The following is a 57,671-nucleotide window of genomic DNA, read 5'->3' on the forward strand; positions in this document are numbered from 1 at the left end:
ATATGAAATTGCACAAGAATTTGGTGTACAACTTGGAGCTGATGCGTCTTCACGTGCAAATGGTTCTGTAGGTGGTGAAATTACAAAACGTCTTGTAGCGATGGCAGAACAGCAACTTGGTGGAGGATACAATCGCTAAAAGTGGAGCGTAAAAGGAGAAAGGAAGAAATCTTCCTTTCTTTTTTGATGTAAGACATACAAATTCCATTAAATAGTACGGATATCTTCGTATAAGAATTGGCAGAATAGGAGTAATGCTAAATGGTTATCCAATTTCTTTTGTTATGTATGTTAAAAGTAAATAAAGGTATAGAAGCCCTGATAGAATGAAAATTTTTATCAGGGCTTCTAAATAGGGATGATAATCATTCTCGCTGTCTGTTTAGAAGTAGCGAAAAGATGAGTTGTTTTACCATATAAAGAGAAATGCCCCATATAATAATTCTCGAAACTTTATTTTTCCTAATGAATCCATTCGTTTCAATGGTCTCCCCGCAAGAGCGAGCCCGATAAACCAAACCCAATAAATAAAAATGGAAAATCTACATTTATGTCCCTTCATATTGAATGGAGTTTGCTCCTATCATACCGATTGTAGGCAAAATGGTATGTAGATTACATAGCGAAAAATATTTATTTTTTTAGGAAATTGCTTATTTGTTATGTAACTCTTTTAGGTTTCTACTTTTCTAGATAATCTATCCCATATACAATAAAAGATATAAAGGGATGTTGTTAGCCAAGAGAAGGGCGGCAGTATAGAGTAGATCCTTCTTGTACAGCAACAAGAAGTAAAATGAAAAAAGGAGGAAAGTATGAAACAATTTGTTATTTGTCAAGTAATTGCCGGGACGAAATATTTAGCAGCTTATGCAGAGACAAAGCAAGAAGCAATTGAAAAGGCAGAGCTATTAGGATTGAGAACAGGAGAGCGGTATGTAGTAATTTCAGCTAAAGAGGCAGAAGGATTGGAATATCCTTAATTCAGAAGTGATAACAGGGTGCTTCATTGAAAAAATATTTAATTGTAAATAAGCCTAATATAATGAGTATGTATTAGGCTTATTGAAATGAACAAAGATTATAAATCTAATTTGTTTTGTGAATGATATGTTTTTCTTTTTTGATTTCCACTTCGATATTGGTTAATATATCTTTTAAAGTTCCAAGTTTGTAAAAACGTAGTAGCAGCATCGAATCCAGATTGATACAGCCAACCTTTTTCAGCGGTAGTTAATTGAAAGTTGGTACTTGTAATCGTACCGGTTGGAATTTTAATTGTTCTTGCCTTTGCTTCTTTATCTAAATGGCGTAAATCATGCGCCTGCATCATTGTTTTAAATAATCCTTTAAACATTGAAAGGGGTTCTTTGTAAAGAACGGGTTCTGCTTGAATTTCATCTTTTACAAAGTGAAATCCAAAGGTAGGCCAGCGAGGCAGCGTTGGCGAATCGAAAATCCAAATCGGATAATTGCTTAAGATTCCGCCATCCACCATGTAACAAGGTTGTTTCCACTTTGGTGTTTTCCACTTTATGGGCTCGAAAAAGAAGGGAATGGTTCCGCTCATTCTAACCGCTTTCGCAATCGAAAAACGATAATTTGGAAAACCATAGTTTGGTAGATCGTCAGGAAAGATAACCATTTTCCCGTTGCTTATATCTGAAGCGATAATCTTTAAGTTTTTCAGATTAGGTAAATCACTAAAAAAATAAATCCCTTTTTTACGTAATAAATCGTCTAACCATTCTTCTAAAAAAATATTGGAGTAAACTCCTAATCGAGTCCATGCACTTAATCCTTTTCCGATTACTGGGATTTTATCAAGTAACGTTTTTTTTGTAAATTGATAATAATCTAAAGTACTTATTATATCTTTTAATTCTGTACAGGAGTAACCAGCTGCTAGTAGAGCGGCGATAATGGCACCTGCTGATGTACCAGCAACACGTTCGAAAGAGTAGCCGCGCTCATTCAATGCGCAAATGGCACCTACATGTGCGATTCCACGAACTCCTCCACCTTCAAACACACCATCAATTTTCATGAAAAAATAATTCCTTTCCATGTAAAGATTTGGGGTAGCAAAAAAGCACGTAGATCACGTGCTTTTTTACAATAGTTTTTGCAAATTACTTAGCAACCAACGAAGCCGCCCCAACAGCTAGCTCCAATAATGATTAGAAGGATAAATAAAACGATTAATAAAGCGAAGCCGCCATATCCGCAACCATAGCCACCGCCATATCCGTAACCCATGTGGAAAGCCTCCTTTTAAAAATCAAAATAAATAGAACGTTTCTTAGAGAAATGATGAGGTATCGTGTTTGTAGGAACACTGTATACTATGCTTTGTAAAACTTGTTCGCGTATAGGAGGCAAGCCCGTTTTTTATGACATATTATTTTTGAAGATGAATTTACTACGATATATATGCTATGATACGGATAAGTACATGACTGAGGGAGAATTTATGAAGCCCCAAATTGAATCATTAATGGAAAAGTATGATTTAACACATTTAAAACAGGAATTAATGGATACGATATTTCCTTGTATAAAAGTAGTACTGAGATAAAAAGATAAGTTGGAAATTGAACAGTCTAAAATGGGAGAAGTTCCAGATGGGCCTGTATCATTCGAATATCCAATTTATAAAGGAGAGCTGTTGCAATTTATTGCGCAGTTTCATTTGTATTCGGCAAGGATATCTCCTACTTCAATCGTGTGAAGGGCATAGCCCAACGATAAGTGGTGAGTTAGTTGACGTAGCAGATTTAAAAAATATAGATTTCAAGCATAATTTACCTCGAACAGGAATGCTCTATTTCTTTTGTTATGAAAGTCATTTTAAGGAAGAGGGAGATTTCCAAGGAGCTGGACGTGTCCTTTATTATGATGTTTCAGTTGATCAACTGAAAAGAACGGAGCATATAGAAGAGGGATTTACACAATGTGAAATATCATTTGAATCGACCTATAAGCTACCTGAGTTATTTACTGAAGATGAAGAGGATTCCGATCGATTTTTACAGCTATTTGAAGAATTAATTCCAGATCATGATGATAATCATCAAGTGTTTGGGGAACCTTTTTCTGTACAAAATGATGTCTTTCAAGAAGCTGGAGAGTATATTGGGATAAACCGGCATGATATGGTCCTTTTATTCCAAGTAGATTCAGATTATAACAATTGTAATATGATGTGGGGAGATTTAAGAATGCTTTATTTCTGATTGGAAATGAAGACTTAAAACATCGTCGTTTTGAAAATGCGTGTTGCATATTACAAACATGTTAGTTAAAAGAAGCAGTAGTTTACTTTGTTATGCTATTGTTTTTTTTATTTTCATGAAATATTGAGGAAACTCCCTTTAATAATATTAAAATGGCAATTAATAAATATGCATAATCTCATATTTTATTTTTCACAAACTATTGTATACTCTATAAATATATGAAAGCTTTGTTGTATATTTTTACATAAGGAGGATTAACAAGAATGAAAAAGACAAACAAATATATAACAGCTGCTGCACTTTGCTCAACAATTATGATTGGTGGTTTACAAGTCCCTTCGATATCTTATGCAGCATCAAATCAATCAATTGTAGCTCCATCAACAGAGGCCAAGTTGTTGGAAGATTTTAAACGAGAGTTAAAACAGAAGATTAATAATCAAGAAGAAAATATTACATTAAAATATAATACGAAAGAAAGCGATGCTCGATCTGTAATGAATATGCTTTATCAAGAATATAATAAAATAGTAGATGCAGATGAGTATATAAAATACAATATTGCAAGTACAAGATATTCTATACGTGGATTACCAGGAAATTATACGTTTACATTACATATCTCTTATCGTGAGTCAAAGGAACAAACACAATATGTAAAGGCGCAAGCAAAAGCAATTGTTAACACAATTATTAAGGCTGGCATGGATGAACATGAAAAGGTGAAAGCGATTCATGATTATGTGGTGAAACATGTTTCTTATGATACTTCTTATCAAGCATATACAGCATATGAAGCTTTAGCAAATCGTTCTGCTGTTTGCCAAGGATACACACTATTAACATATCAATTGATGCAGCAAGCAGGGATTCAAACACGTTTTGTCACTGGTAAAGGAAACGGACAAGCTCATGCCTGGAATTTAGTAAAGATTGAGGGAAAATGGTATCATTTAGATACTACGTTTGATGATCCAGTTCCTGATAAAGCAGGGCGTGTAACATACTCATATTACAATATGACAGATGAGCAAATGAGCAAAGATCATGAATGGGACCGTAGCAAGTATCCAGCAGCAACTACAAATTACTATGATGAATTAATAAATAAAATAAAAGCAGGTAGTGCAAAAACGGCTGTATATAACCAAATGCTAAAAGATACGAATTTAGTGTATTTATCTACACAATACGGCGCTAATAATTATAATGAATTAAAGCAAAAATTACAGAAAGAATTTGCAGCGAAGCCACAAAAAGTAGAACTACGTTATAAACAATCAATGGATGGAACAATGCAAGATATTAACCGAGCATTAAATGAAATTTCCTGGCCGAAAGGTGCAAAGCACGTTTCTTATCAAGTTGCGCCATATAGTGCGATGGCAGGATATTCATTAGCGACCATTACATTTACATATTAATGAAAGAAGAGCACCTAAAAAGGTGTTCTTTTTATTCCGTTATTAAGGGGGAGTAAGTCTACCATCTCAAGATTCGGAGAAAAGTAAGGGAGATAGGCGGGAACCTCACAGCCCGTAACAGCGCCACTGATTAAAGTTTCACTTATGTGTGTTGTAAAATGATTCGAAAAGTGAGTGAAGAAGAACGTATGATCAATACATTTACAGTTCTTTCTATTATTGCATCAACAACATAATCTTTTAGAAAAGAAAATAGGAGCATTTCGATAAAAAACGAAGCTACATCATAGTAGCTTCGTTTTTTAGGATACTTATTTCCACCAATCATCAAACATAGATGCAGGTACTTGTCTTTTATGTTCGCTTGCAAGATAACGCTTTTCAATTTTTTTTGCTACATCTTGAGGAACTGCTTTTCCCTCTAAGTAATCATCCAGTTGATCATACGTAATTCCTAATTCTGTTTCATCAGCTTGACCTGGTTTTTCATCTAATAAGTCTGCTGTTGGCATTTTTAAGTAAAGTCGTTTGTCAGAACCTAATTCTTGTAATAAAGCACGACCTTGACGTTTTGTTAAGCCTGTTAGTGGTAAAAGATCCGCTCCTCCGTCACCATATTTTGTAAAGAAGCCGGTAACAGCCTCGGCTGCATGATCTGTTCCAATGACAAGTAAACCTTGTTGACCACCAATTGCATATTGTGTCACCATACGGACGCGAGCTTTTACATTGCCTTTATTAAAGTCTGTTAGTGATTCGCCTAATAAGTCTTTATATTGATTTGAAAATGCATCAACAGCTGGAGCGATATCAAAAGAAACAGAGTGATCTGGTTTAATAAATTGAAGAGCAAGTTGTGCATCATCTTCATCTTTTTGGACTTTATACGGAAGGCGTACAGCGATAAACTTTGCACTGCCTCCTTCGTTACGAATTTCTTCTACTGCAAGCTGTGCTAAGCGACCTGCTAATGTTGAATCTTGACCACCACTAATACCAAGTACGAACCCTTTTGCACCTGTTTTTCTCAAATAATCTTTTAAGAAATCAATTCGTTTTCGAATTTCTGTTTTTGGATCAATTACAGATTGAACATGTAATGTTTTCATAATTTGCTCTTGTAAAGTCATGATATATCCTCCTATGAGCGATAAATTGTTATGTATACATTCAATTCATATGTCTCCACTCTTATTATTTCGTAAAACGGTCGAATATACAATAGGACAATGTATGAATAGGAATGTAGCTATTATAAATAAACTCTTTGATTTAATCAATTTTTCTGTAACCTTTCAAGAATGTAATGTTTTTGTCATTTGAATCGATGGAATCCAATTCTTTGCTTTATGTATGATAGCAGTATAGTAATCGAAAGGGCGGAGAAATAAGATGAGCATTAGGGAATTAGCATTTCGAAATGTAACGCGTAATAGAAGGATCTACTCGGCTTATTTTTTAAGTAGTGCATTTGCTATTATGGCTTTTTTTGTTTATTCATTTTTTGCATTTCATCCTGTACTAAGCGCTAGCCAATTAGGACAATATGTATTTTTCAGTATGTCATTTGCACAATTTATTATTTATGTTTTTACATTTTTCTTTATCTTGTATTCTATGGGCATGTTTTTGAAAACGAGAAAACGGGAATTAGGAATATTGATGATGCTCGGCATGACGAAGTTTGAATTAAGACGACTTATCTTTTTTGAAAATGTTATGCTTGGGATTGCAGCGATTATTACCGGTATTCTTTGCGGAATGTTATTTTCAGGTTTGCTTATTTTCGTAGCACCGCTATTACTTCAGTTAGACTTGTCCTTGTCATATTATGTACCAATAAAGGCTATTGGTGTAACAAGTTTGATGTTTTTCATTTTATTTATTATTATTTCATTTTTTAGTGCTGGGTTGATTCGTAAAAATCAAATTATGAAGTTATTTAGAGGTTCGGTAAAAGCGAAACCCGAACCGAAAGTATCTATAATTGCTTCATTTTTAGCCGTATTGTTACTTAGTGTAGGATATATAGGGGCGTTATCTTCACATGGAGCTATGGTTTTTATTATGTTAGTTCCTGTTACGACGGTTGTTACAATTGGTACTTATTTCATGTATAAGCAGTTGAGCGTATTCATGATCCGAAGATGTAAGAAGAACAAACGTTTATACTGGAGGCGAACAAACATCATAACGCTTTCAGATTTAGCATATCGGATGAGAGATAATGCCCGCATGTTTTTTATTGTTACAATTATTTCAACTGTAGCTTTCTCAGCGATTGGTACTTTAGTTGGTTTTACTTCTATGACTAGAGAAATGATGGAGAAACCAATTGCCTTTCAATATCATTCTGGAACAGGAAACGAAAATGAAACAGAGCATATACAATTGATTGAGAAAACATTAAAAAAATATAATATACCTACTAGCAAAATCATGATAGCATCGAAACGAAGTGAAGATCAATCGATGCGCAGAGCGTCCTTTATAAAAAAATCTGATTATAAGGTGTATGCGAAACTGACAGGTGAACAGGAAGTTGCTTTCAAGCAAAATACAGCACTTTTCTTATCAAATGAAATGCCAGGACCACCAAAAAAAGAAAGAAAAACGATACAATTATCGAATGAAGAACAAGTATTGACAGTAAAAAAAGTGAAGACATCTACTCTTAGTAAAGTACTTCTTCGTGATGTCTATGTCATTTCAGATGCGCAATATAATGCATTACAAAGTGGATTTAAAGAAATGAAAGATTATATGTATGAAACAAAAGAAACGAAAAATGAATTTGAAGCGGGCAAAGAAATAATGGAGCATATAAAGCAGTACCAAGAGCATTCACAGTTTTATGCCGCAGCGTATCAGAGCAAGCAAGCATTACAATTTGCAGGTCCAATTTTGTTTGTCGGATTTTTTATTGGAATTGTATTCTTTGTTTGTGCAGGTAGTTTTCTATATTTTCGACTATTCTCTGACCTAGATGATGATTATCGTTTATTTGAATCCATTCGGAAAATAGGGTTAACGAGTAGAGAGTTATCTCAAGTCGTCACAATTCGATTGGCTTTATTATTCTTTGTTCCAATTGGTGTAGCAGCGTTACATGGCGGTGTTGCATTAACGGCTTTAGGGCAAATGTTTGACTATTCTTTGCTAAAAGAAAATGCGATCGTCTTAAGTATATTTGTAGGAATTCAAATGATATATTTTGTGATGATACGCTTTCGTTATATAAAGCAATTGAAAGAAAGATTAAGAATGAGGTAATAGCTTTCGTTTTTATTGAATATTCAATCTAGAAGTTCGATAAGGAAGCGATGAAAACTTCACTGTTCAAAATTTGCTCAGTAAAAACTCTTAACAGATGATGTTAGGAGTTTTTTATGTAAGGATTGATACCAATTTCATTATTTTGGTGAAAGATCCAGGATGCTTCAAAGTATGACTGGATACTTTTTTTGTTTTAAAAATCATTTATCTTTATATACAAATAGTATTTGTCATATTTGTGAACAATCTTGTTTTATATATATATTTGTCTTACACTTTATTTGTTTGTAAGAAAGTAATATGTATATTTAATAAAGTTGTTAATTTACTTTATTAAATATAGGGTAAGGAGGGGTTGTATGTGGAAATGGTTACAGCGTATAACAGACTTTGCAAGTAGTAAAAAAGGTGCCAAAGTAATTGTTATATCGTGGATTGTAGCTATGCTTGTCTTAACAGGAATTTCAAAACCAGCAAAGAAATATGCAAACAATGTGAGTGGTGATGGGATTCCTGAAAGTGCAGCATCTATACAAGCTGAAAAACAAGTAGAAAAATATTTTCCAAATGATAAAGGATTACCAGCTATTATTATTTTTCATCAAAAAGAAGAAATGAAAGAAGAACAGTTACATAGTATTCAAGAGGTGACAAAGCAATTACAGGCTAAAAAAATCGAACATGTTGAAAAAATAATTCCGGTTAGTGAAATGCCAGTTCAAATGTTGAACGGCTTTGTATCTGAGGATAAAACAAGTTTTATTCTTCCGGTAACGATGACAAGTAATTTAGAAGTAGAAGAGATTCATAATACAGTAAAAGAAATGAAAAATGTATTAAAGCAGGAACTTCCTACTAATATGGAAGCTAAAATAACAGGACCTGCGGGGATTGCTGCGGATACATTAGAAATTTTTAAAAATGCTGATCTTGTCCTGCTGTTCTCAACAATTGGATTAATTTTTATCTTATTAATTGTAATTTACCGTTCTCCTCTTTTAGCGATTATTCCGCTGATTGCAGCAATTATTGTATACCAAATGATTGACCGAAGTCTCGGTTTATTTGGTAAATGGGGACTTGAAATTAAATCGCAATCATTGTCTATTATGTCAATCTTATTATTTGCAGCATTAACAGATTATGCTCTATTTATTTTTGCACGTTATAAGGAAGAATTGCAAAAACGAGAAGATAAATATGAAAGTATGAAACAGGCGATGCGAAAAGTAGGGGAACCAATCTTCTTTAGTGGAAGTACCGTGCTTGCTTCCATGTTCATGCTCTTTTTTGCAGTATATAACGGTTACCGTAACTTTGCACCACTATTTTCTGTTGCGCTTGTTGTCATTATTTTAGGGGGAATTACATTGCTTCCTGCCTTATTTGCACTATTTGGTAGAAAAGCGTTTTGGCCTTTTATACCAAAGGTTGGACAGCGGCAAGAAAAACATGTCATTTGGAGAAAAGTGAGCCATATTGTAGTAAGAAAGCCGTATATAGTTGGAGGAGCAGTTGCTATTTTTCTAGTCATATGTTCACTGAATCTATTTCAAATTCAGTACTCTTTTAACTTATTAAAGTCTTTTCCGGAAAATTTACAATCAAGACAAGGATATGAGTTAATTGAACAGAAATATTCTCCTGGTCAGTTAGCTCCTATTACGGTTGTAATGGCGAAGGAAGAAAAGGTAACCGATGAGGAAATTGTACAGTTTGTAGGAAAATTAGCGGTACAAAAAGGGATAGAAAGGGTGAATCCTTCTCTTGAGGCGATTCAAAAGAATACCAATCAATTGCGGTCTAAAGATGGAAAAGCAGCGAAAGTGCAACTGATTTTAAAAGATCAACCGTATTCACTACAGGCTATGGATACCATTCAATTTCTGCAACAGAAGGAAAATGAATTTGTGAAGAATGGGCATGTTTACTTTTCTGGTGAAACGGCGAAGCAAGCTGATTTGTACCAGATTAATAATCACGATACAACATGCATTGTTGTACTCATATCTATATTGATATTGATTTTGTTAGGTATACAAACAAAATCATGGATTGCGCCAATCTATATGATTGGAACGATTCTACTCTCATATTGTGCGGCATTAGGCCTTAGTATGTTTCTGTTTGAACATATATTTGGATACAAGGACATGAGTTATCGCATTCCACTATATACGTTTGTATTCCTTGTGGCACTTGGAGTGGATTATAATATTATGCTCGTTTCTCGTATTAAAGAAGAAACTGCGAAACATCCTCTGCAGGTTGCAATTGAGAATGGATTAACTGCAACAGGCGGTGTTATTTCTTCTGCTGGTATCATATTAGCAGCAACGTTTGCGGTATTAACGACCCAGCCATTATTAGAACTATTTATGTTTGGATTTGTTGTGGCACTTGGAGTTATTGTTGATACATTTCTTGTGCGGACACTACTTGTTCCGGCAATTATGCTTATCTTAAAGAAATGGAGCTTATGGCCGCAAAAGATAAAGTAGTAGTTATTTTGTAATTGAGAAATATTTTGAAGCAGGAATTTTGAAATAGAAACAAGAATTTTCATCTATAAGTGTACGCATATTTGCTAGGGACATCATACTCTTTTAGGAGGGATTCAGATGAGCAGTAGTACAGCGAATAAGCAAAAAGGAATTCGATTAATTCCGTTTACAGTAAACAGGGTGGTGGAACAAGCAAACGAAATTCCACCAGGTGTACAACTGATTCACGCTCCTGAGATTTGGGAAAAGAGTGAAAAGGGAAACGATATTGTTGTAGCAGTATTAGATACAGGCTGTGATGTCAACCATGTAGACTTAAAGGATAGAATTATTGGCGGAAGAAACTTTACAGAGGATTATGGAAATGATCCAAATAATTATCTTGATAATAATGGGCATGGTACGCATGTTGCTGGAACAATCGCAGCAACAGAAAATGATATTGGAGTTTTAGGCGTTGCACCACTGGCTAAATTATTAGTATTAAAAGTATTGGCAGGGGACGGATCAGGAAACTATCAACATATTATCGATGCGATTGACTATGCTATAAGCTGGAGAGGACCAAATCAAGAACGAGTAAGAATTATTTCCATGTCACTTGGTGGACCAGAAGATGTACCAGAATTACATGAAGTGATTCAAAAGGCTGTCAAGCAAGACGTGCTAGTTGTATGTGCCGCTGGAAATAGTGGTGATTGCAATGACAGAACAGAAGAATTGGATTTTCCAGGTGCTTATTCAGAAGTAATTGAAGTAGGAGCAGTGAATTTAGAAAGAAAGTTAGCTTGCTTCAGTAATTCGAATCAAGAAATTGACTTAGTAGCACCAGGTGAAGACATTCTTTCTACGTATCCAGGAGGAAAGTATGCTGTATTGAGCGGGACATCTATGGCGACCCCACATATTTCCGGAGCATTAGCACTTCTAATTAAGCAATGTGAAAGAGAATATGGAAGAAGGCTGTCAGAACCGGAAATTTATGCACAGCTTATTAAACGCACAGTTCCATTGGGATATGAGCGAACATCCGAAGGGAATGGATTGATAGATTTAGTAAAAGAAGAGAATGAAAAACAAAAAGTTACATTATAACAAACAATAATTATATTATGTAAACAAAATAAAAAGCGCTGTTTTAACAAAATGTTAAAACAGCGCTTTTCGCTTTGTTTGAATAGTTGCAGCATTTTCATCAGGAATTCCTGCGTCTTCAATAATTCGTTTTTTTGCTTTATTTAATAGGTGATTTACTACTTCGCCAAAATGATTAGCTTCGCGTTTTGTACGAGCTTCTCGTAAACATTTATAGTTTTCTATTAGTTCCTCTTTTTCGGAGTCTGTTAAGAAATCCTCTATTTTCTTTTTTGGCATAAGAAACACCCTTTCTTCTGACAGACAGTTCAGTTTATAAATATTATAACAGTAATTTTTAGCGGAAGTATAGATTATCGTCGTAATAATTTGTCAATTTCTTGAATTTTCTCGTCAGCTTTACTAATTTGCATATTCTTTGCCTGTTCCCCACCTAGTGCTTGATGAAGCAAAAAGGTTTGTCCTGAAATAGCAGTGACAATGGCTACTTTAATAATTTCTTTTATTGTAGTTGCATCAAATAATACAAGTCCAAGAAGCGCAGCAAGACTGCCGGCTAATATATCAGTGAAAAATCCAAGATGAAAAAAGGTTTTTAAACGGCGTGGAAGCAATAACTTACCTTGGTTATTGATTAGATGGGAAACGAAGCCAGTTATGCCACCAATGAGAACAGCAATTAGCCATTGATACATTTCCATCAAATCCACTCCTTTTAGTGAATAAGATTCGTTTTTTATATGCGGATACCTTTTTCAATTTTATATAAGTATATTGAGAAAATTTGTTTTGATTATACATTTGTTTAGTTGTAATGAACAATTTATTATACGAATTCATTTTTCATTACAACTATTTTTAATTTGTATCAGAAAATGACGTGAATTGAAGCGGCTTTTTAAAAAGACATACATATAATAAAGATAATGAAAGCTACATAAAAAACAAAGGAAATCCTTTTGGTTTTTTTGATTGTAAAATTTATAATAATAATTATCCTTATATATGGACAAAAAGAAATTATTTGTTTAAACTTTACAAAGTGTTTGCATGTGTCATAAGGATAGTGATCAGATGATTTGTTTTTTTGTTTTTAATCTTAAAGTTTAAATATTCACATAATAAAGGAGGATATTATGAATCAGTTTATAAGATGGTTTCAAAATATGAAAGTAGCAAAAAAAATAATGATTTCATTTTTTATTATATTAATTGTTGCTATTTCAATTATTGGTGGGATATCATATCAAACTGCGAAGAAAAACTTTGAATCGCAAATTATGAATAGCGCAAATGAAAATATTCAAATATTAGACAATCTTATTAATCAAGTAATCGAAGAAAAATTTAATGATGTAAATAATTTTGCAAGAATCATGAAAAGTGACTTGTATGCAGGAGAAAATCATGATGAATTAAAGAAAATGTTATCTCAATATATATTGCTAAATCCGGAGGTTGAAGAGATATATATTGCAGGAAACGACAAGACGTTTGTACAGGAACCGGATGTACAAATGCCGGCAGACTATGATCCGACAACGCGGCCTTGGTATAAGGATGCAATCAGTAAAAATGGTGGCATAATTATAACCGAGCCATATAAAGCAAAGGGAAATGGTCATATTGTAGTAACAATCGCAAAACAAACGGATGATAAAAATGGCGTTGTTGCTTTAGATTTAAGTCTTGACAATTTATTGAAAACATCAAAATTAATTAATATCGGAAAAAAAGGATATGCTTTTATTTTAGATCGCAATCAAAAAATCATCGCTCATCCAGAGGAGAAATCAGGTGAAAAAGCTGCGGACTCTTGGGCAAAACGACTGTATCAAGAAAACCATGGTATGTTTACTTACTCTTATGGAAATAGTGACAAGAAAATGGTATTTGCTACAAATTTAAAAACGGGTTGGAAAATTGGTGGAATAATGTATAGCAGTGAAATCATTGAAGCGGCTCAACCTGTATTTTATAATGCGTTACTTATTATGGTAATTTCCTTACTTTTAGGAGGTACAATCATTTATTTTGTAACCCTTTCTATCACAAAACCTTTAAAAAGGTTAGTAACTACTGCACATGAAATTAGTGAGGGAGACTTAACACAAACGATTGAAATGTATTCGCAAGATGAAATTGGTCAACTGGCAAAAGCTTTTAATAACATGACACAATCATTGCGTACACTAATTAGTCGAATTAATACTTCAGCAGGACACGTTGCCGCAGCATCTGAAGAATTGACTGCAAGTGTCAGACAGGCTAGTGAGGCAACAGAACAGATTACGACGGCAATGGAGCAAGTTTCGACTGGGGCAAGAGAGCAAACGTCTAGCGTTGAAAACGGTGCGGTATTATTACATAATGTAACAGAAGGGATTCAGCATGTAGCAAATAGCTCATCGGCAATCGCCAACTCTTCTTCGTATACTCGTGAAAAAGCAGAGAATGGCGGGGAGTTAGTTGGAAAAACAGTAAATCAAATGAATTCGATAGTAAAATCTGTCTCTCAATCAGATGCTGTGATTCAATTATTAAATGATAAATCAAAACAAATTGGTGAAATATTAGAAGTGATACAAAATATTGCTGATCAAACAAATTTATTAGCGTTAAATGCGGCTATTGAAGCTGCGCGAGCTGGGGAGCATGGCAAGGGATTTGCCATTGTTGCAGATGAAGTAAGGAAACTTGCAGAGCAATCTAGCATGTCATCAAACGAAATTGGAAAGCTAGTAAGTGAAATACAAGAAGATATGAGCAAGACAGTCAAATCAATGAATCATGTCAATGAAGAAGTTCAGTTAGGTCTTGTAATTGCGAATGAGACAAAACAAAACTTTGCAGAAATATTGCATTCTACAAATGAAATTGCTAAGCAAATTGAAAGTATGGTAGAAACGGCAAATGAAATGTCAAAAGGCGCAAATGAAGTTTCGATTTCGGTTGGTGAAATTGCAAGGACAGCACAAAATAATGCAACAAGTACACAAAATATTGCTGCATCCACTGAAGAACAATTAGCTTCTATGGAAGAAATCGGATCGGCTGCTGGAACATTATCACAAATGGCTGAAGAATTACAAGTCTTAATTGAAAAATTTAAGATATAAATCGCAAGGAGACTGTCTTAAGGTAACTGAACCGTTACAAAGACAGCTCCTTTTTATTTATCCGCTATTTTAGGCAGCAATAGCCCGATTGGTGAGGGCTCATAATAAGAAAAGCCTTACGGATTAAAATTTCGCTTTATCGAACTCTCCATGTTAAGGCTGACAGTGAAATCAGAAAAATATCTATGAAAGTTTTGTTTTATTTGTCGAAAGATAAAGGGATTTGTTGTATGCTTGTATAAATATTATAAAGTAGACTACATATAAAGGAGAACATTATGGGAATGTATTGGGGAACGAAAAGACATTCTTGGCTTAGCTATGTTTCATTTTGGTTTAGTATTTCATTTTTTCTTATTTTTTTAGTTGAAGTGTTTATATTTCGAACACTTTTTAATAGTTCGAATAGTATAGCGAGAATTATGAAGTATTTTTATTTTATTGGCGTACCACTAAATATTATTCTTAGTATAAGATTGTTATTTAAGAAAAATGAAAAGAAAACGTTACCGATTATTAGTTTTATTGTTTCTTTATTGTTTGCAAGTTTGATTGCAGTATTAGCTTTAGCGGCGACAGGAAAAGTATTTTAGCAAAAAGCAGGAATGTGAACATTCCTGCTTTTTATATTGCTGTTTTATTTTAGTCAGATCTCTTACTTCCAGGCTGAGTGAATGTAGAGGAAGAGGATATTATTGCACATGAGAACAACGTTGCACAAAGCAAATGAATGCAGGAATAGAGTCGATATATGATACAATGAATATAGTAGATAGAAAGGGTATAATATAATACTCATGTTGTTTAGTAAGAGAGGGGTTATCTTATGCTATACGAGGATTTAGTTGGATTATTTCAAGTTGCTCCAATAGAAGAGAAAAAAGGTGGCTGGAAATATATAATTCAAGAACAAAATGGAAAATATTTAATTGGTAATGATATCGCAGTAGCACATATGAGTGTGGAATTATATTTTAATGAACATAATGAAATAAGACTGACTTTATATAAAGATGGAAATTCTATAGCGACAATGCAACGAATAGCAATCGTAAAAATAGAAATAGAAGAAGATAAAGATGCGATTCAATTTGTATTAGAGCGTATGCCAAGCCGTATGATTCGTCTGCAGTTGTACCCATATTTAGCGATAGAGATGGGGCCGTATTGGGAAGTGTGTGAAGATTGTGAATGAAAAGAAGTATCCGCCTGAGGATACTTCTTTCTATGTTTTTTGAAGTTGTTTACATGCAATAATTGGAAGTATTATGATGCTAACCCACCCGATAATGGGATACAAAATGTGTAGAAGTTCACTGTACCCAATGTAGCTGAAAGAGTAGCTAATTAGTAAAATAAAGTAGACAATATAATTGCTTTTCCATCCTGTGATCGATTGCATTTGTTTTGTCATTCCAAAGATATTACCGACTAAAGTCGTAAATACTTCACCAAAAATAATGAGAACGAAGAAAAAGTGGAAAGTTGCATTAAAGCGTCGGACAACTTCTGCCATTGGAATATTGTATTGATAAAACTGTTCAACAGATAAAATGGCTAAATGACTACATAATAGGATAAAGCAAAGTCCTGCTCCACCTAGAATTCCCCCCCATATAATTGCTTTGCGCTCTTTTACTTCACTTGCTAATGGTACGAGAACACTTTGGGCGAGTGAAAGGTTGAGAGCAACATATGTAATAGGGCTTGTAATCCATTTTATATTCCAATTTTCCGCAGGAACCGCGTTATAGATAGGTGTTGCACCATGGAGCAAAGTAGTGATAGCAAGTCCAATAATAAAAATCATCATAATTGGTACGACTAGAGTATTTACCTCAAAAACACCTTGTAGCCCGCGGCTGCCGATAATGAGGCAAGCGATTACTGTAATAAAAATACCAAGTTGTCTTGGGAGAAGAAGTTGTTCTTCAAATACGGCACCTGCACCTGATAGCATAACACTTGTAACTCCAAATAGTACAAGTAGCAATAATGTATTCACAACATTCCCAAATACATCCCCAAATAAGTATTTATTAAATTCTTGTGCAGAAAATGCACCAATTTGAGAAGAAAGTAACATCATTTTTGTCCCTAGCCAAATAAAGAAAAATCCGCTTATGCATATTCCAATTGTTCCATATATTCCATTGATGGTAAAAAACTCGACAATCTCCCTTCCAGTTGCAAAACCGGCTCCGACGACAGTTCCAATATAAGTAGCAGCAACCTTTTTTGCTACTTGCCATTGTTGATTATTCATGTCATCCCTCTTTCTACTATGATGAACGTATCTTATTACTATGCATATGTAAGTGCTCGGACAATTAGACATGCGAAGTGATAGAAAGAGTACATAAATTTTAGGCAATAAGACTCCTGCCTCAAAATTCAGAGAGGGGAACCTTGTTGCCTGTAACAACTTGATTGGTGAGGGCTCATAATCAGTGGGTGAAGAGAACCCGGTTGATGAAAATTATTAAAAATTTAGTACATATAAGCTTATGATTTGGAAGGAAAGGAAAAGTATGGTACAATAAAATAGGATTATTAAAAGAGAATAATTCTAAAATTGTAAGAGGAGTGGATTGGATGAGTACGAAAACAAATGTTGTTGAAGTATTGAACAAACAAGTAGCAAACTGGAATGTATTATATGTGAAACTTCATAATTATCACTGGTATGTGACAGGACCACACTTCTTTACATTACATGAGAAATTTGAAGAGTTTTATACAGAAGCTGCTACATATATTGATGAATTGGCAGAACGTATTTTAGCATTAGGCGGAAAACCGTTAGCAACAATGAAAGAATATTTAGAAACATCAACAGTTCATGAAGGAACAAGTAAAGAAGCGGCGGAAGAAATGGTACAAGTATTAGTAAATGATTTTTCTGCTATTATTCAAGAGTTAAAAGAAGGTATGGAAGTGGCAGAACAAGCTGGAGATGAAACATCTGCTGACATGTTATTAGCAATTCATACAACATTAGAACAGCATGTTTGGATGTTGAGTGCGTTCTTAAAATAAGATATAGTAATTAAATTATGATTTACCCTCACAAAAAAACCTATTGAAAAAATCGTTCAATAGGTTTTTTTTATTTTTCAGTTTTCTCTTTATGGTATAATATAGTAAAAAGGAGGCGATGCAATGTTTCGCTTTTTCAAAAGTGGAAAAGAGGAGAGGCCAATTACAAAAGACGAGCTAGAACAAGCGATGGCAAAGTTTTTAGAGACTAATACAAATATTGTGTACACAGTATTAGTTAATGATGACTATACAGTGAATTATGACTTATTAAAGCCTTATTTACAAGCTTTTCCAACAAATAAGTTTCTTATTACAAAGGAAACGCTAGAGGTGTTTGAACATACAGATGAAAATTTAGAACTTGTAAAAGAGATTGATCTTGTACAAAAAGCAGTAGATCAATATGTAACAGAGAAAGAAACATTCCCTATTGTAGAAGACAATGAAGATCGTCTTATATGTGGCATAAAATTAGCACCATATTTAAATCGTATATTAAAAAGGGATTTATATATATCAGAGAAACATTATTTAGTTTCTAGTAAACCGGATAAAAAGAAGATTGTGTAAGTTGAAAACAACAATATATACATTGTTGTCTTTTTTTGTTTTAGAACGTTTTTTTGCCCATTGTAAGCTTTTTTATGATAAAAAAGGGAAAAGAACATCACTTGAAATGATGTTCTCTGCTTTTAATGAGAAATTCCACGTTCATAATGATTCATTTCTACTAAGTTTAAAATGTAATCGTAGTTATCGATTTCCATTTTTATTTGATTTCGTTCTTCTTCTGTTAGTCTTACACTCGTAAGCTGTCTACATAATTGCTGTTTCTTTAGTTCTAATTGTTTTTTCGTTGCATGATAGTCGTAAGTACGTTTCATGTTTATCAATCCTTTCCTTACATTCCTATCCTACACCTTTATTATATGTAGAAATAAAAGGATTGAGAGCAATACGGTTTGTATTTTTTGTGAATCTTCTGATGTGTATCTACATTACATAGGAATAATTTAAAGAATTGTAATTGTATTTAAAATCAGAAAAGTCGTTGCTTACATTTAGAATAAATATTATTATATATAAAAAAATACTAAGGAGTAGTGAAAATGAATCCATTGTTACTTGATTTTCCCTCGGAATTTTATACAGATAGATTATTTATTCGAATGCCTAAACCTGGAGACGGGGCAGCGGTCTATGAAGCAATTCAAGCATCAATACAAGAGTTAAAATCTTGGATGGCTTTTGTGCAAAAAGAACAAACGAGAGAGGAAGTAGAAGCTAGTATAAGAAGGGCACATATTCAATTTTTACAGAGAGAAGATTTAAGATTGTTAGCCTTTTTAAGGGAGACTGGTGAATTTGTTGCTTCTACTGGATTGCACCGGATTAAGTGGGAAATACCACAGTTTGAAATTGGATATTGGATTGATACACGCTTTAGTGGGAAAGGCTATATGACCGAGGCAGTAAAAGGAATTATCGATTATGCTTTTTCTGAACTGAAAGCAAACAGGTTAGAAATTCGTTGTGACCCCACAAACCGGAAAAGTAGAGCGATACCTGAAAAGCTAGGCTTTAAATTAGAAGGAATTTTAGAAAATAGTAGTGTAGCAGTAGATGGAAATGGATTAAGGGATACATGTGTGTTTGCGATGATAAAAAATAGATATGAAAAAGAAAAGTGATAGAGTCACAGAGCTTCTTTTATTTATAGGAAAATGAAATCTGCTGAACATCGTGTTGAAAAATTGGTCTAATGATTTTCATCTATCCTAAATAGGAAAAACCGAAAATAATTGCCCATAAAAATGCAAGACGAGCATTGGACAACCAAATTTCGAATCATTTCCATGAGTAATCATTCTTTTGTTTGTTCAAAATCTTATCGCCTTATGATATAGATTGTAGCATAAAAGCGGGATATAGTATGCTACTCTGTATATAAGGATTTTATATACAATATATATTTTTTCTGTATAGTATAATGTATAGAGAGATAGTTATAAGGAGATGCCAACAGATGTACGAAATAATTCCAGTAACAATTTTAACTGGTTTTCTTGGTTCCGGGAAAACGACATTGCTAAATAGAATCCTGTCAGAAGACCACGGAAAAAAATTAGCGGTTATTGTAAATGAAATAGGACAAATTGGCATTGATAATCAATTGGTTATGAATGTTGAAGAAGAAATTATGGAAATGACAAATGGTTGTTTATGTTGCACAGTTCGTGAAGATTTGCTTGTCGCATTAAAACAACTATTAGATGTAAAAGCAGAAGGGAAAATGGATTTTGATGGTTTAGTGATTGAAACAACGGGGCTTGCAAATCCAGGTCCTATTATTCAAACGTTCTTTTTAGACCCAGTCATTCAATCATCGTATAAAGTTGATGGTGTTGTGACAGTGATCGATAGTTATCATATTCATAAACATTTTGAAAAAGGACTGGAAGCAAAAGAACAAATTGCCTTTGCAGATGTTGTATTAGTGAATAAATTAGATTTAATTGGAGAAGTAGAAAAAGAAGCGCTTCTTATTGAATTACAAGGGATGAATCCAACAGCAAAATTAATCCCAACGACAAATTGTGAAGTGGATATTTCAGCTTTACTCGAAATTCAAACGTTTAAAACGCGTGATACATTAGAAATTTATCCTCATACAGAGCACCATCATTTAGAAGGGGTAAAATCATTTGTATTACGTGAAAAACAGCCCCTTGATTTACAAAAGTTAAACGAATGGATGTCAGCTGTTGTTCAGGAACTCGGGGAGTATTTATATCGTTATAAAGGAATTTTGTCTATTGATGGGGTAGATCGACGAATTGTATTCCAAGGTGTACATACTCTATTTGCTGCGTCCTATGATCGAGAATGGCAAGAAGGAGAAAAACGAATAAGCGAAGTTGTTTTCATCGGAAAAGACATTAATAAAGAGTGGTTTCAGGAACATTTTAAAGAATGTATCAAATAAGCCTGCAGATTTTTTGCAGGTTTATTTTTTTATGGAAATTATACTCGGTTGTAAGAACGAGAAATATAGGGGGAAGAAAGTAGAAATCAATAAAAAACAGCCTATTTTCATAGGCTGAATCTCTTATGTAACAGTAATTCCATCACAACACCTACAACAGGTCCGCTGTCATCGATATCACCAGTTAATCGAAAGCCGAATGATTCATATAGTTTCATTGCTACTTTATTGTCTGGATGAAGACTTAAATACACTTTTTCACATTGAAATTTTTCTTGCAAATAAGGAATGAGTAAGTGAAGAAAACGTTTGGCATATCCCTGTCCTTGGAAATGGTAATCAATCATGAAGCGATCTAGCCATACGCTATTATTTTCTTTAGAATACCAGCCATACATGGCGTACCCGACAAGCGTTTCTCCATCATATAAGCCTATTGACGTTCCGTTTCCTTCATATAATGATTCTGCTAAAGAAAACGCATTGCTTTCAATAAATTGTTGTTGCTCACTTGCTACATGTAAAGCAGCGACGGAACGCCAATTACTTGCTGTTACTTCACAAATGTGAAGATTCATAGTTCCAACTCACTTTCTGAATGATATCTTTTATAGTATGGATAATTGTACTTGTTATTTTATGTAAGTCAAGCTGTATCGCCCATGAAAAGGCAGCTGAATTATCAGCTGCCTTTGAAAAAATTAATTTGTAGCTTCTTTTAAAACATTCACGTTCTCTTCCATTAACGTAAAGTAGTCTTTATTTTTCTTTACGTCATCTTCAGATATTGTAGCAAGATGATTTAAACGCAAAATTTTTGTACCAGTCTCTTTTTGAATTACTTCAGCAACTTTTGGAGTAGAAAATGTTTCAAATAAAATATATTTTAAACCATGCTCTTTTGCTGTTTTTGTAATCGCAGCTAATTCTTTTTGCGATGGTTCCTCCGAAGATGAGATGCCAGCGATTGGAATTTGTTTTAAGCCGTAACGATGTTCCCAGTATCCATATGCTGCATGAGAAACTAAAATTTCTTTTGTTTTTGCATTGGTAACTACAGATTTAAAATGATCGTCTAAATCAGTAAATTTTGTTTGTAGGGCTGCAAAGTTCTTTTCAAATTCTTTTTTATGTTCAGGTTGTAGTTTTACAAGTGCATCTTTAATTTTTTCTGCCTGTTTCATCGCAAGAATCGGGTCTAACCAAACGTGTGGATCTTGATCATGATGATGACCATGTTCTTTATGGTCGCTTTCTTGTTCATGATGCTCATCTTCAGATGAAGCGTGCAAATCAATACCTTGGGATGCATTTACAGTTTGTACGTTTTCCTGCTTCAATGTTTTTTCCATCTTTTCCGCAAATGGTTCTAAACCAGCACCGTTATATACAAATAAGTCTGCTTTTGCAATTTGAACAGTTTGCTTTTGGCTAGGCTCATATGTATGAGAATCAGCACCTGGTGGATAAATGGTTTCGACATTTACATAATCACCACCAATTTTTTTAGTAAAATCGGCAAGTGGAAAAATAGTTGTATACACAGAAAGTTTATCACCTTTTTTTGCAACACTATTATTTTTAGTGGAACAGCCAGCAAAGATTAATGCGAAAACTAGTAGAAATGAAAATAAGGTTAATCTTTTATTCATGTAATTCTCCTCTTTTCGTTTTTTTTTACAAGATTATTCTTTCCCAATAAATGAAGAAAATCATTTATTGTTGTAAAACGGAATAATTACGTTTTAAGTTGCGAACTTAGTATAATACATTCTTAGAAAAGTTGCAATAAATAATAATGATTACGATTTGTTTTTTGTTATAAATTTGTAAAAAAGAACAGTATTAAATTTTAGGGAACGTGCATATGTGACAACATTGTTTTCATATATTGAGGGAGAGAAAGAAAAAGGGGATGAGCGATTGAGTTACACGGCATTGGCAATTTTATTTATATTGGCAGTCGTAGTACCGTTAGTTTGGGTGTTAATTTTTTTAAAGGCAGTTATTCATAATTTAGGTGATTCTACATTGGTAACAAAGTTGCCAGCGGAAGTAGAAAAAGAAAAAGAGCAGGACGTTTAAATAACTCATTGTTTCGTACTTATGATAAAATATTAAAGAGGAAACTCCTATATAGCGAAGTTTTTTATGGGTAGCAGACTCTCTCCAAAGCTTTTGTTAAAATTGTGAGGCGGGAGTCTTACTGCTTACAAATAGCTGGATAAACTAGGAGATATGCTTTCCGCTTAAGCGGAATAAAAGTAGATAAAGAGGTATAAATGTAAATGAATAAACGAACAGCATTGGTACTCGGCGCAAGCGGTTTAGTTGGACAAGAAGTAACACAGCTATTGCTTGATTCTGATTACTATGATTCGGTTACTATTTTTGTGAGAAAACCGCTGCAACTAAAGCATGAAAAATTACAACAAAAACAAGTGGATTTTTCGATCTTGGAAGAGTATAAAGAGTTTTTTGCTGTTGATGATGTATTTTGCTGCTTAGGAACAACGATTAAGAAAGCAAGAACGAAAGCTAATTTTAAAAAGGTAGACTATGAGTATACATTGCGTGCAGCTTGTTTGTCTGAAAAACAAGGCGTACAAAATTTTCTTGTTATTTCTTCTATGAGTGCAAACTCAAAGTCCGTTTTTTTCTATTTACAAGTAAAAGGGAAAATGGAAGAAGAATTGCAAAAATTAGGAATCGAAGGTATTCATATTTTTAGGCCATCGTTATTATTAGGAGAGCGAAAAGAATTTCGTTTTGGTGAAAGAATGGCAGGGAAAATCTTTGGCCTGTTACCATTCATATTTAAAGGTACGTTAAAAAAGTATAAACCCATTTCTGCCGAACAAGTTGCTAGAGGCATGTATCTTGCAGCGCTTCATGAAGAGGCAGTTATTCATATTTATAATTCAACAGAAATTACCGTAATGAAATAAATGAAACTTTCTATTAGTGGGAGCGTATTGTCCATAAAGAGAGGATAAAAAACGAGAAGAACAGAGTCTTCTCGTTTTTTATTTGGATGTATTTGCAATTTTACCAGGAGCACGGCTGTATTGGTGAGGATCTTTTAGTTCAAAGCCAAGTTCATTCGCAGCTGTTCTCGGAAAATAGGGATTGCGCAGTAATTCACGACCAACAAAAATTAAATCGGCTTCGCTATTTACTAAAATTTGTTCCGCTTGTACACCGCTTGTAATAAGACCAACTGCTCCGGTTGCGATTTGAGCATGTTCTTTTAAATGTTTCGCATATTTGACTTGGTAGCCAGGATAAACATCGATATGAGCAGGAACGACTGCACCAGAACTGCAATCAATCAGGTCTACGCCTTGCTCTTTCATCCATTTTGCAAATTGAACATAGTCATTTACTGTCAGTCCTTCAGGATGATAATCATCCGCGGAAATACGAACGAATAAAGGCCCTTCCCAAACTTCTTTTACAGCATGAATGATTTCGCGTAAAAAACGATAGCGATTTTCTGCCGTTCCTCCATATTCATCTGTTCGTTTATTGGATAGTGGAGAAAGAAATTCGTTAATGAGATAACCATGTGCACCATGTAATTCAATTACATCAAACCCAGCTTGTTTTGAGCGGATTGCTGCCTTCTGAAAGGCTGTGATTGTATCTTGAATTTGCTCCTTACTCATTGCGACTGGAACTTTCATTTTATCGTTAAAAGGGATAGCTGAAGGAGCAACTGGATCTGTATGTAGTTCGGCTTTTCGTCCAGCGTGAGCTAATTGAATAGCAGCTTTTGAATCATGTTCTTTGATAAATGATACGGTTTTCTGTAATCCTTCAATATGTTCATCATTCCAAATGCCTAAATCTTTATTTGAAATGCGTCCTTCGGCGGCAACAGCTGTTGCTTCAAGCATGACAAGTCCGACTTGGCCCATCGCTCTTGTTCCGTAATGGATGAGGTGAAAATTCGTTACCTTGCCATCTTCATTTTCAGATGAGTACATACACATTGGTGACATGACAATACGATTTTTTAATGTAACATTTTGAATCGTAAATGGTGAGAAAAGTTGCGTATTCACATTTATTCCTCCTTGCAGTCGTTTTCATCATTGTATCATTATCATCTTGATTTCCATAATAAAACGCTTATTGAAAAAGAACGGAAAGGGGTTCTTCACTGCTTAAAGTTGTAGTTTGTGTTACAATTACAAATATGAAATATACTGGGGGATAGAATATGTATCGAGCTTATTATAAAAGTGAAGTAGGATTACTTGAAGTTACAGCAAATGAAAAAGGGATTACATCTATTCTATTTGTTGAAGAACAAGGGGAAGAGAACCCAAATGTTGTTGTTGAGCAGTGTATTGCAGAATTAGATGAATATTTTAATCAGAAGAGAACAGTGTTTTCTGTTCCACTATCAGCAGAGGGAACAGCATTTCAAAAAAAGGTTTGGGAAGCTCTTTATACCATTCCATACGGAACGAGCGCTTCATATTTAGATATTGCAAAAAAAATTGGGAACCAAAAAGCTGTGCGAGCAATAGGTGGAGCGAATAGTCGAAATCCAATTTCAATCATTGTTCCTTGTCATCGTATAATTGGAAAAAGTGGAAAGCTTGTTGGTTATACAGGCGGATTATGGAGGAAAGAATGGTTATTAAAGCATGAGGGGATTTTGAAATAAAAATAGACCCTCTATGAAAAAAAGTCGTGGAGTGAACGGAGGAGAAATCTTCTATTTACTATATCTGTAAGTTAATGAATAGGGTAAAGTCATGGAAAGAGGGATCGTTTTGCAGTGTATAAATTGTGGAAATCCTTGTGCTGATAATCGGTGGAATTGTAATGATTGTCAGCGAATATTGCATAATGAATCAAACGGGGGAATTTCTCCACTTGAAACAGCTATCGAACAATTTGTTGGAGTGCATTATCCATATTATAGAAAGAAATGGGATAAAGAGGATAAAAGAATTGCAAGATGGAGTTGGAACGGCTGGGCAGCTATTTTTAATGTTGGATGGTTTGGGTATCGTAAGTATTATTTGCCAGCCTTTTTATTTGTAATTTCGTTAGTAGCATGCGATGCGTTTTCTTACTATATGGGTTTTAATGTAGCACTTCCTATTATTAATATAGCTCCGCTTACATTTTTACTCCTCATTTTAATGATGATAGGAGTGGGGCTCTTTGCAAATGGACTATATTATCGATTTGCTGAGAGAAAAATATATCGAATAAGGGCGAAAGAAATTAAAGATAAAGCAATCGAAAGTTATTTGATTCGTGATAGTGGCGGAACAAGCAAAATAGGAGCAGCAATTGTTACTGTTTTAACGGCTACTAGTATACTTTTAAGTCATTTTTTCTTTCCGACTGATCAAGATGTGATCCGAAAGGTGCGAACAAGTTCGCTTTATGAGTACCCATTCTTTACGATTGGTGAATCGTTTGACTTGTATTTTCAACAATCACAATGGGATTATTATCGGGGAACTGATGGTTTAGAGTTGGTTGAATTTCATGGATATACCCGAGATATGCCAAGAAGAAAAGTTATGATTCAGTTCGTTGTTGATTATCAATTGCATGAGATTGAACCGTATTCTCTTTCGATAAATGGACAGCCGCAAGGAGAAAAAGAATTTTTAAAAATGATGGAAGATGTATTTCAAATTCAAAATTCATTTGAGTTAGATGATGAATTGCAATGGGATGATTCGAAAAAGATACTGTAAAAAGCGTATGGGAATATTGTTTTCCGTGCGTTTTTTTTTTTTTTTTTTGATTATTCAAACAAATTATTTTAAAAAATCAGAATCTTTTGTATAATACAATCATACATGCTTTATTGTATACATACAGAGTGGGGGGAAGGATCGATGAAGAAAAAAGTTTCAACACTTGCTGTATTTATGTTATCAACTAGTATGTTTGTTGGAGGATGTGGAAATGGGGAGAAGGTATCAACAACAAAGAAGGAATCAAGTAAAGGAATAGCTGATAAACAAGTGCTCAACTTATTAGAAACGGCAGAAATTCCTTCGATGGATACATCGAAATCAACAGATTCTGTGTCGTTTCGGGTATTTGTAAATGCAATGGAAGGCTTATATCGATTAGATAAAGATAATAAACCGACTCCAGGTATGGCTAAAGATGTAAAGATTAGTGAAGATAAGAAGACATATACATTTGAACTACGCGATGCAAAATGGTCTAATGGAGAACCAGTTCGTGCTCAAGATTTTGTATATGCTTGGCAGCGTGCGCTTGATAAAGCAACGGCTGCTGAATATGCTTTTATTTTATTTGATGTGAAAAATGCACAAAAAGTAAATCAAGGGGAACTCCCGCTTGATCAACTTGGGGTCAAAGCAAAAGATGATAAAACATTAGTAGTTGAATTAGAGCAACCCGCACCATATTTTCTTGAACTGACTTCGTTCCCAACCTTTTTCCCTTTAAATGAGAAGTTTGTAAAGGAACAAGGCGATAAGTACGCATTAGAAGCGAATAACATTTTGTATAATGGACCATTTACATTGTCACAATGGAAACATGAACAAAGTTATCAATTAAAGAAAAACCCGAATTATTGGGATAAAGATACCGTGAAGTTAGAGGAAATTAACGTAAGTGTTGTAAAAGAAACGAGCACGAGTGTAAACCTATATGACAGTGATCAAGCAGATCGCGTTATTTTAAGCTCTGAATTTGTGGATAAATATAAAAAAAATAAACCAGATGAGTTTAAGACGAAATTAGACCCACGTATGTATTTCTTACGATTTAACCAACAAAATCCCACGTTTAAAAATCAAAAGGTTCGAGAAGCGATTGACTTAGCATATGATAAAAAAGGAATTGCAAATGTTATTTTAAATGATGGTTCTTTACCCGCGTATTTCTTAGTACCAGAAAAGTTCACAACAGGACCTGATGGAAAGGATTTCCGTACTGTGAATAAAAATTTCCGCGATAAAAAAGATAACGTAGAAAAAGCAAAAAAATTATGGGCGGAAGCGAAGAAAGAACTCGGTCAAGAGACAATAACTGTAGAACTGTTAAATGATGATAACGGTAGCCGTAAGAAAGTTGGGGACTTTATTAAAGAGGAACTAGAGAAAAATTTACCAGGGTTAAAAGTAAATTTAAAACAACAGCCATATAAGCAAAAGTTAGATTTAGAGAAGAAATTACAATATGAATTTTCACTTTCAGCTTGGAGCCCAGATTATCCAGATCCAATGACATATTTAGATATGTTTATAACAGGAAGTTCATTTAACGAAATGGCTTATTCGAATCCGGAATATGATGAGCTTATAGCGAAATCAAAAGGTGAACTTTTGAAAGATGATGCTGCCCGCTGGAAGGCGCTTGCTGAGGCTGAGGAAATATTAATTGGTAAAGATGCTGCCATTTCACCATCGTATCAACAAAGTACAGCATATTTAGAAAAGCCATATGTAAAAGGGATTGCTAATCATACTTTTGGTGGTGATTTTAGTTATAAATGGGCATATATAACGAAAAAGTAGTAAAATGAAAGATGGGTGAATTTTCACTCATCTTTTTGCACTAGGAGGAATCATGTTGATCAAAGGAATCAATCATATTTGTTTTTCTGTTTCGAATTTGGAGACATCCATTGCATTTTATGAAAAAGTATTAGAAGGAGAATTATTAGTTAAGGGAAGAAAGCTTGCCTATTTTCGTATATGTGGAACTTGGGTAGCACTGAATGAAGAGACTGATATTCCTAGAAAGGAAATCCATCAATCTTATACACATATTGCTTTTTCTATCGAGAAAGAAGATTTTGAGCGATTATTACAGCGATTAAAAGAAAATGATGTTCATATTTTACAAGGAAGAAAACGAGATGTAAGAGATTGTAAATCTATTTATTTTACTGATCCAGATGGACATAAGTTTGAATGTCATACAGGTACATTAGAAGAGCGGTTACAATACTATAAGGAAGCGAAACCACATATGACATTTTATTAGAAGGAAAAAGGGCCGCTATCCGCGGCCTTTTCTTATTTTTCGTGCTCATCACAATGATCTTGATGACGTTTTCGATACCACCAATAATCATATTTTTTCTTTTTTTGATTCGAGTTTTTGTCGTGATAGTCATCCTGATGATGGCCGTGATTGTTTGGATAGAACACACATTTTTTACAGTAGCATCGTTTTGTCCAATAATGTTTTTTCTCATAACGAACGCATTTTGTAACAAACGTGCATTTCTTTACGCGTGTACGCTTTGTAACGAATTTGCAATCTTTAACGCGTGTACATTTTGTAACAAATGTCCATTTTTGTACGCGGACACGAGTGCGTTTTGTAACAAATGTACAGTGTTTGACGCGTGTGCATTTCGAGACAAATGTACAATGTTTAACGTGCGTACATTTTGTACGAGGACAACGACATTTTTTACGGCATTGATGACCACGAGAATGCTTGTCACACTTTTGGCTCGAATGGTCATCATATTCAAAAGTAGACGGATCTTGGTGTAAAAAGTCCTCCATACCCGCACTTTTGATTTCTTCGACAGCTTTTCTTATATCCCTTTTCATAGAAAGCCCTCCTTAGTATAGTGTAAATATATTTGTATTTTCTTACCAGTAATCATAATATGAGAGGGAGATATTTCGTGAATGAGACAAGAGTGTAAATTTTAGAAAAATAGATAGATAGCGGATGTAGGGACAAAACAATTAGCATACATTGAATGAAGAGAAATGAGAAGAGGGGGAAAAAGAATGTTGCCTTCTTACGATTTTTTTATTCATCCAATGTATTTGGTAGAGCTAAAGAAGGATATTTGGTCAGATAGTCCTGTCCCGGCAAAATTAACGTATGGTAAGAGAAAATATGATATTGATATTGTTTACCGTGGGGCACATATTCGTGAATTTGAGAAGAAATCGTATCATGTGATGTTTTATAAGCCAAAGCACTTTCATGGGGTAAAAGAATTTCATTTGAATTCTGAGTTCAAAGATCCATCTCTTATTCGAAACAAGTTGTCACTGGATTTTTTTGATGAGATAGGAGTACTTTCCCCAAAATCACAACATGTGTTTGTGAAAATAAACGGTCAAGTGCAAGGAGTATATTTACAATTAGAATCAGTTGATGAAAACTTTTTGAAGAGCAGAGGATTACCAAGTGGATCTATTTTTTATGCGGTTGATGATGATGCGAATTTTTCTTTAATAAGTGAACGAAATCAGGATGTGAAAACAGAACTTTTTTCAGGATACGAATTTAAGTGTGCGAATGAAAATAGTGAAGAGCAACTTAGCGAATTTGTTTATCAAGCAAATGTGATTCCTCGTGAAAAATATGAAAAGGAAATTGTAAAATATCTTCATGTTGAAAAGTATTTGCGGTGGCTGGCAGGTGTAATTTTCACTCAAAATTTTGATGGATTTGTGCATAACTACGCATTGTATCATAATGATGAAACAAACTTATTTGAAGTCATACCGTGGGATTATGATGCAACTTGGGGGCGAGATGTAGAAGGAAGACCCCTTAATCACGAGTATATTCGCATTCAAGGATATAATACATTAAGTGCAAGACTTTTGGATATACCAGCTTTTCGTAAACAATATCGAAGTATTTTAGAAGAGATTTTAGAAGAAAAATTTACAGTTTCTTTTATGAGACCAAAAGTAGAAGAATTGTGTAAATCGATTCGTCCCTTTATGATGCAAGATCCGTATATGAAAGAAAAGATAGAAACATTTGATCAAGAAGCTGAGATGATTTTTCAGTATATCATAAATCGAAGGCAATATATATATGAGCATCTTCATGAATTGGGATGATAAAAAAAGAGATTGAGCTCACTATCAATCTCCTTTTTGTTCTATAATGGAAATAGGGCTTCGTGAAATATAGCATAAGAAAAGTGTTGAAATGATCAAAGATGAAATAAGAAGCAGGTGATATGAAAATGGAAGGGAAATGGGTGGAATGGGTCAAACAAATACAGGCTATTGCCCAAGCTGGATTAACGTATTCAAAAGATGTATATGATATTGAACGATTTCAACAATTGCGTGATTTATCCATCTCAATCATGTCCCATTATACAGAGACAGATTGGGAAGTGGTCAAAACGTTATTTGCAAGTGAGACGGGATATCAAACGCCAAAAGTAGATATTCGAGCTGTCGTATTTCAAGATGAGAAGTTATTATTTGTAAAGGAAAAAAGTGATGGGAAATGGGCGTTACCAGGCGGTTGGGCAGATATTGGCTACACACCAACAGAAGTCGCTGCAAAGGAAGTTTATGAAGAAACTGGATATGAAGTGGATCATTTTAGGTTATTAGCAATATTAGATAAGGAGAAACATCATTCATCGCCATCGGCAACACACATATATAAGATATTTATTGGCTGTGAAATTGTTGGAGGCAAAAAGCAAACGAGCATAGAAACAGAAGATGTGCAGTTTTTTGGAGAGAATGAAATGCCGGAATTATCTGTTGCTAGAAATACAGAATGGCAAATTAAAGAAATGTTTACATTTATGAAAGATAAGCATAAAGAACCAATGCTAGATTGAATAAAGAGATGAGAAAGAATGGTTTGATGTGGTCTATTGCTGCATTATGATGCATACATTCAAAAGAGAATCATGAATATATTGGCATGAACAAATCTTTGTGGGATAATAGGAAGGTATGTGAACAGAAAAGGAGATAGGTAAGGACATGTTAGCGAATTTAATAGAGCAATTATTGCAATTTTTCGCAAGTCTAGGATATTTTGGTGTTGCCCTAGGATTGATGATTGAGATTATCCCAAGTGAGATTGTTCTTTCGTATGCTGGTTTTTTAGTTGCGCAGGAGAAGATTAGTTTTGTAGGTGCGGTAATTGCAGGTACAATTGGTGGGACATTAGCACAAATCTTTTTATATTGGTTAGGGTATTACGGAGGTCGTCCAGTAGTTGAAAAGTATGGAAAATATTTGCTGATTAATAAGCATCATTTAGATATAGCTGAAAATTGGTTTAAGCGCTACGGCGCTGGTGTCATTTTCTCTGCTAGATTTATACCAGTAGTACGCCATGCGATTTCTATTCCGGCAGGGTTAGCTAAAATGCCGTTAAAACTTTTTACTCTTTATACAGTTGTAGCGATTATACCTTGGTCTATTTTCTTTATTTATTTAGGGGAAAAGCTCGGAGGAAATTGGCGTCATATAAAAGAATACGCCGCTGATTATACGCATTATATCATTATTGGAGCAGTATTGTTTATTGCTATATATTTTGGATTGAAAGTTTTAAAAAAGAGAAAAACAGTTCGTTAAAGCCAGTGGTTTCATTGGCTTTTTTATATTGTTGTTCTAAAGGGAAGAAGTTGTCCATAATGTGTAATAATAAAGCGTAGCGGGGGAATGAAATGAAAGGATCACCGTTTGTACGTGGAACAGTATTTTTAACGTCGGCAACAATGATATCAAAAATGCTAGGTTTCATATATGTAATTCCGTTTACAGCTATGGTAGGAACGAGTGGATATGTACTTTACACCTATGCATATCGACCGTATACGATTATGTTAAGTATCGCAACAATGGGGTTGCCTCTTGCTGTTTCAAAAATGGTTTCAAAATATGATCAGTTAAATGATTACCATACGGTTAAAAGAGTTCTGAAAAGTGGAGTCATCTTTATGATACTTATGGGAATGATTTCGTTTCTATTATTATTTATGTTAGCGCCACACCTTGCCGAAATTGTAATTGATGGAAATGATCAAACTGGAAATAGCATAAGTGCTGTTACGTATAACATTCAAATCGTAAGTTTTGCTTTATTCATTGTACCTGTGATGAGTTTGCTACGCGGTTTTTTTCAAGGGTTTCAATCTATGGGCCCTTCAGCGGCAAGTGTTGTGATTGAGCAAATATTTCGCGTTTTAACAATTTTAATAGGAAGTTTTGTTGTTTTGCATATATGTAAAGCATCTATTTCGTTAGCGGTTGGTGTTTCAACTTTTGGAGCGTTTATGGGAGCGGTAGCTGGATTAAGTGTTTTAAGTGCTTATTATATGAGAAGGCGAAAGTATTTGAAGAAAAAAGAAGTAACCAGTGTTCCAAAAACAACAAAATCTTTTTTCTCATTATATAAAGAACTTTTTACTTATTCGATTCCATTTGTTGTAGTCAGTTTAGCAATTCCGCTCTACCAGACGATTGATACATTTACGATTAATAAGCTATTAATACAAGTTGGATATGGACAGGGAGAGGCTGAGAAGATTAATGCAATCATCGGTCTCGTGCAAATGGTTGTACTAATTCCAGTTTCTGTTGCGACAGCCTTTAGCATGTCTCTTGTTCCGGAAATGACAAAAGCTTATACAGCAGGTAATACACAACGATTGTATAAACATTTTACAAAAACAAATGTATTAGTAGTTGGCATAACCTTTCCAGCAGCAATTGGAATGATGGTGTTAGCAAAACCAGTGTACACGTTTTTATTTGGAGTGGGGAATGATCCTTATATGGGAAGTAGTATTTTACAGTACTATGCACCCGCATGTATTTTATTTTCATTATTTACAGTGACTGCCGCAATGCTTCAAGGAATCAATCAACAGCAAAAAACAGTGCTAGGTTTGTTGATTGGAGTTGCTGTGAAAGTTAGTCTAAACATTATGTTGTTGCCATACTTAGATTATGTCAGCTTTATTATTGCAACATATGCTGGATACACGATTTCAGTTTTATTTAACTTGTGGATGCTTTCTAAATATGTTATAAAGGCAACATAAGCTTTCTGAGGGGCAGGGTCAACTCTGTCTTTTTCTATTTGAAAAGATTTGTGGGAAAGCGTTTCGAAATAATTTTTCTATTGAAATTTCAACATTTGTTTCATATGCTGAACATGGTGGTTTAAAAACTGTTATTTAAGTGAGGTAGATTCCCACATGTACATGTAAAAAGAATCGGGGTGATAGTATGTTAAATATTTATTTAACAGACCGAAACGGAAAATTACAAGAAATTGACGAAATTCAAAAAGGTTGTTGGATTAATGTACTTCATCCAACAGAAGAGGAAATTCAATTTCTCGTACAAACATTGAATGTAGAATTAGACTTTATTAAAGACCCTTTGGATGACGAAGAACGTTCGCGTATTGAAAAAGAAGATGACAATGCACTGATTATTGTCGATATCCCTACCGTAAGGCATGATGAAGAAGGGAATTCAATATATGATACAATCCCAATTGGTATGATTGTTATGCCAGAATGTTTTGTTACCATTTGTTTAGAAGAAAATCCGATTTTTGAGCGTTTTATTAATCAGCGTATTAAAGAATTTTATACGTTTAAAAAGACGCGGTTTGCACTGCAACTTTTATATACGATTTCAACGTATTATTTAAGATACTTAAAGCAAATTAATCGGAAAACAGTCGACTTAGAACATCAATTAAATAAGTCGATGAAAAATAAAGAAATTTTCACCTTATTAGGCCTTGAGAAAAGTTTAGTATATTTCACAACATCTTTAAAAGCAAATAAAATTGTAATTCAAAAATTAATGCGCAATAATACGTTTATTAAGATGTATGAAGATGATCAAGATTTGTTAGAAGATGTATTAATTGAGAATAAACAGGCTATTGAAATGGCTGAAATATATAGCAATATTTTGAGCGGAATGATGAATACGTTTAGTTCCGTTATTTCAAATAACTTGAACAGTGTGATGAAATTATTAACTTCTATTACAATTATTTTATCTTTGCCAACCATGGTTTCAAGTTTTTTTGGAATGAATGTAGCAATTCCGCTTGAAAATAATCCGCATGGTTTTCTAGTTGTTATGATTATTTGTGCGGTACTATCTTGCAGTTTAGCCTTTATTTTTTGGAAGAAACGTTATTTTTAATAATCAAGAAAGCTGTTCTAGCTTAGTATGAAAATGAAGCTAGAACAGCTTTTTTCGCTATTATCGTGTCTTAGCTGTCTATGTAAAAATATATAATTTTATAAAATTCGAAATTTCATAAGGGTTGCTCGATTTATGAATAAGGTTTAAAATTACATATTGTTAATGAAAAAGTGGAGGAAATACATCATGGAATTGTTTCAATTACCAAAAGCATTCCTGCAAATGAATACGATTTTTATCTCAATCTTAATTGAAGCACTACCATTTGTGCTAATTGGTGTATTTATTTCAGGACTTATTCAAATGTTTGTGACAGAGGACATGGTAGCAAAATGGATGCCGAAAAACCGATTTTTATCAGTCCTTTTAGCGACTTTTCTTGGCATGATGTTTCCAGGGTGTGAATGCGGAATTGTTCCCATTGTAAGACGTTTAATTGGAAAAGGTGTTCCCCCATATGCTGGAATTGCATTTATGTTAACAGGACCGATTATTAACCCAGTCGTATTATTTGCAACATACGTTGCATTTGGAAGTAATATGAAAATGGTATGGTATCGTTCCATTGTAGCAATTGTAGTAGCAATTATTGTTGGGCTTATACTGTCATTTATGTTTAAAAACCATCAGCTACGTGATAATCATTTTCCGGAAATCAATCATAAGCGCCCTTTACGTAAGAAAATGTGGGATGTATGTACACATGCTGTTGAAGAATTTTTCTCAATGGGAAAATATTTAGTCATTGGGGCGCTCATTGCTGCTGCAGTTCAAACGTTTGTACAAACATCAACGTTACTAGCGATTGGACAAGGGCCATTTTCTTCATCAGCTGTTATGATGGGGTTAGCGTATATTTTGTCGCTTTGTTCAGAAGCTGATGCTTTTATTGCATCTTCGTTCCAAAGTACATTTTCAACAGCATCACTTGTCGCGTTCCTCGTTTATGGACCGATGGTAGATATTAAAAATATGTTTATGATGCTTGCGACATTTAAAACAAAATTTGTAATTGTTGTGATAGCTACAGTTACATTTGTCGTTTATGCAAGCTCACTACTCATTTATGCGATGGGGTGGTAGTTTATGTTTCGAGCGTATATTTTGCTTGGATTTACAATTTTAATTGCGCAGCTTCATATTTCAGGGAATATAACAAAGTATATTAATATGAAGTACGCGTATTTATCTACAACAGCAGCTATTATTTTTGGTTTTTTAACATTTGTGCAAATTGTGGTTACGTTTCAAAAAGAACATCAGAAAGAAAAACAACAGCATGATTGTAGTTGTAATCATAGTCACTGCGGACATGATCATTCGAAAGATGAAAATACATGGTGGAAACGAATATTTTCATATACATTATTTTGTTTTCCTATTATTTCAGGCCTCTTTTTTCCGATTGCAACATTAGATTCAGATATTGTGAAAACGAAAGGATTTCATTTTCCTGTTGTACAAGCTGATAGTACAGATCCATTTATGAGAAGGCAATTTTTAAGACCTGATACGAGCATTTACTATGGAAAAGAAGGATATCGTGGTGTAATGGAGAAAGGGAAAAAAGAATATGTTACAAAAAAACATATTACTTTAAAGGATGAGGATTTCTTAAAAGGAATGGAGACAATTTATAATTATCCGGGTGAATTTACAGATAAGACCCTTTCATTTAAAGGATTTGTGTTCCGTGATGATTCTTCAACGAAAGAACAATATTTCTTATTCCGATTTGGGATTATTCATTGTGTTGCTGATTCCGGTGTATATGGTATGTTGGTTAAAAAGCCAGAAGGAGTAGAATGGAAAAATGATGACTGGATTCAAGTTGAGGGAACCATTTCAACTGAATTTTATCAACCATTCCGTGCGAATATTCCAGTATTAGAAGTAACGAAGTGGAATAAAGTGGAACAGCCCAAGGAGCAATATGTATTTAGAGGAGCCGATTGATAACAATCGGTTCTTTTTAATAGACATAAAGTTCTAAAAATTGTTAATATATAATATGTAATTCACCTAGTTTAATATCTGTCATATTAGAGAAAATAGAAAGATTACTATTTTTATGTAAAACAATGATTAAAGAGGTGAAGGAAATGGGAGAAGTTAAGGGAAAAACAGTGAATGAATCAAGAGTTTTTAAAACGAGTCGGGTATTTCCAACGGATTTAAATGACCATAATACGTTGTTCGGAGGTAAAATATTAGCTGAAATGGATATGATTGCATCCATTTCGGCAACAAGGCATTCAAGGAAGGAATGTGTAACAGCATCAATGGATTGGGTAGATTTTTTACATCCAGTCCGTTCTACAGATTGTGTAAGTTATGAATCATTCGTTATTTGGACAGGGCGCACCTCGATGGAAGTGTTTGTGAAAGTCGTAGCGGAAGATTTAATTTCAGGTAATCAGCGTATCGCGGCAACATCATTTGTTACATTTGTTGCACTTGGAAAAGAGAATAAGCCGGTTCCTGTCCCTCGCGTGATTCCAGAAACAGAGGCGGAGAAAAAACTGTATGAAATTGCTGTTTTACGTGCAAATCAGCGCTATATTCACAAAGCTGAGAGTAAAAAAATTGCGACATTGTTAAATTTGTAATACATATATGTGCAAAATGAAAAGCGGACACCTATTTTAGGGGTCCGCTTTTATAGTTTTTTCATCTGCGTATCGTGAGGTGCTCATTAGCAGAAACAAGCAGCGCCGACGATAATTAAGAGGATAAATAATACGACTAGTAACGCAAAGCCATTACCACATGCAAAACCCATTGTTACTTCCTCCTTTATTTTAAGGTACAACATACAATATGTCATTTTTTGGTTATTTGACAGGGACATATATCATATAGGAAAAGATTTTTTTGTTGTATGTTAATGAGTGGAAAAAGGAAAGATATAAGCAGGAAAGTGTATTCCGCTCTTTTAGGTAAGTGAGACTCCCGCCTCAATATTCAGAAAGAAGCAAGGAAGATAGGTGGGAGCTCGCCTGCCTGTAACAGCCCGATTGGTGAGAGCTCATAATCACCCATGATCAAAGTTTCACTTTATGAAGAAAGGACTTTATCCGTGAAGCACTTTATATTTTTTATATTATGTCTCATAGGTGCATGGATGAATATCGATGTAGAAATGGGGAAAAAAATGATTACTGAACATAAAATATCAAACATACGTTACGGTAATTTCCAAGTGTATACAGATGGAAATGATTTATATGACAAATTATTTGATGATATAGAGCATGCGGAAAAGTATGTATATATTCATTTTTATATTGTGGGCAAAGATAAAATAAGTCAAAAATTTTTACATCTGTTAGAGAGAAAAGCCGAAAGCGGTGTAGATGTGAAGCTATCAGTAGATCGTATTGGTGGCTATAAAATGAAGAAAAAAACAATCGAACTTTTACGAAAAAAAGGGGTCAAATTTACTTTTAGTAAAAGGCCTACATTTAAACATTTCTTTTTCACCCTCCATCAACGAAATCATCGACGTATTGTTGCGATTGATGGAAAGGTAGCCTATATTGGAGGATTTAATATAGGAAAGGAATATCTCGGTCAAAATCCTAAGTTTGGAAAATGGCGTGATTATCAGATGCGTATTGAAGGAGATGGGGCAGTTGATATGGAGAAACAGTTTGCAAAAGACTGGCAAGCTGATACTGGGGAAGGGCTTTCTTTATATAAAGGACCGAAAATAGAAAATAACGTACCATATCAATATGTATTTTCAGATGGAAAAGGGTTGTGGAATGAATATGGTACATTTATTGGACGGGCTAAGAAATCATTAGTAATTGCAACCCCGTATTTTATTCCGAGTAAGGAAATGATGAAAGGATTACAAGAAGCATTAAATCGAGGAGTAAGAGTGAAGATTCTCGTTCCTTTAAAAAGTGATGCTCTTTTTCTTAAACAAGCTGCCTATCCATATTTAAAGAAGATATTTGATGATGGGGCAGAAATTTATCAGTATCAAAATGGCTTTTTTCATGGGAAAGTGACAATTGTTGATGAAATGAGTGTTGATGTCGGGACAGCTAACTTTGATAATCGAAGTTTTTATCTGAATACGGAGTCGGAATGTTTTATATATGATAAAGCTGTTGTTGATCAAGTAAAGAGGAAACTTGATGAAGACTTTCATAGCTCAAAACGTCTCCATGAGAAGGATTTCGAGAAAATTAGTAGTTGGGATTGGTTGATAGCAAGAATAGCGAATGTTTTTGCCCCATATTTATAAGTGTATAAAGAAAGTGAAGGGAGCGATTCAATGAATTGTATAGAGGAGCTAATGAGGCATAGCTATTCTCTTATATATAATATGGGAGAGTACATGAATGAAATCCAAGATGAAGAATTAAAAGGTATACTTCAGCAACAGTTACCATATATGTTACAAGCATATAATGAACAGGTGAATTTTCAAGAAGGAGAAAATGTACAGCAGATGATTTGTGAGCAATTAATCTCTCCGCGTATTCAAAATCATATAGAGATAGAAAGGATTAGTACAGGAGATATAGGAATTGCGATTTCATATATTTTGCATTTGAAAAAATTAGCATTATATTTTGCGCAAGTAGCTGTAGAGGTTGCTAATCCTGAGTTTCGTGCTTTTTTAGAAAAATGCTTTGTGAAAATGAATCGTTATGCATATTGTGTTTGGCAATATGTAGTGAAGCAAGAGTATAGTATTGGACAGGTATTTATGAATGAGAAGTTTGCATAAAAAGACGGCTCACACCGTCTTTTTTGCAATAATCCCCCTTCCACCTTATAGACTTTTCACCATGCCACCATCAACGAGAAAAGATTGTCCTGTCATATATGAATTTGCCTCAGAGACAAGGAATGTAGCAAACGTAGCAAATTCTACAGGTTGACCATATCTTCCGAGAGGAATCATAGATTCATATTGTTTTTGAACTTCTTCCACTGTTATACCGCGCTTTTCAGCAGCCATTTCATCTAAAGAAGCAACGCGATCGGTAGCAATACGACCTGGGGCAATTGTATTAATTAAAATATGATAGGGAGCAAGTTCTGCGGCTAAAGTTTTTGACAGCCCTGTAATGCCAGTACGGAACGTATTTGATAGCAATAATCCAGGAATCGGTTCTTTTATAGAAGAAGATGCGATATTAAGAATTTTTCCGCCACGTTCTTTCATATATGGAAGAACTTCACGAATCATACGTACATAGCTTAATAAGTTTAGCTCAAATGAATGGTACCAGTCCTCATCGGCTAGTTGCTCAAATGTACCAGGTTTAGGACCACCAGCATTGTTGACTAAAATGTCAATTGTGCCAAAAGTGTCTCCTGTATACTTTACCGCTTCTTTAATATTTTCTTTGTTTGTAATATCACAAACTGTATACATAACTTTTCCCATATTAAGAGCGGTTAATTCTTTTTGCAATGAGATTAAACTTTCTTTATTGCGGCTGAGTAACATAACATTTGTTCCTTCTTTTACAAGTGCTGTACTAATTGCTCTTCCTAAGCCTTGACTAGAAGCTACAACCAATGCTGTTTTACCAGATAATCCAAGTTCCATCTGTATCCACCTTTCTTTGCTATAGTACTTTCATTATAGAAGAAAGTGCTTCAAAATAAAAAATATTCGCTTTTTTATTTTGAAATTTACAAACATTTACTATATATTTACTGTTTTCTAATATTAGCTTTAAAAATAGAAAGTAATATGAGAGTGTACATATTCTATCAAAGGGAGGATAAGCAAATGAATAAATGGGTTAAATCTTTAACTGCTATGGCACTTGCGAGCTCTTTATTTATGGTAGGTTGTAATAATGGAGAAGAAAAAAAGAAAGATGAGGAAACAACAACACAACAAGATGAAAAGAAAGATAAGGAAACGAGTGGAGATACACAATCTTCAGATTCAAAAGAAAAGAAATAAGTTTGTATGATCTATATAGCAGAGCTTCCTCTATTTATGGGGGAAGCTTTTTAATCAAAAAATAGTAGAAAAGATATGAAAATAGCCGCGTTGGTGCTGCATATAAAAAACCATCCCTAAAAAGAGATGGTTAGAAAAGGATATAACAAATGAATAGGGTAATCATAATGATTTGTAAAATAGCTTTTGCTACTGTGCTACTTAAAAAACCAATAACGGTTGCAATCCCAACCATGAAAGCATCCTTTGGCGTCTTTTTGTGGATCAGTTCCGTTATAAATACAGATAGAAATGGGATGATAATAAGACCAAAGGGCGGGAAGAAAAAAGAACCTACGATGATAGATACTATGCCAACACGTTCGCCCCACTTCGTGCTTCCGTATTTTTTTAAGAAATATCCATTGGCAATAAAGTCAGCAATGAAAATAATAATCGTAAATACAATTTGAATGGCCCAAAAAGAAGTGGTTAACTCACCACCATTTATCCCAAAATAATAAATAAAATATCCAGCCCACAAAGCAAGTATGCCAGGGATAATCGGATAGATAAACGCAATAAATGAAACGATAAAACATGCAATGATACAAAGAGTTAATATAACAGTCACTTTACTACTCCTTTATAGTATCTAATTTATGTACAGCGATCTTTTTAATCTGATGGCCGTCAAGGTCTAAAGCTTTAAATTGAAATCCATCATATTCAACTGAATATCCAGGTTCAATATTTAAATCAACTGCTTGAGAAAGCAACCAACCACCGATTGTATCTAAATCACTATCATCAATATGTAAGCCAAACATGTCATTCACTTCAGAAATAAGAACTTTCCCATCTAAAACAGTGAGCTTAGGGGTTCTTTTCTCAATCATCGGTGATTCATCATCATCAAATTCATCTTGTATTTCTCCAATAATCTCTTCAATAATATCTTCCATCGTTAACAATCCAGCTGTTCCGCCATATTCATCCATTACAATGGCCATTTGCACGCGATTTTTTTGAAGATGAATTAATGTTTTACGGATTGGAACCGTCTCAAAGACGGTTAACACAGGATGGATATAGGATTCTAAAGGCTTATGAATCCCTTTTGTTTGATCATGGAAAATTTCTTTTGTATTAATCATGCCGATGATATCATCTTTATCTTTTTTAATAATTGGATAGCGTGTATACTTCTCGGAGGCAACAGTCTCCATATTTTCTTCCAATGTATTTTCAGTAGAGAGACAAACCATTTCTGTTCGTGGAACCATGATTTCTTTTGCAACACGATCATCAAATTCAAAAATATTATTAACATATTTATATTCCGCTTGATTAATTTCTCCACTTTTAAAGCTTTCGCCTAAAATAAGTCGTAATTCTTCTTCAGAATGAGCAAGTTCATTTTCTTTTGCCGGTTGTAAGCCAAATAGTTTTGTGAAAAATAAGGCTGTATGATTTAATAGCCAAATGAAAGGGTACATAATTTTGTCAAACCAAATAAGTGGTTTAGCGAACATTAAAGTAATTGTTTCGGCTTTTTGAATAGCGAAAGATTTTGGTACAAGTTCACCCAATACAACATGAAAAAAGGTGATAATACTAAAGGCCATAATAAAAGATAGTGTATTAGCCATTGGACCAGTAATATTTATTTTTTCAAATACAGGATGCAGTAAATGCTCTACTGTTGGTTCACCAAGCCAACCGAGTCCCAAAGAAGTGATTGTGATGCCGAGTTGACAAGCTGATAAATATACATCTAAATTTGAGACAACGCTTCTAGCAGCTAAGGCTTGTTTATTTCCTTCGTTTGCGAGTTGATTAATTCGGCTTTTTCGTACTTTTACAACTGCGAATTCAGAGGCAACGAAGAAGCCTGAGATGAGAATAAGTAAAATAACAAGAAAAATATTTAATATGTCCAAGTGTGTTCCTTACTCCAAAGTGGAATAAAGATGTCACCTCCTGCAAGTATGTTATACTTTTATAATAAATCGAAACGAAAATAATAGTCAAAGAAAACACGCAGAAATTGACATGTTTTGCTAATTGGTAATCGTTTTTTGTTATTTTATCCTTCTTGATAAAGAATAACCTTCCATTTACATGTTTGAAAATGGAAGGAGAAAGGAATTGGTTGTGGACGAAACTAGATTGCTTCATTATTTACTGCTATTTTAGGGGAGTAACAGCTCGATTGGTGAGGGTTCATAATTAGGATATGGTGAAGAAACCCTCGCAGATTCAAGTTTTACCTCATTTTAACATTGTTCTAGTTACAGGCGATGTTGCATGTTTTGAATCTTTTGTTCTCCAAACCGATTGGAGAAAAGAAAGAATAATATACGGAATATAAAGAAGGAGCAGACAAATTGCGACTATAGTTGGTGAAGCTCCTCCAAATTGAATCATAAATTGTAATAAACCATTCGTATGAAAAATACACTCCATGAAACAAAATGAAACAATAATAGAACTGAAAAGAGATTTATGATTAGAAATAAGAGTGGTAAATAATGTATTTATAAGAAAGGAATGGGTATGAATTTCATGTGTTTCGGCATGACTTAAAAAAGGAATCCATTTTTTTATTGCTTGCATAACAATAATCATCGCTGCACTCAGGATTATTACTATGGAAGAGAAAGATGGAATGATGATATGTTTTGCGATATAGAGTGAAAATAAAATCACTGTGCATTGCAATATAACAGCGCTGAATGAATAAGGAATCCAGTATAATAGTGAGGCATATTTTTTCATCGATTTTGGAATTCTTAAAAAAATATGTCCCATTGCGAAACTAATCGAAAAACCGATTACTAAAGTAAATATAAAACGTGTCAGTGAGAAAAAATACATCTTCCATACGTAAGGGAACAAAGGTGTAGAATGCTCTGAAGCATGCAAGGGAGCTCCTGAATTTATAATGAGCTGAGGTGAAAAAAGAATGGATTCATGCATCCAGTCAATCATAGGGATGGAAATTGAAGAGAAATGAATAAAATGATAAAAAATATTAAATAAGCTTTTAAAATAAGAGCCTTCCTGCGTTAATAATAACGAGGGTAGTGGGCTGAACATAAGGAGAATGAGAAACCCAATCAAAAAGCGAAATATGTAAGATCGAACTAAAGAAGTCATAAAACTCACCTACTCTTTGAGTATTCAGAAAATTCTTATTTTTATTTTAGCGCTTTTTTGAAGAAGTTACAATATCTTTTTCTTTACATATTGGTATAATCTATAATTGAATCTTGCTATTTTTAGGCAGCAAGATTCAGAAAGAAATAAAGAAGATAGGAGTTACTTGAAAAAGATCGATAATCGATTTTATGAATAACTTATGACAGAAATGTGAATAGTTTTCAGAAAAATGAAATAAATCATTCCTTTTTTTCTAAAAATATAATATAGTTATGACACAGAAAATATTTTAGCATAAGGAGGATTTTTATGAGAATAAGAGGGAATTATGTACCTAAAAAAGAGGTTTTATACTGTACGATTTCATTTACAATAGGTGAAGCGCTAGAGCATTTAAATAAAACGGGTTATCGTTGTGTCCCAGTTTTAGATGAAAAGAAGGAAAAATTTTTAGGAAATATATATAAAGTCGATATTTTAGAATACAAAGGATCATTAGAAGATGATTTATCAGAATTATTGAACGATAAAGATGGATATGTGAAAGAAGATTCTTCTTTCTTTAAAGTGTTTTTTTCAATTAAAAAACTGCCATTCTTATCAGTTATTGATGAAAAAGGAATATTCCTGGGAATTTTAACGCATAAAAAAGTGTTTGAATTGTTAGAAGATGCTTGGGGGATTCATTCTAGCAAATATTCTGTCATGGTCGGAACACAAGATTACAATGGTGCAATTCAGAAACTATCTACCGTTTTGAAAAAATATAGTGGTATTCAAAGTTTAATGACATTTGATAATAATGCGTTATTAGTTCGTAGAATTATGTTTACACTAGGTGAAGAATTTCAAGGAGAAGAATTAGATTCTTTATTGAAGGATTTGGAAAATTACGGATTTCGTGTTGTATATGTAGAGGAAATGAATAATCCACATGAAATCGAGATGATTGAATAGTACGACAGACCGTTGTTTTATCGTCTTAATCGAGAAGACCTCCTCCTCTAAACGAAGTGAAGGTGAAGTCTCCTCGACTTTTCTTTTTGATTGAAAAATATTTTTTGGAAGAATATATATTTATCCCGCTATTTTAGGGCGATAACAGCCCGAGAGGCATAATCAGCGAGGATGCAGACTCCCACTGATTCAAGTTTTACTTTATTTTTACATAATTGTCTTATGAAACAAAATGGAAAAGGAGCTAAATTCTTTTGTGAAAGAATGAATGAAAAAAGTTGTAGATATTATTTTGTTTTTTAAAAAATTCTTTATAAAATATATTTCTATTTTTCAACTAAATATGTTACTATATGTGTGATAAAGATAAAGAGGTCTGACTTATTACTTTTTATGCAGCGTTGTAACGGTCTGAAAATTCTAAAAAATCAAAAAATATTAATCGGAGTAATAAAAAGGTAAAGTGGAGAAATTACAGAAAGACATTGTTCTATAAAGAGGTAAAGTTTATTATCATCACGAGCAGGGAGGAGGATGCGTAGCATATTTGTGAAAGGGAGAAAAACAATAACAGATGCTATGCAAATGAAAGAGATGAAGGGAACATTAAGGTCAGGAGATACAGTAGCGATTGGTTTAATGCTATTCGCATTATTTTTAGGAGCAGGAAATTTAATTTTTCCACCCGTGTTAGGTCAACAAGCTGGAGAAAATGTTTGGATTGCTACAATTGGATTCCTAGTGACAGGAGTCGGCCTTCCTCTATTAGCAGTAACTGCTGTAGCTTTTGTAGGGGGGGACTTGAAAGCGTTATCCTCTAGAGTGCACCCTATATTTGCTTTTATTTTCCCGCTAGTTAGCTATTTGGCAATTGGACCATTTTTTGCAATTCCTCGTACAGGGGCCGTTTCCTTTGAAATGGGAATGAAGCCCTTTCTAGCAGAGGGACTTGTATCGGAGTGGTATATTTTATTTCTTTATACAGCTGTTTTCTTTGGGGCAACTTGGTATTTATCTTTGAATCCATCGAAATTGATTGATTGGTTTGGAAGGTTTCTTACGCCACTATTGGTACTTATCGTTGCTGTTATTGTTAGTAAGGCGATTATTGATCCGATTGGGGAACCAGCTGCACCATTAGATGTATATAAAGATAATGCATTTTTTGGTGGATTTATTCAAGGCTATTTAACGATGGATGCTATTAGTGCACTTGTATTTGGAATTGTTGTGGTGCAAGTTATACGTTCAAAAGGGATAACAGAAAGTAATCAAATTGCAAAAACAACGATTACTTCTGGAATTATAGCTGTATTTGGTTTAACGTTAATTTATTTATCTCTTGCTTATCTTGGTTCGACAAGTACATCACTTGGTGTTTCTGATAATGGAGGTCTTATTTTAACGAAAGTTGTAAATGAGTTATATGGAACGAGTGGCAAAATACTATTAGGTCTTGTTATTACACTGGCTTGTTTAACAACTTCAGTTGGACTTACATCAGCGTGTGCGGGATTTTTTACAAAATTATTCCCAAAATTATCACATAGAATGATTGTAACAATGGTATGTGTGTTTAGTTTAGTTGTATCAAATTTAGGGTTAACACAACTTATTGCTGTAACATTACCAGTATTGATGATTATTTATCCTGTTGCAATTGTACTAATTGTACTGTCGTATTTTCATAAATGGATTGGACAGCGAAATACAATATATATCGGTGCAATTTTAGGGGCACTCGTTATTAGTCTATTTAACGGTTTAGAAAGTGCAAATATTAAGTTTGATACCGTAACAAATGTGCTAGAAATGCTTCCTTTATATAAGGAAGGAATTGGTTGGTTACTGCCATCATGTATTGGTGGGATGATTGGTTACTTTTTATATAGACCAAACGAATCAAATACGTTACAAAAGAAAGGTGCCTAGGCATCTTTCTTTTTTTAGAGGAAATTCATATATTTTGTCTAAATATTAGGCTGGAAGGAGTGAAAAAACAGTTGGTTTTGGATCTGTTACAATGAAATGTATGTGTAGGAACGATAAAAAAGCAGAAGTGTTTGTGTTAGGTGGAGTACTAGAGCAAAGAGACGGAATCTTGCTGCATCCAGATATAGACATCCCTAATGGAATACCAATTCGTTAATAGGGGAGAAGATTAAGAATGGATATTGGAAAAGGCTATTTAGAATGTGCAATTCAAAACTTTAAGGCAATGCAAAAGCAAGGAGACCAGACGCTCTCACAATTATCATATGAACAAATAAGTTGGAAACCTCATGAAGAGGCAAATAGTATTGCGATTATAATCAAACATTTACATGGAAATATGCGCTCAAGATGGACAGATTTTTTAACGACAGATGGTGAAAAGTTAGAGCGAAATCGTGATGGTGAATTTGAAGGGGGGTATGCTTCAAAAGCAGAAGCACTAATAGCGTGGAAAGTAGGATGGGAGTATGTTTTTCAAGCGCTGCAATTATTAACGCCGCAAGACCTTTTAAAGGTTGTGCATATTCGGGGAGAAGCGCATAGTGTTATGCAAGCGATTGAGAGACAAATCGTTCATTATTCATCACATATCGGACAAATGATTTATGTTGGAAAATTGTTAAAAGAAAAAGAGTGGGAGTGTTTAAGTATTCCAAAGAAACAGCCTAATCGCTATCTCTAAAAGTGACGTTCAATATAATAGTAAGACATGAAACGGTATAGAGTAGGTATTAAAAAGAAGATCCAAATAATTGATGGCTCAGTTATGGTTAAAATAATCCCTACAGCAAAGGTATACCAAGTGAAATATAATCCTAATACTGTATTTATGGGGATAAAACGAGAAAAGAAAAATTGTTGGCTAAAACAAGTATTGTGAAATAAGTAGATGCGTACGTAGAGCATTGTGGTAAGAAGATCTTGCTTTCTGACGATTTTTTTCTGGCATTTATGACATATGAAAGTTGGTTGCATTTTTTTACACTCCATTAAAAATAAGTATTATGTCCTTCTTAAATGGGTTATTAGTTTGTAAATAAGGAGATATAAGGAATACACTCCAATATAAGCTCCGGTGATGAGAAAGAGTGGATTCAACAAGATACCGTGAATGGTTGTCATAAATACTAAGTCATGCAGTACAACATCATAAATGTTAAAAGCGGTTAGTATACCGAGTATATATAATGAAAGGTATGCGCAAATATCTAAGAAAACACGGACTTTAGGGTGTGCTGCAAATAATAAAAACACACTTGACAAAACAATAGGAACGATACCGATAATTAGCTTCAATTCATTTCACCTCTCATACAATATTGCCCAAATTTAGGCGGTCTATTCTATAAAGCTTGTACATAAGTTGAAATAGAGAGGGTGATATTATGAATCGAGGCTTTTTTTATGTGAATTTCACAAGTGTTCGAAAGTTAATTTTATTTACTGTTAGTACACTGTTAGCGACTTTTTTTCTAATCGGAGTGGTAGTTACTTTATTGAAAGAAACAAAGTCAACCTATTTATATAATTGGTTAAATGAGCTGTCAATGAACGGATATATGTATGTGATTGGAAAGGAAAATCATTACTTTACACAGGAGTATCGTAATTTAAATCCGGATTTTTCTATTTCATCCTTTTTGTTTTCTGTAGCCACCAATATTCGATTCGACGATGTCCGAAGCTTTGTTGGGAGAGAACTTCCTGGTTTTGGAAAGTATGATACAGAAATTGTTATTGCAGGAGAAGGAACAAACTATTCTAATCTTCCAATCGAGTCGAGTGTTCCGCTTGAAGAAGTTGTGAAAGAACGGACTGGGGAAGCAGGACAAGTTCAGAAGAAAGATTCAAATGTAGAAAAGAAACAACCGGATCAAACAACGGGAGAACGAAAGGTTGCTTTTATTTATCATACGCATAGTTGGGAATCATTTTTACCGTTACTAAATTTAACAAATGATCCAAATCCAAATAAAGCGACAAGCTCGGTTACAAATATTTCAATACTAGGTGAACGGCTTCGAGAACAATTAGAAAACGAGGGAATAGGAGCAATTGAGGATAAAACAGATGTCGGGAAAAGACTAATTAGTAAAGGTCTAAATAGCAATAGTTCATATAAAGAATCACGTGAAATTGTACAGGAAGCGATGGCACGTAATAAAGAATTGCAATACTTTTTTGATTTGCACCGAGACAGTGCTCGGAAAAACGTAACGACAAAGGTGATTGGAGATAAATCGTATGCAAAGCTTGCATTTGTTATCGGGAAAGGAAATAAAAATTATGCAAAAAATTTACAATTGGCGACTGCACTGCATGAGGCTATTAATCAAAAGTATCCAGGAGTAAGTCGAGGCGTTATTCAAAAAGGATTTCAAACAGGGAATGGTGTCTACAATCAAGATTTATCAGGACAGGCGCTTTTAATTGAAGTAGGTGGTGTAGATAATACAGCTGACGAATTAAATCGTTCTATTGATGCGCTTGCGAAGGCATTTAGCGAATATTTTTGGCAAGCAGAGAAGGTAAATGGGTAGACGGAAGCATATAGTCTTGCGTCTTTTTTTCTTTTAGAAATAAATTAAGAAGTTCATCGAAATTTGTCTCTTTCTTCAAAAAGAAACAGACAGGAATTCCTTTATAAAAGATCGAAATTTTCTTTATAAACAATCTTTTCGCAGGATAAAAGGAACGGGATGATAGAGATGATTCGAGAAATCCGAGTAGAAGATGCAGAATCGTTTTTACAGTTGGGGAAGAAGTTAGATGAAGAAACTGCTTTTATGTTATTTGAACCAGGAGAACGGAAGATGACAGTAGAGCAGCAGCAAAAAATGATTGAACGATTTATAAACAATAACAATTCTACAATACTTGTAGCGACGCATGAAGAACAAATAATAGGATTTATTATAGCGAATGGTATGGATGTCCAACGAAAAAAGCACGTCGTAACAATTGTCATTGGGATTTTACAACAGTATAGTGGACGTGGAATAGGAACAGCTTTGTTTAAAGAGATAGAAAAATGGGCAAGATTACATGATGTATGGCGTTTAGAGCTAACAGTAATAGCCCACAATACAAGAGCAAAGGCACTTTATAAGAAAGTAGGATTTGAACAGGAAGGGTTAAAAAAAGCTTCTCTTATTATTAATGGAAAGTGCGTCAATGAGTATTGCATGGCTAAATTATTAAAATAAGAGGTCGTTTTATGAAAAAAAGGTGGACCCTACTAGGTATTATAGTAGTTGTAATTATCGTTGGAGTATCGGGTATCAATTACAAAATATATAAGGAAAAGCAAGCGCAAGAAGTTAATGCAACTGTAATGTTTCCAAAATCTGAAGAAACAATTTCAAAGATGGAAGGAAATATCGCAGTTGTCAATAATGCGAATTCTATCCTTGTACTTGTAAATAAGAGTAGACGGTTACCAGATCACTATAAGCCGCAAGATCTAGTTATTCCAAATGTACGTTTTTTAAGTGAAGGAAATCAAGAGAAAAAAAAGATGCGGAAAGAAGCGGCTGCAGCGCTGGAGAAAATGTTTCAACAAGGAGACAAGGAGCGGATATTTCTATTTGCAGCTTCTGGATTTAGATCGTTTGATCGGCAAAAGGCGCTAAATACCATGTATAAAATACAAGATGGAGAAGCGAAAACGGCGATGTCTAGTGCAGTTCCAGGAACGAGTGAACACCAAACAGGTCTCGCAATGGATATTACATCGCAATCTGCAAAATTTCAGTTAGAATCTGTCTTCGGAGAAACAAAAGAGGGGAAATGGCTGGCTAAAAATGCCCATAAATTTGGGTTTGTTATTAGATATACAAAAGAAAAAGAAGGAATTACAGGATATCGTTATGAACCTTGGCATGTACGGTATGTAGGAAACCCGCAAGCTACATATTTATATGAAAATAACCTCACCTTAGAAGAAGCGATGAAGTAATATAGTGAGGGGAGAAGATGAAATGGCCATGTTATATAAGAAGAAAGTATATGCATATATTACAAGGGAAAAAGAAGGAGTTATGCAGTTGCTTGTTTTTACACATCGTGATGTGCCAAAAGAGAGGATACAAATTCCTGGTGGTATAGTAAGGCCGGAAGAAAGTTTGGAAGCTGCTATATTACGTAAAGTAATGGAAGAAACGGGACTACGTCATTTGTATATTGAGCGTTTTATCGATGACTATATAATCTATGTGAAGGAAAGACAGGAGTACGAAAAACATCACTTTTTTCATATGTCATTGTTAACAAAGGTGAGGGATACATGGGAACATATAGTAACTAAAGAAAACCAAAGCGCAACATTTTGCTATGAATGGGTTGATATAGAGAGAGGTCCTGCATTAACAGGAAAGCAAGGTGAATTTATTTATCGTTTGCTTGAAGGGATGTATGTAAAATAAAGACAATCTGATGAAGTAAACCGCGCTCAATTTGTTAAAGGTAGAACTAACAAATTAGAGAAGCGGTTTTTTATATGTTTTGGTAATAAATAATTATCTTTATATTCATGTTCATTTGTAAACGAAAATTTTGAAAGAATTTTATTTTTCGTAACTTTTACACAAGGGTTTTTAATGTATAATAAGAAATATATTAATATATGACTTTATTGATAATTATTGTAACAGTGAATATCTATAGTAGCTTTCAGTCAATAGTCAACCATATCCCGTATAGAGCATAATGAACGAAAGAACTGATTTATTTGTAAGGAAATTACTGCCCGTGAATAGCGGGATAAACCATTCTTTTTTTCATATACATATAGAAAATAGAAAGCGAGGGTTGTATATGGCCGCATGGGTTGTTTGGTTTATTATAGCTGGAATTTTATTTATCGCTGAGATGTTATCCATTACTTTTTATATGCTTTGGCTTGGGATAGGAGCGGTTGTCGGAGGTCTTATTGCACTGTTTGCTCCAGAAGCATTATTTCTACAAGTTGTTGCAGGGGCAGTTGTAAGTTTGACATTGACTTTCTTTACAAAGAGAATTTCTAAAAATTTTCGAGAAGCAAAAGGATTTACTGATACTGTTGATAAACTTGAGGGGAGAAAGGGGATTATTACAAAGGCGATTACAAATGAAGAGAATGGAATTGTGAAAGTAGATGGGGACACTTGGACTGCTATTTCTGATGTGCCTATTTCAATTGGGGAGAAAGTCATTGTTATAAAGAGGAATAGTACAGTTTTATATGTGAAAAAGGAGAGTGAATAAGAGTGGTAGCATTAACATTAACGATTATTTTTGCATTGATTGTTATTATATTTATCGCGTTAACGATTAAAATTATTCCACAGCAAAAGGTGGGAGTCGTTGAAAGATTTGGTAAATTTCGATGTGTTCTGAATCCGGGATTAAACCTTATCGTTCCAATTGTTGATCGTGTTCGTGTTTATCATGATTTACGTATTCAACAAACGAATGTGCCACCGCAAAAAGTAATTACACGTGATAACGTACAAGTAGAAATCGATACAATTATCTTTTATCAAATTGTTGAACCAGAACTTGCAACATATGGTATTTCAAATTATGAATACGGTGTTCGTAATATTACATCTGCAACAATGCGTCAAATCATTGGGAAAATGGAATTGGATGAAACTTTATCAGGACGTGAGAAAATTTCAACAGAAATTCGTCTAGCTCTTGATGAAGCAACAGAAAAATGGGGCGTCCGTATCGAACGTGTAGAGGTAGTTGATATTAATCCTCCAAAAGATGTGCAAGCAGCAATGGAAAAACAAATGAAAGCAGAGCGTAATAAGCGTGCTATTATTTTAGAAGCAGAAGCTGCGAGACAAGATAAAGTACTTCGAGCAGAAGGGGAAAAACAAAGTAAAATATTAATGGCTGAAGGAGATAAGGAAGCGCGGATTCGAGAAGCGGAAGGTGTAAGAGAAGCGAAAGAGCTAGAGGCACAAGGGGAAGCGAAAGCGATTGAAATCATCGCAAAAGCGGAACAAAATCGCATTCAATTCATACGAGAAGCTAATTTAGATGAACGTATTCTTGCGTATAAATCGTTCGAATCATTAGCTGAAGTAGCAAAAGGACCAGCTAATAAAGTATTTATCCCTTCAAATGCAATTGAAACACTTGGAACTCTTGGTGCAATTGGAGAAATCTTTAAAGAAAAACAAGCGAAGACATCGCCTTCTTCTGACGCGCCAAAAGAGCAATAATAAGAAGAAAGAGAAATGGGTTTCCATTTCTCTTTCTGTAGTTTGAAGTGAAAGAGAAAACATGATAGGATTTTATTTTGGCAATATTGAAAAAAAGGGATGAGATCATGATGCAAATACTATTAATCGGCACGGGGAATCAGAAGCAGATATTTGACATGTACATGAGGGACGAGCAGACTTTGAACTAACGGAGAAAGGAAGAGAGCAAGTTGCAAAGTTAGTCCAAAAAGTAAAAAGTGAATTTCCTCCAGATTACATATGAGCTAGTATATTGAAAAGAGCTAAGGAAACTGCGGAAACTTTGGCAGAAGCAGTTGGATGTCCGGTGAAATTTGAAGAAGAATTAATGGAGTTTAATAACGGTGTACAGGCTGGGCTGTCTTTTGAAGAAGCAAAAAAATACCCAGAGTCAAAATATCTTTATGATCTCTTTGAAAATGGGGAATCTTTTATAGAGTTTCGCATGAGAATTGAGACGATATTTTCAAAGATTGTAACGGAAAATACCCATGAAAGAATTGCGATTGTAGCCCATGGTGGAGTAATTACTTGTATATTGAGTGCTTTTTTTCAAATGCCAATAAATAAAGATTATTACTTTAAAATGGGGGATACGGGAATCAGTTTGCTTGAATTGACAGGAAAGTAAAGAATGGTTCACTTTATGAATGATGCAAGTCATCTAGAAATAAGAGCTTGATAAGAATAGGAAAAAGATTCTATAGTTGCTTTATCCGAGTAGGAAATTTACTCGAACAAAGCAACTGAAGGGTCTTGAATATGCTCGGTTACTAACATGTGAATTTGAGCCCGATGATGATAAACGTGTGCAATGATTTCAAGTAACCATTCGAATCGGGAATAAGAAACACCCCAATATGCAGTTGTGATATGTGCTAACTCTTCGTGTGAATAAGATAGAAACGTTTCAGAAAGAAGATCATATCCCTGAAGCATGGTTTGCTGTATTTCATGAATGGTTTTTGGTGTATGTTTACGATAAAAAGTATGTAATTCCTCTTGTGGAGTCTCATTTAAAATGAGTAAATCTGCATGACAAATAAGAGCAAGGTGAGCATACATTTCAAATAACGATCGCTTATGTTGAATTGGTTTTATGTTTAAATCTGATTCAGTGAGTTGATTCAGCATTTTGATAGATGTATGAATCGCAATTTTTAGTTGATGTAAGGCAGCTTGAACAAACATTGTAATTCTCCTCATCTCCGTATATAATAGTTTTCTGAGAGTATTATATCATACTTAAAATTCAGAAGATTCTAGTAGTTTGACTAGAAAAATGAAAAGTATTATATTGTAAAAGGTCGTATGAAACGAGAAATAGAATCGAAAGCAATTATTGAGTTAGGAGTTTAGACCAATGAGTTCGAGATATGGAAGAAATACAATTGTTGAAGTGAATTTAGATGCTATTAAACATAATGTGAAAGAATTTAAAAAGAGAATTCATAATGAAAATATCACGATGATGGCAGCTGTAAAAGCAAATGCATATGGACATGGAGCAGTGGAAGTCGCAAAAGCAGCGACTGAAGCAGGTGTTCAGCAACTTGCTGTTGCATTTGTAGATGAAGGAATTGAGCTACGTGAAGCAGGTGTGACAGTTCCAATTTTAGTTTTAGGATATACACCTGTAGAAGCTGCTCAAGATGCAATCGAATATGATATTATGATGACGGTATATAGAATAGAAGAATTATCAAGTATAAATGAAATTGCGAAACAGCTTCAAACGAAAGCACGTGTTCATGTGAAGATTGATACCGGTATGAGTCGTATCGGTTTACAAGAAGAGGAAGTTGCTCCTTTTTTAAAAGAATTACAAAAGATGAATCATATAGAAGTAGAAGGAATGTTTACGCATTACTCTACAGCTGATGAATTGGATAAAACATATACGAATATGCAGACAAAGTTGTTTGAGAAAGCGGTGAATACGGCGAAAGAACTAGGAATGCCAATCCCTTATATTCACAGTTCTAATAGTGCAGGATCAATGGAACTTAGCAATACGTTTCAAAATATGGTTCGCGTTGGGATTGGGATTTACGGTATGTACCCTTCAAGAGAAGTAGATCATACAGTTGTATCTTTGCAGCCAGCATTATCGTTAAAATCGAAAGTAGCTCATATTAAACGTGCGAAAAAAAATCGTGGTGTGAGTTATGGGAATACGTATATGACAACAGGTGAAGAATGGATTGCAACCGTTCCGATTGGTTATGCGGATGGTTACAATCGCCAGTTATCAAATAAAGGTCATGCATTAATCAATGGTATTCGTGTACCTGTTCTTGGACGTGTATGTATGGACCAATTAATGCTTGATGTTACAAAGGCGATGCCTGTACGTGTAGGTGATGAAGTAGTTTTCTACGGGAAACAAGGTGATGAAGAAATTTCGGTTGAGGAAGTTGCAGATTTATTAGATACAATTAACTATGAAGTGACTTGTATGTTAGATCGAAGAATTCCACGCGCTTATAAAGAAAATGGTGAAACAACTGCGGTTGTGAATATATTAAGAAAAAATAACTAAGAAAAAGGACTGAGTTGCAGCAATGTAATTTAGTCCTTTTTCATTTTTAAAACTCAATATGTATATTAGAAAGCTGTTGTAATCTACAATAATTAAAAATTAAGAAGGATGTTGTAACCATTCATCTAAATCAATATTCCCTTGAACGGATAGTAATCGATATAAGTATCGATATGGTGCTCTGCATTGTGTTACATCAGGAATGGGCATGATTGTTTCGTAACCTTTTTGGAAAGCACGAGCCTCAATTTTCTCTATTTCTATAGGAATTATCTAAATCATATTTTTCAATTTTTTTGTATGATTAGTAGGGGCATAATAAGGAATTCATAAATTGTGTTGAATGGGAAATTAGATATATATAAAGAATATAATGTTGAAAAATAGATGTGTAAAGTGGAAAAGAGTATGATTATACAAATATTTCTCAATAATAAAAGTGGTTTGAATATATAAAAAGTTAATAGATTATCATATATAATAAATGACAAATCATTAATAATATTAATTATTAAGTTAACTCTGTTAATAATTAAGAAAGGAGAATATGATGGCGAAAGTTCTTGTAATTCATTTTCCGGGAGAAGGGCATATCAATCCGACATTGGCAGTGCTAAGTGAATTAATAAAAAGAGGCGAAAAAGTTGTTTCGTATTGTATTGAAGAGTATCGAAATAAAATTGAAACGACAGGTGTTGAATTTCGAATATATGAAAATTTTCTTCCTGAAATCAATATTATGGAGCGAATAAAACAAGGGAATAGCCCTCTAGAGATGTTGGCAAAGATGGTTGAAGCTACTGATCGTATTGTAGAGAATATTCTAGAGGAAATAAAAGAAGAACAATATGATTATTTAATTTATGATAATCATTTTGCAGTCGGATACATTTTGGCGAAAACCTTGCAGGTACCAAAAATTTCTTCTTGTACAACTTTTGCTTTTAATAAAGAAACCTCTCTTCATGATAAAAATGAACGTAGACAAATAGATGAAAGTTCTCCGCTTTATCAGTCTTGTGTATTAGGTATGAAAAAATGGGAAGAAAAATATGGAGTCAAATGCAATGACTTATTGGATATTATGAATCATCCAGGAGATATTACGATTGTCTATACGTCAAAACAATATCAACCTTACGCTCATACATTTGATGAATCATATAAATTTGTTGGACCTTCAATCGCACCGCGTAAAGATGTGGAAAGCTTTCCACTCAAATTTTCAAAAAAGAAGCCAGTCCTTTTTATTTCGATGGGAACGATTTTTAACCAACAACCAGAACTATATGAAACATGTTTCAAAGCATTTCGAGATTTAAATGTAACTGTGGTGTTAGTAGTGGGGAGGAAAATAAATATCAGTCAATTTGAAGAAATTCCAGCGAATTTTAATGTGTATAACTATGTACCACAATTAGAAATATTACAACATACAGATGTATTTATTACACATGGAGGAATGAATAGTTCTAGTGAAGCGTTATATTATGGCGTTCCACTTGTTGTCATTCCCGTTATGGGGGATCAACCTTTTGTAGCAAAACGAGTCGAAGAATTAGGAGCAGGAATTCAGTTGGATCGTACAAATATAACCCCTGAAATATTACGTGAAGCGGTAGAAATGATACTAGATAATAAAAGTTTTAGAGAAAAAAGTCGTAAAATAGGGGAATCTTTACACGCGGCAGGTGGATATAGACGAGCTGTCGATGAAATTGTAACATTCACCTCAGGTGCTATGCATAAATCATGCTTTCAATTAAAAAATAGTAAGTGACAACTAGAAATCTACTCTAATGAAAATGTATAGAAAACGGAGTGATTTTGATGTCAAAAGTACTTGTAATAAATTTTCCAGCAGAAGGTCATATTAACCCGACAATAGCTCTTGTCAAAGAGCTTGTGGATAGAGGGGAAGAGGTTATTTACTATTGTGAGGAAGAATATCGTTCTAAATTACAAAATACTGGTGTTGAATTTCGAAATTATAAGGATTATTTGAAGGAAATTCGTTTGCAAAACAGAATGAAGGATATGTTTAATCCAGTGCAAATGATATATAGATTCTTAAATGCAACTGAAAAGGCGCTTCCTTTTCTTTTGGAAGAGATGAGCTGTGAAAAGTTTGATTATATCATTTACGACCAACATTTTTTGTTAGGGAGAATTTTAGCTGAAATCCTACAATTACCAACGATAGCTTCTTGTAC

Annotated in this window: 61 protein-coding genes and 4 pseudogenes (2 of these 65 only partly in view); 45 read left to right on the forward strand and 20 right to left on the reverse strand. The window is 34.1% G+C overall.

Going from position 1 to position 57,671, the window contains the following annotated elements; all coding sequences use genetic code 11:
- Together MR059_RS02385 and MR059_RS02390 are read left to right on the forward strand one after the other, a co-directional pair.
- Window positions 1–139 carry the 3' portion of an alpha/beta-type small acid-soluble spore protein gene (locus MR059_RS02385; RefSeq protein ID WP_242161486.1) on the forward strand. It extends 68 nt beyond the left edge of the window, so 139 of the gene's 207 nt are visible here — the last part of the coding sequence; the start codon falls outside the window, past its left edge; it ends in the stop codon at window positions 137–139.
- 676 nt (window positions 140–815) lie between these two features.
- Entirely contained in the window at window positions 816–983 is a 168-nt protein-coding gene (locus tag MR059_RS02390) for a DUF3933 family protein (protein ID WP_012093994.1), read from the forward strand.
- Between the two features lie 98 nt (window positions 984–1,081).
- Here MR059_RS02390 and MR059_RS02395 read toward each other — a convergent pair whose 3' ends face one another.
- Together MR059_RS02395 and MR059_RS02400 are read right to left on the reverse strand one after the other, a co-directional pair.
- Window positions 1,082–2,047 (reverse strand): patatin-like phospholipase family protein, encoded by a 966-nt coding sequence (locus MR059_RS02395; protein WP_087094811.1) that lies wholly within the window; start codon window positions 2,045–2,047, stop codon window positions 1,082–1,084.
- Between the two features lie 89 nt (window positions 2,048–2,136).
- A complete protein-coding gene (locus MR059_RS02400) occupies window positions 2,137–2,259 on the reverse strand; it encodes a YjcZ family sporulation protein (protein ID WP_041809642.1) in 123 nt (40 codons plus the stop codon).
- 214 nt (window positions 2,260–2,473) lie between these two features.
- Between MR059_RS02400 and MR059_RS02405 the strand changes: the two are divergent.
- A pseudogene (locus MR059_RS02405) lies at window positions 2,474–3,301 on the forward strand (DUF1963 domain-containing protein).
- A gap of 201 nt (window positions 3,302–3,502) precedes the next feature.
- Window positions 3,503–4,663 (forward strand): transglutaminase domain-containing protein, encoded by a 1,161-nt coding sequence (locus MR059_RS02410; protein ID WP_087098486.1) that lies wholly within the window; start codon window positions 3,503–3,505, stop codon window positions 4,661–4,663.
- Between the two features lie 311 nt (window positions 4,664–4,974).
- Here MR059_RS02410 and nadE read toward each other — a convergent pair whose 3' ends face one another.
- Entirely contained in the window at window positions 4,975–5,793 is an 819-nt protein-coding gene (gene nadE / locus MR059_RS02415) for an ammonia-dependent NAD(+) synthetase (protein ID WP_012093997.1), read from the reverse strand.
- A 262-nt stretch (window positions 5,794–6,055) separates the two neighbouring features.
- On the opposite strand from nadE, the gene MR059_RS02420 reads away from it, so the two are divergent.
- From MR059_RS02420 to MR059_RS02430, 3 genes are all read left to right on the forward strand, one after another.
- Window positions 6,056–7,936, forward strand: a complete 1,881-nt coding sequence (locus MR059_RS02420; RefSeq protein WP_087094813.1) for an FtsX-like permease family protein — start codon at window positions 6,056–6,058, stop codon at window positions 7,934–7,936.
- Window positions 7,937–8,298: 362 nt separating this feature from the next.
- Window positions 8,299–10,440, forward strand: a complete 2,142-nt coding sequence (locus MR059_RS02425; protein WP_012093999.1) for an MMPL family transporter — start codon at window positions 8,299–8,301, stop codon at window positions 10,438–10,440.
- 120 nt (window positions 10,441–10,560) lie between these two features.
- Window positions 10,561–11,538 carry a S8 family peptidase gene (locus MR059_RS02430; protein WP_012094000.1) on the forward strand — a complete coding sequence of 326 codons (978 nt, stop codon included), beginning with the start codon at window positions 10,561–10,563 and terminating at the stop codon, window positions 11,536–11,538.
- A 54-nt stretch (window positions 11,539–11,592) separates the two neighbouring features.
- Here the strand turns inward: MR059_RS02430 and MR059_RS02435 are convergent, their stop codons facing one another.
- The gene (locus tag MR059_RS02435; RefSeq protein WP_012094001.1) at window positions 11,593–11,817 is read right to left on the reverse strand and encodes a hypothetical protein; all 225 of its coding nucleotides are present in this window, start codon (window positions 11,815–11,817) and stop codon (window positions 11,593–11,595) included.
- A 74-nt stretch (window positions 11,818–11,891) separates the two neighbouring features.
- Window positions 11,892–12,239 carry a DUF4257 domain-containing protein gene (locus tag MR059_RS02440; protein ID WP_012094002.1) on the reverse strand — a complete coding sequence of 116 codons (348 nt, stop codon included), beginning with the start codon at window positions 12,237–12,239 and terminating at the stop codon, window positions 11,892–11,894.
- 579 nt (window positions 12,240–12,818) lie between these two features.
- Between MR059_RS02440 and MR059_RS22150 the strand changes: the two are divergent.
- From MR059_RS22150 to MR059_RS02455, 4 genes and pseudogenes are all read left to right on the forward strand, one after another.
- Window positions 12,819–13,715 (forward strand): annotated as a pseudogene (locus tag MR059_RS22150) (HAMP domain-containing protein); the annotation flags it as partial.
- A 123-nt stretch (window positions 13,716–13,838) separates the two neighbouring features.
- Window positions 13,839–14,657: a methyl-accepting chemotaxis protein gene (locus MR059_RS22155; protein ID WP_373367229.1), complete on the forward strand. Its 819-nt coding sequence runs from the start codon at window positions 13,839–13,841 to the stop codon at window positions 14,655–14,657.
- Window positions 14,658–14,935: 278 nt separating this feature from the next.
- Complete coding sequence (locus tag MR059_RS02450) at window positions 14,936–15,250, forward strand: hypothetical protein (protein WP_012094004.1); 315 nt, start codon at window positions 14,936–14,938, stop codon at window positions 15,248–15,250.
- A 233-nt stretch (window positions 15,251–15,483) separates the two neighbouring features.
- Window positions 15,484–15,852, forward strand: a complete 369-nt coding sequence (locus tag MR059_RS02455) for a DUF3979 family protein (RefSeq protein WP_087094817.1) — start codon at window positions 15,484–15,486, stop codon at window positions 15,850–15,852.
- Between the two features lie 30 nt (window positions 15,853–15,882).
- On the opposite strand, the gene MR059_RS02460 is transcribed toward MR059_RS02455, so the two are convergent.
- Entirely contained in the window at window positions 15,883–16,923 is a 1,041-nt protein-coding gene (locus MR059_RS02460) for a YkvI family membrane protein (RefSeq protein ID WP_048722806.1), read from the reverse strand.
- A gap of 329 nt (window positions 16,924–17,252) precedes the next feature.
- On the opposite strand from MR059_RS02460, the gene MR059_RS02465 reads away from it, so the two are divergent.
- Together MR059_RS02465 and MR059_RS02470 are read left to right on the forward strand one after the other, a co-directional pair.
- Window positions 17,253–17,696 carry a Dps family protein gene (locus MR059_RS02465; protein ID WP_012094007.1) on the forward strand — a complete coding sequence of 148 codons (444 nt, stop codon included), beginning with the start codon at window positions 17,253–17,255 and terminating at the stop codon, window positions 17,694–17,696.
- 123 nt (window positions 17,697–17,819) lie between these two features.
- Window positions 17,820–18,269, forward strand: a complete 450-nt coding sequence (locus MR059_RS02470; RefSeq protein WP_012094008.1) for a DUF3939 domain-containing protein — start codon at window positions 17,820–17,822, stop codon at window positions 18,267–18,269.
- A 122-nt stretch (window positions 18,270–18,391) separates the two neighbouring features.
- On the opposite strand, the gene MR059_RS02475 is transcribed toward MR059_RS02470, so the two are convergent.
- Window positions 18,392–18,583 (reverse strand): DUF3896 family protein, encoded by a 192-nt coding sequence (locus tag MR059_RS02475; protein WP_012094009.1) that lies wholly within the window; start codon window positions 18,581–18,583, stop codon window positions 18,392–18,394.
- A 225-nt stretch (window positions 18,584–18,808) separates the two neighbouring features.
- Here MR059_RS02475 and MR059_RS02480 point away from each other — a divergent pair, with 225 nt between their 5' ends.
- Together MR059_RS02480 and MR059_RS02485 are read left to right on the forward strand one after the other, a co-directional pair.
- Entirely contained in the window at window positions 18,809–19,390 is a 582-nt protein-coding gene (locus tag MR059_RS02480) for a GNAT family N-acetyltransferase (RefSeq protein ID WP_012094010.1), read from the forward strand.
- A 344-nt stretch (window positions 19,391–19,734) separates the two neighbouring features.
- A complete protein-coding gene (locus tag MR059_RS02485; protein ID WP_041810333.1) occupies window positions 19,735–20,685 on the forward strand; it encodes a CobW family GTP-binding protein in 951 nt (316 codons plus the stop codon).
- 107 nt (window positions 20,686–20,792) lie between these two features.
- Here the strand turns inward: MR059_RS02485 and MR059_RS02490 are convergent, their stop codons facing one another.
- Window positions 20,793–21,263: a GNAT family N-acetyltransferase gene (locus MR059_RS02490; RefSeq protein ID WP_012094012.1), complete on the reverse strand. Its 471-nt coding sequence runs from the start codon at window positions 21,261–21,263 to the stop codon at window positions 20,793–20,795.
- Window positions 21,264–21,386: 123 nt separating this feature from the next.
- Entirely contained in the window at window positions 21,387–22,337 is a 951-nt protein-coding gene (locus MR059_RS02495; protein WP_012094013.1) for a metal ABC transporter substrate-binding protein, read from the reverse strand.
- Between the two features lie 217 nt (window positions 22,338–22,554).
- On the opposite strand from MR059_RS02495, the gene MR059_RS02500 reads away from it, so the two are divergent.
- Complete coding sequence (locus MR059_RS02500) at window positions 22,555–22,770, forward strand: hypothetical protein (protein ID WP_012094014.1); 216 nt, start codon at window positions 22,555–22,557, stop codon at window positions 22,768–22,770.
- A gap of 203 nt (window positions 22,771–22,973) precedes the next feature.
- Complete coding sequence (locus MR059_RS02505; protein WP_012094015.1) at window positions 22,974–23,633, forward strand: oxidoreductase; 660 nt, start codon at window positions 22,974–22,976, stop codon at window positions 23,631–23,633.
- 78 nt (window positions 23,634–23,711) lie between these two features.
- Here MR059_RS02505 and namA read toward each other — a convergent pair whose 3' ends face one another.
- On the reverse strand, window positions 23,712–24,752 hold the full coding sequence (gene namA / locus MR059_RS02510) for an NADPH dehydrogenase NamA (protein WP_012094016.1): 1,041 nt from the start codon (window positions 24,750–24,752) through the stop codon (window positions 23,712–23,714).
- Between the two features lie 158 nt (window positions 24,753–24,910).
- On the opposite strand from namA, the gene MR059_RS02515 reads away from it, so the two are divergent.
- The 4 genes from MR059_RS02515 to fosB all read left to right on the forward strand — a co-directional run bounded on the left by MR059_RS02515 (window position 24,911) and on the right by fosB (window position 28,695).
- On the forward strand, window positions 24,911–25,363 hold the full coding sequence (locus tag MR059_RS02515) for a methylated-DNA--[protein]-cysteine S-methyltransferase (protein WP_012094017.1): 453 nt from the start codon (window positions 24,911–24,913) through the stop codon (window positions 25,361–25,363).
- A gap of 91 nt (window positions 25,364–25,454) precedes the next feature.
- A complete protein-coding gene (locus tag MR059_RS02520) occupies window positions 25,455–26,417 on the forward strand; it encodes a DUF2628 domain-containing protein (protein WP_012094018.1) in 963 nt (320 codons plus the stop codon).
- Window positions 26,418–26,561: 144 nt separating this feature from the next.
- Window positions 26,562–28,223 (forward strand): peptide ABC transporter substrate-binding protein, encoded by a 1,662-nt coding sequence (locus MR059_RS02525; protein ID WP_012094019.1) that lies wholly within the window; start codon window positions 26,562–26,564, stop codon window positions 28,221–28,223.
- Between the two features lie 55 nt (window positions 28,224–28,278).
- Window positions 28,279–28,695, forward strand: coding sequence for a FosB/FosD family fosfomycin resistance bacillithiol transferase (gene fosB / locus MR059_RS02530; RefSeq protein WP_041809648.1), 417 nt, complete (start codon window positions 28,279–28,281; stop codon window positions 28,693–28,695).
- Between the two features lie 32 nt (window positions 28,696–28,727).
- On the opposite strand, the gene exsB is transcribed toward fosB, so the two are convergent.
- Window positions 28,728–29,276 (reverse strand): exosporium protein ExsB, encoded by a 549-nt coding sequence (gene exsB, locus MR059_RS02535; RefSeq protein WP_012094021.1) that lies wholly within the window; start codon window positions 29,274–29,276, stop codon window positions 28,728–28,730.
- Between the two features lie 186 nt (window positions 29,277–29,462).
- Here exsB and cotH point away from each other — a divergent pair, with 186 nt between their 5' ends.
- The 8 genes from cotH to MR059_RS02575 all read left to right on the forward strand — a co-directional run bounded on the left by cotH (window position 29,463) and on the right by MR059_RS02575 (window position 37,249).
- Window positions 29,463–30,539: a spore coat protein CotH gene (gene cotH, locus MR059_RS02540; RefSeq protein ID WP_012094022.1), complete on the forward strand. Its 1,077-nt coding sequence runs from the start codon at window positions 29,463–29,465 to the stop codon at window positions 30,537–30,539.
- A gap of 128 nt (window positions 30,540–30,667) precedes the next feature.
- Window positions 30,668–31,285: an NUDIX hydrolase gene (locus MR059_RS02545; protein ID WP_012094023.1), complete on the forward strand. Its 618-nt coding sequence runs from the start codon at window positions 30,668–30,670 to the stop codon at window positions 31,283–31,285.
- A gap of 148 nt (window positions 31,286–31,433) precedes the next feature.
- Entirely contained in the window at window positions 31,434–32,036 is a 603-nt protein-coding gene (gene uptA, locus MR059_RS02550; RefSeq protein ID WP_048722816.1) for an undecaprenyl phosphate transporter UptA, read from the forward strand.
- Window positions 32,037–32,128: 92 nt separating this feature from the next.
- Window positions 32,129–33,508, forward strand: a complete 1,380-nt coding sequence (locus MR059_RS02555; protein ID WP_087094819.1) for a putative polysaccharide biosynthesis protein — start codon at window positions 32,129–32,131, stop codon at window positions 33,506–33,508.
- 187 nt (window positions 33,509–33,695) lie between these two features.
- Complete coding sequence (locus MR059_RS02560; protein ID WP_012094026.1) at window positions 33,696–34,637, forward strand: magnesium transporter CorA family protein; 942 nt, start codon at window positions 33,696–33,698, stop codon at window positions 34,635–34,637.
- 189 nt (window positions 34,638–34,826) lie between these two features.
- Complete coding sequence (locus MR059_RS02565) at window positions 34,827–35,723, forward strand: permease (RefSeq protein WP_242161488.1); 897 nt, start codon at window positions 34,827–34,829, stop codon at window positions 35,721–35,723.
- Window positions 35,724–35,726: 3 nt separating this feature from the next.
- On the forward strand, window positions 35,727–36,596 hold the full coding sequence (locus MR059_RS02570) for a TIGR03943 family putative permease subunit (protein WP_012094028.1): 870 nt from the start codon (window positions 35,727–35,729) through the stop codon (window positions 36,594–36,596).
- Window positions 36,597–36,742: 146 nt separating this feature from the next.
- On the forward strand, window positions 36,743–37,249 hold the full coding sequence (locus MR059_RS02575) for an acyl-CoA thioesterase (protein WP_012094029.1): 507 nt from the start codon (window positions 36,743–36,745) through the stop codon (window positions 37,247–37,249).
- Between the two features lie 86 nt (window positions 37,250–37,335).
- Here the strand turns inward: MR059_RS02575 and MR059_RS02580 are convergent, their stop codons facing one another.
- On the reverse strand, window positions 37,336–37,422 hold the full coding sequence (locus MR059_RS02580) for a YjcZ family sporulation protein (RefSeq protein ID WP_081428364.1): 87 nt from the start codon (window positions 37,420–37,422) through the stop codon (window positions 37,336–37,338).
- Between the two features lie 297 nt (window positions 37,423–37,719).
- Here MR059_RS02580 and cls point away from each other — a divergent pair, with 297 nt between their 5' ends.
- Both cls and MR059_RS02590 read left to right on the forward strand, forming a co-directional pair.
- Window positions 37,720–38,898, forward strand: a complete 1,179-nt coding sequence (gene cls / locus MR059_RS02585; RefSeq protein ID WP_242161490.1) for a cardiolipin synthase — start codon at window positions 37,720–37,722, stop codon at window positions 38,896–38,898.
- Between the two features lie 30 nt (window positions 38,899–38,928).
- Window positions 38,929–39,387: a spore coat protein gene (locus tag MR059_RS02590; protein WP_012094031.1), complete on the forward strand. Its 459-nt coding sequence runs from the start codon at window positions 38,929–38,931 to the stop codon at window positions 39,385–39,387.
- A gap of 45 nt (window positions 39,388–39,432) precedes the next feature.
- Here MR059_RS02590 and MR059_RS02595 read toward each other — a convergent pair whose 3' ends face one another.
- A complete protein-coding gene (locus MR059_RS02595; protein WP_012094032.1) occupies window positions 39,433–40,218 on the reverse strand; it encodes an SDR family oxidoreductase in 786 nt (261 codons plus the stop codon).
- A gap of 186 nt (window positions 40,219–40,404) precedes the next feature.
- Here MR059_RS02595 and MR059_RS02600 point away from each other — a divergent pair, with 186 nt between their 5' ends.
- Window positions 40,405–40,584: a hypothetical protein gene (locus MR059_RS02600; RefSeq protein ID WP_012094033.1), complete on the forward strand. Its 180-nt coding sequence runs from the start codon at window positions 40,405–40,407 to the stop codon at window positions 40,582–40,584.
- Between the two features lie 130 nt (window positions 40,585–40,714).
- Here MR059_RS02600 and MR059_RS02605 read toward each other — a convergent pair whose 3' ends face one another.
- The 3 genes from MR059_RS02605 to MR059_RS02615 form a co-directional block, all read right to left on the reverse strand.
- Window positions 40,715–41,197, reverse strand: a complete 483-nt coding sequence (locus tag MR059_RS02605) for a DUF456 domain-containing protein (protein ID WP_012094034.1) — start codon at window positions 41,195–41,197, stop codon at window positions 40,715–40,717.
- Between the two features lie 4 nt (window positions 41,198–41,201).
- Entirely contained in the window at window positions 41,202–42,506 is a 1,305-nt protein-coding gene (locus tag MR059_RS02610; RefSeq protein WP_012094035.1) for a hemolysin family protein, read from the reverse strand.
- Window positions 42,507–42,837: 331 nt separating this feature from the next.
- Window positions 42,838–43,725 (reverse strand): hypothetical protein, encoded by an 888-nt coding sequence (locus MR059_RS02615; protein ID WP_242161492.1) that lies wholly within the window; start codon window positions 43,723–43,725, stop codon window positions 42,838–42,840.
- Window positions 43,726–44,037: 312 nt separating this feature from the next.
- Between MR059_RS02615 and cbpA the strand changes: the two genes are divergently transcribed.
- The 3 genes from cbpA (at window position 44,038) to MR059_RS02630 (ending at window position 47,362) form a co-directional block, all read left to right on the forward strand.
- A complete protein-coding gene (gene cbpA / locus MR059_RS02620; protein ID WP_012094037.1) occupies window positions 44,038–44,685 on the forward strand; it encodes a cyclic di-AMP binding protein CbpA in 648 nt (215 codons plus the stop codon).
- Window positions 44,686–45,279: 594 nt separating this feature from the next.
- A complete protein-coding gene (brnQ4, locus tag MR059_RS02625) occupies window positions 45,280–46,617 on the forward strand; it encodes a branched-chain amino acid transport system II carrier protein BrnQ4 (protein WP_396021789.1) in 1,338 nt (445 codons plus the stop codon).
- A gap of 235 nt (window positions 46,618–46,852) precedes the next feature.
- A complete protein-coding gene (locus MR059_RS02630) occupies window positions 46,853–47,362 on the forward strand; it encodes a DUF1572 family protein (protein WP_048722824.1) in 510 nt (169 codons plus the stop codon).
- Here MR059_RS02630 and MR059_RS02635 read toward each other — a convergent pair.
- Window positions 47,359–47,655: a permease gene (locus tag MR059_RS02635; protein WP_087094824.1), complete on the reverse strand. Its 297-nt coding sequence runs from the start codon at window positions 47,653–47,655 to the stop codon at window positions 47,359–47,361. The two genes, MR059_RS02630 and MR059_RS02635, sit on opposite strands and share 4 nt — an antisense overlap.
- 27 nt (window positions 47,656–47,682) lie before the next feature.
- Entirely contained in the window at window positions 47,683–47,976 is a 294-nt protein-coding gene (locus MR059_RS02640) for a hypothetical protein (RefSeq protein WP_012094040.1), read from the reverse strand.
- A gap of 89 nt (window positions 47,977–48,065) precedes the next feature.
- Here MR059_RS02640 and spoIIP point away from each other — a divergent pair, with 89 nt between their 5' ends.
- From spoIIP to MR059_RS02675, 7 genes and pseudogenes are all read left to right on the forward strand, one after another.
- Complete coding sequence (spoIIP, locus tag MR059_RS02645; RefSeq protein ID WP_012094041.1) at window positions 48,066–49,220, forward strand: stage II sporulation protein P; 1,155 nt, start codon at window positions 48,066–48,068, stop codon at window positions 49,218–49,220.
- Window positions 49,221–49,379: 159 nt separating this feature from the next.
- Entirely contained in the window at window positions 49,380–49,886 is a 507-nt protein-coding gene (locus tag MR059_RS02650) for a GNAT family N-acetyltransferase (RefSeq protein ID WP_012094042.1), read from the forward strand.
- An 11-nt stretch (window positions 49,887–49,897) separates the two neighbouring features.
- Window positions 49,898–50,638: a M15 family metallopeptidase gene (locus MR059_RS02655; protein ID WP_048722826.1), complete on the forward strand. Its 741-nt coding sequence runs from the start codon at window positions 49,898–49,900 to the stop codon at window positions 50,636–50,638.
- A gap of 22 nt (window positions 50,639–50,660) precedes the next feature.
- Entirely contained in the window at window positions 50,661–51,104 is a 444-nt protein-coding gene (locus tag MR059_RS02660; protein ID WP_012094044.1) for an NUDIX domain-containing protein, read from the forward strand.
- 391 nt (window positions 51,105–51,495) lie between these two features.
- A complete protein-coding gene (locus tag MR059_RS02665) occupies window positions 51,496–51,924 on the forward strand; it encodes an NfeD family protein (protein ID WP_012094045.1) in 429 nt (142 codons plus the stop codon).
- Window positions 51,925–51,926: 2 nt separating this feature from the next.
- Window positions 51,927–52,895: an SPFH domain-containing protein gene (locus MR059_RS02670; protein WP_012094046.1), complete on the forward strand. Its 969-nt coding sequence runs from the start codon at window positions 51,927–51,929 to the stop codon at window positions 52,893–52,895.
- Between the two features lie 110 nt (window positions 52,896–53,005).
- Window positions 53,006–53,547, forward strand: a pseudogene (locus tag MR059_RS02675) (histidine phosphatase family protein).
- A gap of 98 nt (window positions 53,548–53,645) precedes the next feature.
- Here MR059_RS02675 and MR059_RS02680 read toward each other — a convergent pair.
- Window positions 53,646–54,107, reverse strand: a complete 462-nt coding sequence (locus MR059_RS02680) for a DinB family protein (RefSeq protein ID WP_012094047.1) — start codon at window positions 54,105–54,107, stop codon at window positions 53,646–53,648.
- 172 nt (window positions 54,108–54,279) lie between these two features.
- Here MR059_RS02680 and alr point away from each other — a divergent pair, with 172 nt between their 5' ends.
- Complete coding sequence (alr, locus tag MR059_RS02685; RefSeq protein WP_242161495.1) at window positions 54,280–55,458, forward strand: alanine racemase; 1,179 nt, start codon at window positions 54,280–54,282, stop codon at window positions 55,456–55,458.
- A gap of 99 nt (window positions 55,459–55,557) precedes the next feature.
- Here alr and MR059_RS02690 read toward each other — a convergent pair.
- Window positions 55,558–55,704 (reverse strand): annotated as a pseudogene (locus tag MR059_RS02690) (nitrate reductase); the annotation flags it as partial.
- Window positions 55,705–56,008: 304 nt separating this feature from the next.
- Here MR059_RS02690 and MR059_RS02695 point away from each other — a divergent pair.
- Complete coding sequence (locus MR059_RS02695) at window positions 56,009–57,238, forward strand: macrolide family glycosyltransferase (RefSeq protein WP_012094050.1); 1,230 nt, start codon at window positions 56,009–56,011, stop codon at window positions 57,236–57,238.
- 50 nt (window positions 57,239–57,288) lie between these two features.
- Window positions 57,289–57,671: the 5' portion of a macrolide family glycosyltransferase gene (locus tag MR059_RS02700; RefSeq protein ID WP_012094051.1), read on the forward strand. 820 nt of this gene lie beyond the right edge of the window; only the first 383 of its 1,203 coding nucleotides appear in the window; it begins with the start codon at window positions 57,289–57,291; its stop codon lies beyond the right edge, outside the window.

Origin of the sequence: Bacillus cereus group sp. BfR-BA-01522, assembly GCF_022662635.1 — a bacterium.
GTDB classification, from domain to species: domain Bacteria; phylum Bacillota; class Bacilli; order Bacillales; family Bacillaceae_G; genus Bacillus_A; species Bacillus_A cytotoxicus.

What these genes read in the sequence shown, in the direction of transcription:
- MR059_RS02630 (WP_048722824.1), top strand. Translation starts at nt 46,853, where the DNA reads ATGGATATTGGAAAAGGCTATTTAGAATGTGCAATTCAAAACTTTAAG.
- MR059_RS02570 (WP_012094028.1), top strand. Translation starts at nt 35,727, where the DNA reads ATGTTTCGAGCGTATATTTTGCTTGGATTTACAATTTTAATTGCGCAG.
- MR059_RS02635 (WP_087094824.1), bottom strand. Translation starts at nt 47,655, where the DNA reads ATGCAACCAACTTTCATATGTCATAAATGCCAGAAAAAAATCGTCAGA.
- MR059_RS02390 (WP_012093994.1), top strand. Translation starts at nt 816, where the DNA reads ATGAAACAATTTGTTATTTGTCAAGTAATTGCCGGGACGAAATATTTA.
- MR059_RS02595 (WP_012094032.1), bottom strand. Translation starts at nt 40,218, where the DNA reads ATGGAACTTGGATTATCTGGTAAAACAGCATTGGTTGTAGCTTCTAGT.
- MR059_RS02575 (WP_012094029.1), top strand. Translation starts at nt 36,743, where the DNA reads ATGGGAGAAGTTAAGGGAAAAACAGTGAATGAATCAAGAGTTTTTAAA.
- alr (WP_242161495.1), top strand. Translation starts at nt 54,280, where the DNA reads ATGAGTTCGAGATATGGAAGAAATACAATTGTTGAAGTGAATTTAGAT.
- MR059_RS02460 (WP_048722806.1), bottom strand. Translation starts at nt 16,923, where the DNA reads ATGAATAATCAACAATGGCAAGTAGCAAAAAAGGTTGCTGCTACTTAT.
- nadE (WP_012093997.1), bottom strand. Translation starts at nt 5,793, where the DNA reads ATGACTTTACAAGAGCAAATTATGAAAACATTACATGTTCAATCTGTA.
- MR059_RS02545 (WP_012094023.1), top strand. Translation starts at nt 30,668, where the DNA reads ATGGAAGGGAAATGGGTGGAATGGGTCAAACAAATACAGGCTATTGCC.
- uptA (WP_048722816.1), top strand. Translation starts at nt 31,434, where the DNA reads ATGTTAGCGAATTTAATAGAGCAATTATTGCAATTTTTCGCAAGTCTA.
- MR059_RS02695 (WP_012094050.1), top strand. Translation starts at nt 56,009, where the DNA reads ATGGCGAAAGTTCTTGTAATTCATTTTCCGGGAGAAGGGCATATCAAT.
- MR059_RS02465 (WP_012094007.1), top strand. Translation starts at nt 17,253, where the DNA reads ATGAGTACGAAAACAAATGTTGTTGAAGTATTGAACAAACAAGTAGCA.
- exsB (WP_012094021.1), bottom strand. Translation starts at nt 29,276, where the DNA reads ATGAAAAGGGATATAAGAAAAGCTGTCGAAGAAATCAAAAGTGCGGGT.
- MR059_RS02410 (WP_087098486.1), top strand. Translation starts at nt 3,503, where the DNA reads ATGAAAAAGACAAACAAATATATAACAGCTGCTGCACTTTGCTCAACA.
- MR059_RS02600 (WP_012094033.1), top strand. Translation starts at nt 40,405, where the DNA reads ATGAATAAATGGGTTAAATCTTTAACTGCTATGGCACTTGCGAGCTCT.
- MR059_RS02555 (WP_087094819.1), top strand. Translation starts at nt 32,129, where the DNA reads ATGAAAGGATCACCGTTTGTACGTGGAACAGTATTTTTAACGTCGGCA.
- MR059_RS02560 (WP_012094026.1), top strand. Translation starts at nt 33,696, where the DNA reads ATGTTAAATATTTATTTAACAGACCGAAACGGAAAATTACAAGAAATT.
- MR059_RS02665 (WP_012094045.1), top strand. Translation starts at nt 51,496, where the DNA reads ATGGCCGCATGGGTTGTTTGGTTTATTATAGCTGGAATTTTATTTATC.
- MR059_RS02520 (WP_012094018.1), top strand. Translation starts at nt 25,455, where the DNA reads ATGGAAAGAGGGATCGTTTTGCAGTGTATAAATTGTGGAAATCCTTGT.
- MR059_RS02680 (WP_012094047.1), bottom strand. Translation starts at nt 54,107, where the DNA reads ATGTTTGTTCAAGCTGCCTTACATCAACTAAAAATTGCGATTCATACA.
- MR059_RS02615 (WP_242161492.1), bottom strand. Translation starts at nt 43,725, where the DNA reads ATGACTTCTTTAGTTCGATCTTACATATTTCGCTTTTTGATTGGGTTT.
- MR059_RS02660 (WP_012094044.1), top strand. Translation starts at nt 50,661, where the DNA reads ATGGCCATGTTATATAAGAAGAAAGTATATGCATATATTACAAGGGAA.
- MR059_RS02490 (WP_012094012.1), bottom strand. Translation starts at nt 21,263, where the DNA reads ATGAATCTTCACATTTGTGAAGTAACAGCAAGTAATTGGCGTTCCGTC.
- spoIIP (WP_012094041.1), top strand. Translation starts at nt 48,066, where the DNA reads ATGAATCGAGGCTTTTTTTATGTGAATTTCACAAGTGTTCGAAAGTTA.
- brnQ4 (WP_396021789.1), top strand. Translation starts at nt 45,280, where the DNA reads ATGAAGGGAACATTAAGGTCAGGAGATACAGTAGCGATTGGTTTAATG.
- cbpA (WP_012094037.1), top strand. Translation starts at nt 44,038, where the DNA reads ATGAGAATAAGAGGGAATTATGTACCTAAAAAAGAGGTTTTATACTGT.
- MR059_RS02470 (WP_012094008.1), top strand. Translation starts at nt 17,820, where the DNA reads ATGTTTCGCTTTTTCAAAAGTGGAAAAGAGGAGAGGCCAATTACAAAA.
- MR059_RS02515 (WP_012094017.1), top strand. Translation starts at nt 24,911, where the DNA reads ATGTATCGAGCTTATTATAAAAGTGAAGTAGGATTACTTGAAGTTACA.
- MR059_RS02580 (WP_081428364.1), bottom strand. Translation starts at nt 37,422, where the DNA reads ATGGGTTTTGCATGTGGTAATGGCTTTGCGTTACTAGTCGTATTATTT.
- MR059_RS02565 (WP_242161488.1), top strand. Translation starts at nt 34,827, where the DNA reads ATGGAATTGTTTCAATTACCAAAAGCATTCCTGCAAATGAATACGATT.
- MR059_RS02450 (WP_012094004.1), top strand. Translation starts at nt 14,936, where the DNA reads ATGGGAATGTATTGGGGAACGAAAAGACATTCTTGGCTTAGCTATGTT.
- MR059_RS02655 (WP_048722826.1), top strand. Translation starts at nt 49,898, where the DNA reads ATGAAAAAAAGGTGGACCCTACTAGGTATTATAGTAGTTGTAATTATC.
- MR059_RS02455 (WP_087094817.1), top strand. Translation starts at nt 15,484, where the DNA reads ATGCTATACGAGGATTTAGTTGGATTATTTCAAGTTGCTCCAATAGAA.
- MR059_RS02395 (WP_087094811.1), bottom strand. Translation starts at nt 2,047, where the DNA reads ATGAAAATTGATGGTGTGTTTGAAGGTGGAGGAGTTCGTGGAATCGCA.
- MR059_RS22155 (WP_373367229.1), top strand. Translation starts at nt 13,839, where the DNA reads ATGGAGCAAGTTTCGACTGGGGCAAGAGAGCAAACGTCTAGCGTTGAA.
- MR059_RS02400 (WP_041809642.1), bottom strand. Translation starts at nt 2,259, where the DNA reads ATGGGTTACGGATATGGCGGTGGCTATGGTTGCGGATATGGCGGCTTC.
- MR059_RS02505 (WP_012094015.1), top strand. Translation starts at nt 22,974, where the DNA reads ATGAATAAACGAACAGCATTGGTACTCGGCGCAAGCGGTTTAGTTGGA.
- MR059_RS02650 (WP_012094042.1), top strand. Translation starts at nt 49,380, where the DNA reads ATGATAGAGATGATTCGAGAAATCCGAGTAGAAGATGCAGAATCGTTT.
- MR059_RS02425 (WP_012093999.1), top strand. Translation starts at nt 8,299, where the DNA reads ATGTGGAAATGGTTACAGCGTATAACAGACTTTGCAAGTAGTAAAAAA.
- MR059_RS02525 (WP_012094019.1), top strand. Translation starts at nt 26,562, where the DNA reads ATGAAGAAAAAAGTTTCAACACTTGCTGTATTTATGTTATCAACTAGT.
- MR059_RS02430 (WP_012094000.1), top strand. Translation starts at nt 10,561, where the DNA reads ATGAGCAGTAGTACAGCGAATAAGCAAAAAGGAATTCGATTAATTCCG.
- MR059_RS02440 (WP_012094002.1), bottom strand. Translation starts at nt 12,239, where the DNA reads ATGGAAATGTATCAATGGCTAATTGCTGTTCTCATTGGTGGCATAACT.
- MR059_RS02475 (WP_012094009.1), bottom strand. Translation starts at nt 18,583, where the DNA reads ATGAAACGTACTTACGACTATCATGCAACGAAAAAACAATTAGAACTA.
- MR059_RS02590 (WP_012094031.1), top strand. Translation starts at nt 38,929, where the DNA reads ATGAATTGTATAGAGGAGCTAATGAGGCATAGCTATTCTCTTATATAT.
- MR059_RS02495 (WP_012094013.1), bottom strand. Translation starts at nt 22,337, where the DNA reads ATGAATAAAAGATTAACCTTATTTTCATTTCTACTAGTTTTCGCATTA.
- MR059_RS02435 (WP_012094001.1), bottom strand. Translation starts at nt 11,817, where the DNA reads ATGCCAAAAAAGAAAATAGAGGATTTCTTAACAGACTCCGAAAAAGAG.
- MR059_RS02420 (WP_087094813.1), top strand. Translation starts at nt 6,056, where the DNA reads ATGAGCATTAGGGAATTAGCATTTCGAAATGTAACGCGTAATAGAAGG.
- MR059_RS02480 (WP_012094010.1), top strand. Translation starts at nt 18,809, where the DNA reads ATGAATCCATTGTTACTTGATTTTCCCTCGGAATTTTATACAGATAGA.
- cotH (WP_012094022.1), top strand. Translation starts at nt 29,463, where the DNA reads ATGTTGCCTTCTTACGATTTTTTTATTCATCCAATGTATTTGGTAGAG.